The 55,201-nt window shown below is 67.9% G+C and carries 54 protein-coding genes; 34 read left to right on the top strand and 20 right to left on the bottom strand.

Translation table 11 applies throughout. From position 1 onward, the window contains the following. Positions 1-28: 28 nt before the first annotated feature. A complete protein-coding gene (locus ACFVWG_RS31150) occupies positions 29-2,047 on the top strand; it encodes a HelD family protein (protein WP_391547014.1) in 2,019 nt (672 codons plus the stop codon). Here ACFVWG_RS31150 and ACFVWG_RS31155 read toward each other — a convergent pair. Beyond that, positions 1,986-3,140, bottom strand: coding sequence for a fatty acid desaturase family protein (locus tag ACFVWG_RS31155; protein WP_391547015.1), 1,155 nt, complete (start codon positions 3,138-3,140; stop codon positions 1,986-1,988). The genes ACFVWG_RS31150 and ACFVWG_RS31155 overlap by 62 nt on opposite strands. Before the next feature lie 13 nt (positions 3,141-3,153). Further along, entirely contained in the window at positions 3,154-4,251 is a 1,098-nt protein-coding gene (locus tag ACFVWG_RS31160) for a ferredoxin reductase (protein WP_391547016.1), read from the bottom strand. Between the two features lie 84 nt (positions 4,252-4,335). Here ACFVWG_RS31160 and ACFVWG_RS31165 point away from each other — a divergent pair, with 84 nt between their 5' ends. Then, positions 4,336-5,604 carry a PucR family transcriptional regulator gene (locus ACFVWG_RS31165; RefSeq protein ID WP_391547017.1) on the top strand — a complete coding sequence of 423 codons (1,269 nt, stop codon included), beginning with the start codon at positions 4,336-4,338 and terminating at the stop codon, positions 5,602-5,604. On the opposite strand, the gene ACFVWG_RS31170 is transcribed toward ACFVWG_RS31165, so the two are convergent. From ACFVWG_RS31170 to ACFVWG_RS31180, 3 genes are read right to left on the bottom strand one after another with little or no spacing between them, the layout of a single operon-like run. Further along, positions 5,581-6,981 carry a hypothetical protein gene (locus ACFVWG_RS31170; RefSeq protein ID WP_391547018.1) on the bottom strand — a complete coding sequence of 467 codons (1,401 nt, stop codon included), beginning with the start codon at positions 6,979-6,981 and terminating at the stop codon, positions 5,581-5,583. The genes ACFVWG_RS31165 and ACFVWG_RS31170 overlap by 24 nt on opposite strands. Next, on the bottom strand, positions 6,978-7,991 hold the full coding sequence (locus ACFVWG_RS31175) for a hypothetical protein (RefSeq protein WP_391547019.1): 1,014 nt from the start codon (positions 7,989-7,991) through the stop codon (positions 6,978-6,980). Before ACFVWG_RS31175 ends, ACFVWG_RS31170 begins: the two co-directional genes overlap by 4 nt. Positions 7,992-8,006: 15 nt before the next feature. After that, complete coding sequence (locus ACFVWG_RS31180; RefSeq protein ID WP_391547020.1) at positions 8,007-9,200, bottom strand: MFS transporter; 1,194 nt, start codon at positions 9,198-9,200, stop codon at positions 8,007-8,009. 89 nt (positions 9,201-9,289) lie between these two features. Here ACFVWG_RS31180 and ACFVWG_RS31185 point away from each other — a divergent pair, with 89 nt between their 5' ends. The 4 genes from ACFVWG_RS31185 to tuf all read left to right on the top strand — a co-directional run bounded on the left by ACFVWG_RS31185 (position 9,290) and on the right by tuf (position 15,898). After that, on the top strand, positions 9,290-9,601 hold the full coding sequence (locus tag ACFVWG_RS31185; protein ID WP_391547021.1) for an ArsR/SmtB family transcription factor: 312 nt from the start codon (positions 9,290-9,292) through the stop codon (positions 9,599-9,601). A gap of 22 nt (positions 9,602-9,623) precedes the next feature. Further along, entirely contained in the window at positions 9,624-11,882 is a 2,259-nt protein-coding gene (locus ACFVWG_RS31190; protein ID WP_391547022.1) for a PQQ-binding-like beta-propeller repeat protein, read from the top strand. Between the two features lie 159 nt (positions 11,883-12,041). Continuing rightward, on the top strand, positions 12,042-14,423 hold the full coding sequence (locus tag ACFVWG_RS31195) for a hypothetical protein (RefSeq protein WP_391547023.1): 2,382 nt from the start codon (positions 12,042-12,044) through the stop codon (positions 14,421-14,423). Positions 14,424-14,710: 287 nt separating this feature from the next. Then, a complete protein-coding gene (gene tuf, locus ACFVWG_RS31200) occupies positions 14,711-15,898 on the top strand; it encodes an elongation factor Tu (RefSeq protein ID WP_391547024.1) in 1,188 nt (395 codons plus the stop codon). 16 nt (positions 15,899-15,914) lie between these two features. On the opposite strand, the gene ACFVWG_RS31205 is transcribed toward tuf, so the two are convergent. Both ACFVWG_RS31205 and ACFVWG_RS31210 read right to left on the bottom strand, forming a co-directional pair. Then, on the bottom strand, positions 15,915-16,187 hold the full coding sequence (locus tag ACFVWG_RS31205; protein WP_391547025.1) for a DUF4031 domain-containing protein: 273 nt from the start codon (positions 16,185-16,187) through the stop codon (positions 15,915-15,917). After that, complete coding sequence (locus ACFVWG_RS31210; RefSeq protein ID WP_391547026.1) at positions 16,184-16,888, bottom strand: copper homeostasis protein CutC; 705 nt, start codon at positions 16,886-16,888, stop codon at positions 16,184-16,186. Before ACFVWG_RS31210 ends, ACFVWG_RS31205 begins: the two co-directional genes overlap by 4 nt. A 100-nt stretch (positions 16,889-16,988) precedes the next feature. On the opposite strand from ACFVWG_RS31210, the gene ACFVWG_RS31215 reads away from it, so the two are divergent. The 9 genes from ACFVWG_RS31215 to ACFVWG_RS31255 all read left to right on the top strand — a co-directional run bounded on the left by ACFVWG_RS31215 (position 16,989) and on the right by ACFVWG_RS31255 (position 22,424). Beyond that, entirely contained in the window at positions 16,989-18,026 is a 1,038-nt protein-coding gene (locus tag ACFVWG_RS31215; RefSeq protein ID WP_391547027.1) for a LacI family DNA-binding transcriptional regulator, read from the top strand. A gap of 13 nt (positions 18,027-18,039) precedes the next feature. Continuing rightward, positions 18,040-18,252, top strand: a complete 213-nt coding sequence (locus ACFVWG_RS31220; RefSeq protein WP_391547028.1) for a hypothetical protein — start codon at positions 18,040-18,042, stop codon at positions 18,250-18,252. A gap of 38 nt (positions 18,253-18,290) precedes the next feature. Next, positions 18,291-18,635: a hypothetical protein gene (locus ACFVWG_RS31225; protein ID WP_132404359.1), complete on the top strand. Its 345-nt coding sequence runs from the start codon at positions 18,291-18,293 to the stop codon at positions 18,633-18,635. Positions 18,636-18,724: 89 nt separating this feature from the next. Beyond that, complete coding sequence (locus tag ACFVWG_RS31230; protein ID WP_391547029.1) at positions 18,725-19,087, top strand: hypothetical protein; 363 nt, start codon at positions 18,725-18,727, stop codon at positions 19,085-19,087. After that, positions 19,084-19,449, top strand: coding sequence for a hypothetical protein (locus ACFVWG_RS31235; protein ID WP_391547030.1), 366 nt, complete (start codon positions 19,084-19,086; stop codon positions 19,447-19,449). Before ACFVWG_RS31230 ends, ACFVWG_RS31235 begins: the two co-directional genes overlap by 4 nt. Further along, positions 19,446-20,954, top strand: a complete 1,509-nt coding sequence (locus tag ACFVWG_RS31240; protein WP_391547031.1) for a multicopper oxidase family protein — start codon at positions 19,446-19,448, stop codon at positions 20,952-20,954. Before ACFVWG_RS31235 ends, ACFVWG_RS31240 begins: the two co-directional genes overlap by 4 nt. Positions 20,955-21,030: 76 nt before the next feature. Next, entirely contained in the window at positions 21,031-21,369 is a 339-nt protein-coding gene (locus ACFVWG_RS31245) for an ArsR/SmtB family transcription factor (protein WP_391547032.1), read from the top strand. After that, entirely contained in the window at positions 21,366-21,833 is a 468-nt protein-coding gene (locus tag ACFVWG_RS31250; RefSeq protein ID WP_391547033.1) for an SRPBCC domain-containing protein, read from the top strand. The genes ACFVWG_RS31245 and ACFVWG_RS31250 overlap by 4 nt, the downstream gene beginning before the upstream one ends. 3 nt (positions 21,834-21,836) lie before the next feature. After that, positions 21,837-22,424, top strand: coding sequence for a dihydrofolate reductase family protein (locus ACFVWG_RS31255; RefSeq protein WP_391547034.1), 588 nt, complete (start codon positions 21,837-21,839; stop codon positions 22,422-22,424). A 109-nt stretch (positions 22,425-22,533) separates the two neighbouring features. Here ACFVWG_RS31255 and ACFVWG_RS31260 read toward each other — a convergent pair whose 3' ends face one another. Then, complete coding sequence (locus ACFVWG_RS31260) at positions 22,534-23,187, bottom strand: peptidyl-tRNA hydrolase (RefSeq protein ID WP_391547035.1); 654 nt, start codon at positions 23,185-23,187, stop codon at positions 22,534-22,536. 33 nt (positions 23,188-23,220) lie between these two features. Here ACFVWG_RS31260 and ACFVWG_RS31265 point away from each other — a divergent pair, with 33 nt between their 5' ends. From ACFVWG_RS31265 to ACFVWG_RS31320, 12 genes are all read left to right on the top strand, one after another. Further along, a complete protein-coding gene (locus ACFVWG_RS31265; protein WP_391547036.1) occupies positions 23,221-24,012 on the top strand; it encodes a thymidylate synthase in 792 nt (263 codons plus the stop codon). Between the two features lie 76 nt (positions 24,013-24,088). Continuing rightward, positions 24,089-24,544 (top strand): dihydrofolate reductase, encoded by a 456-nt coding sequence (locus ACFVWG_RS31270; protein WP_391547037.1) that lies wholly within the window; start codon positions 24,089-24,091, stop codon positions 24,542-24,544. A 126-nt stretch (positions 24,545-24,670) separates the two neighbouring features. Next, positions 24,671-25,963, top strand: a complete 1,293-nt coding sequence (locus ACFVWG_RS31275; RefSeq protein WP_391547038.1) for a toxic anion resistance protein — start codon at positions 24,671-24,673, stop codon at positions 25,961-25,963. Between the two features lie 27 nt (positions 25,964-25,990). Continuing rightward, positions 25,991-26,563 (top strand): hypothetical protein, encoded by a 573-nt coding sequence (locus ACFVWG_RS31280; protein WP_391547039.1) that lies wholly within the window; start codon positions 25,991-25,993, stop codon positions 26,561-26,563. Then, on the top strand, positions 26,560-27,957 hold the full coding sequence (locus ACFVWG_RS31285; RefSeq protein WP_391547040.1) for an AAA family ATPase: 1,398 nt from the start codon (positions 26,560-26,562) through the stop codon (positions 27,955-27,957). Before ACFVWG_RS31280 ends, ACFVWG_RS31285 begins: the two co-directional genes overlap by 4 nt. After that, positions 27,954-29,285 (top strand): hypothetical protein, encoded by a 1,332-nt coding sequence (locus ACFVWG_RS31290; protein WP_391547041.1) that lies wholly within the window; start codon positions 27,954-27,956, stop codon positions 29,283-29,285. The genes ACFVWG_RS31285 and ACFVWG_RS31290 overlap by 4 nt, the downstream gene beginning before the upstream one ends. Next, the gene (locus ACFVWG_RS31295; RefSeq protein ID WP_391547042.1) at positions 29,282-30,235 is read left to right on the top strand and encodes a glutamate ABC transporter substrate-binding protein; all 954 of its coding nucleotides are present in this window, start codon (positions 29,282-29,284) and stop codon (positions 30,233-30,235) included. Before ACFVWG_RS31290 ends, ACFVWG_RS31295 begins: the two co-directional genes overlap by 4 nt. Then, positions 30,232-31,356 (top strand): hypothetical protein, encoded by a 1,125-nt coding sequence (locus ACFVWG_RS31300; RefSeq protein WP_391547043.1) that lies wholly within the window; start codon positions 30,232-30,234, stop codon positions 31,354-31,356. The genes ACFVWG_RS31295 and ACFVWG_RS31300 overlap by 4 nt, the downstream gene beginning before the upstream one ends. Continuing rightward, positions 31,353-33,632, top strand: coding sequence for a tetratricopeptide repeat protein (locus ACFVWG_RS31305; protein WP_391547044.1), 2,280 nt, complete (start codon positions 31,353-31,355; stop codon positions 33,630-33,632). The genes ACFVWG_RS31300 and ACFVWG_RS31305 overlap by 4 nt, the downstream gene beginning before the upstream one ends. Further along, positions 33,629-34,687, top strand: a complete 1,059-nt coding sequence (locus ACFVWG_RS31310) for a PP2C family protein-serine/threonine phosphatase (RefSeq protein ID WP_391547045.1) — start codon at positions 33,629-33,631, stop codon at positions 34,685-34,687. Before ACFVWG_RS31305 ends, ACFVWG_RS31310 begins: the two co-directional genes overlap by 4 nt. A 14-nt stretch (positions 34,688-34,701) precedes the next feature. Continuing rightward, entirely contained in the window at positions 34,702-35,979 is a 1,278-nt protein-coding gene (locus ACFVWG_RS31315) for a VWA domain-containing protein (protein WP_391547046.1), read from the top strand. Next, entirely contained in the window at positions 35,976-36,692 is a 717-nt protein-coding gene (locus ACFVWG_RS31320; protein ID WP_391547047.1) for an FHA domain-containing protein, read from the top strand. Before ACFVWG_RS31315 ends, ACFVWG_RS31320 begins: the two co-directional genes overlap by 4 nt. A gap of 95 nt (positions 36,693-36,787) precedes the next feature. On the opposite strand, the gene ACFVWG_RS31325 is transcribed toward ACFVWG_RS31320, so the two are convergent. Genes ACFVWG_RS31325 through ACFVWG_RS31335 form a run of 3 tightly spaced genes read right to left on the bottom strand, consistent with a single transcriptional unit; the run spans position 36,788 to position 39,018 of the window. Next, entirely contained in the window at positions 36,788-37,537 is a 750-nt protein-coding gene (locus ACFVWG_RS31325; protein WP_391547048.1) for an SDR family oxidoreductase, read from the bottom strand. 45 nt (positions 37,538-37,582) lie between these two features. After that, entirely contained in the window at positions 37,583-38,041 is a 459-nt protein-coding gene (locus tag ACFVWG_RS31330; protein ID WP_391547049.1) for a hypothetical protein, read from the bottom strand. 38 nt (positions 38,042-38,079) lie between these two features. Beyond that, positions 38,080-39,018, bottom strand: coding sequence for a GNAT family N-acetyltransferase (locus ACFVWG_RS31335; RefSeq protein ID WP_391547050.1), 939 nt, complete (start codon positions 39,016-39,018; stop codon positions 38,080-38,082). Between the two features lie 213 nt (positions 39,019-39,231). Here ACFVWG_RS31335 and ACFVWG_RS31340 point away from each other — a divergent pair, with 213 nt between their 5' ends. Further along, entirely contained in the window at positions 39,232-39,603 is a 372-nt protein-coding gene (locus ACFVWG_RS31340; RefSeq protein ID WP_391547051.1) for a ribonuclease domain-containing protein, read from the top strand. A gap of 74 nt (positions 39,604-39,677) precedes the next feature. Here the strand turns inward: ACFVWG_RS31340 and groL are convergent, their stop codons facing one another. The 5 genes from groL to ACFVWG_RS31365 form a co-directional block, all read right to left on the bottom strand. Beyond that, positions 39,678-41,303 carry a chaperonin GroEL gene (gene groL, locus ACFVWG_RS31345; RefSeq protein ID WP_391547052.1) on the bottom strand — a complete coding sequence of 542 codons (1,626 nt, stop codon included), beginning with the start codon at positions 41,301-41,303 and terminating at the stop codon, positions 39,678-39,680. Positions 41,304-41,538: 235 nt separating this feature from the next. Beyond that, on the bottom strand, positions 41,539-42,471 hold the full coding sequence (locus tag ACFVWG_RS31350; protein ID WP_391547053.1) for a zeta toxin family protein: 933 nt from the start codon (positions 42,469-42,471) through the stop codon (positions 41,539-41,541). Positions 42,472-42,527: 56 nt separating this feature from the next. Next, positions 42,528-42,863 (bottom strand): MmcQ/YjbR family DNA-binding protein, encoded by a 336-nt coding sequence (locus tag ACFVWG_RS31355; RefSeq protein WP_391547054.1) that lies wholly within the window; start codon positions 42,861-42,863, stop codon positions 42,528-42,530. A 32-nt stretch (positions 42,864-42,895) separates the two neighbouring features. Continuing rightward, positions 42,896-43,726, bottom strand: a complete 831-nt coding sequence (locus tag ACFVWG_RS31360) for a PASTA domain-containing protein (RefSeq protein WP_391547055.1) — start codon at positions 43,724-43,726, stop codon at positions 42,896-42,898. After that, positions 43,723-44,214 (bottom strand): SigE family RNA polymerase sigma factor, encoded by a 492-nt coding sequence (locus tag ACFVWG_RS31365; protein WP_391547056.1) that lies wholly within the window; start codon positions 44,212-44,214, stop codon positions 43,723-43,725. The genes ACFVWG_RS31360 and ACFVWG_RS31365 overlap by 4 nt, the downstream gene beginning before the upstream one ends. A gap of 155 nt (positions 44,215-44,369) precedes the next feature. Between ACFVWG_RS31365 and ACFVWG_RS31370 the strand changes: the two genes are divergently transcribed. Continuing rightward, entirely contained in the window at positions 44,370-44,702 is a 333-nt protein-coding gene (locus ACFVWG_RS31370) for a PspC domain-containing protein (RefSeq protein WP_391547057.1), read from the top strand. 24 nt (positions 44,703-44,726) lie between these two features. After that, positions 44,727-45,983, top strand: coding sequence for a M48 family metalloprotease (locus tag ACFVWG_RS31375; protein ID WP_391547058.1), 1,257 nt, complete (start codon positions 44,727-44,729; stop codon positions 45,981-45,983). On the opposite strand, the gene ACFVWG_RS31380 is transcribed toward ACFVWG_RS31375, so the two are convergent. Continuing rightward, positions 45,980-46,945, bottom strand: coding sequence for a glycerophosphodiester phosphodiesterase family protein (locus ACFVWG_RS31380; protein WP_391547059.1), 966 nt, complete (start codon positions 46,943-46,945; stop codon positions 45,980-45,982). The genes ACFVWG_RS31375 and ACFVWG_RS31380 overlap by 4 nt on opposite strands. 95 nt (positions 46,946-47,040) lie before the next feature. On the opposite strand from ACFVWG_RS31380, the gene ACFVWG_RS31385 reads away from it, so the two are divergent. Next, positions 47,041-48,171 (top strand): DUF418 domain-containing protein, encoded by a 1,131-nt coding sequence (locus tag ACFVWG_RS31385; RefSeq protein ID WP_391547060.1) that lies wholly within the window; start codon positions 47,041-47,043, stop codon positions 48,169-48,171. On the opposite strand, the gene ACFVWG_RS31390 is transcribed toward ACFVWG_RS31385, so the two are convergent. Then, positions 48,106-48,735 carry a lysoplasmalogenase gene (locus ACFVWG_RS31390; RefSeq protein ID WP_391547061.1) on the bottom strand — a complete coding sequence of 210 codons (630 nt, stop codon included), beginning with the start codon at positions 48,733-48,735 and terminating at the stop codon, positions 48,106-48,108. The genes ACFVWG_RS31385 and ACFVWG_RS31390 overlap by 66 nt on opposite strands. A 65-nt stretch (positions 48,736-48,800) precedes the next feature. On the opposite strand from ACFVWG_RS31390, the gene ACFVWG_RS31395 reads away from it, so the two are divergent. Further along, positions 48,801-50,522, top strand: a complete 1,722-nt coding sequence (locus tag ACFVWG_RS31395) for an ABC transporter ATP-binding protein (RefSeq protein WP_391547062.1) — start codon at positions 48,801-48,803, stop codon at positions 50,520-50,522. Continuing rightward, positions 50,519-52,255: an ABC transporter ATP-binding protein gene (locus ACFVWG_RS31400; RefSeq protein ID WP_391547063.1), complete on the top strand. Its 1,737-nt coding sequence runs from the start codon at positions 50,519-50,521 to the stop codon at positions 52,253-52,255. Before ACFVWG_RS31395 ends, ACFVWG_RS31400 begins: the two co-directional genes overlap by 4 nt. Before the next feature lie 56 nt (positions 52,256-52,311). On the opposite strand, the gene ACFVWG_RS31405 is transcribed toward ACFVWG_RS31400, so the two are convergent. Together ACFVWG_RS31405 and ACFVWG_RS31410 are read right to left on the bottom strand one after the other, a co-directional pair. Further along, positions 52,312-52,854, bottom strand: coding sequence for an rRNA adenine N-6-methyltransferase family protein (locus ACFVWG_RS31405; RefSeq protein WP_391547064.1), 543 nt, complete (start codon positions 52,852-52,854; stop codon positions 52,312-52,314). A 60-nt stretch (positions 52,855-52,914) separates the two neighbouring features. Next, the gene (locus tag ACFVWG_RS31410; protein WP_391547065.1) at positions 52,915-54,102 is read right to left on the bottom strand and encodes a CapA family protein; all 1,188 of its coding nucleotides are present in this window, start codon (positions 54,100-54,102) and stop codon (positions 52,915-52,917) included. A gap of 125 nt (positions 54,103-54,227) precedes the next feature. On the opposite strand from ACFVWG_RS31410, the gene map reads away from it, so the two are divergent. Then, positions 54,228-54,995, top strand: a complete 768-nt coding sequence (gene map, locus ACFVWG_RS31415; protein WP_391547066.1) for a type I methionyl aminopeptidase — start codon at positions 54,228-54,230, stop codon at positions 54,993-54,995. The last annotated feature ends 206 nt before the right edge of the window (positions 54,996-55,201 follow it).

Genomic DNA, 55,201 nt, shown 5'->3' on the forward strand with positions numbered 1-55,201 from the left:
GCTCCCCACCCCCTGCTGGAGGTCACTCATGCCCGCAGACACGTCCGACACCCTCCAAGCCGAGCAGAACCATCTGAAGACCTCCCGGGCCGCACTGGCCCAGATGCGGGAGAAGACCGGCGCCCTGGAGATCCACAGTGCGGACCCGGTGAGCGAGGAGTACCTGCGGGCCGCCATCTGGCGCCGGATGAAGGAGCTCGAGGACGACCCGGAGGTCCCGCTGTTCTTCGGGCGGCTGGACTACGTCGACCCGGCCCCGGAGACCTTCCACATCGGCCGCCGGCATGTGAACGACGCCATGGGCGAGCCACTGGTGGTGGACTGGCGAGCAGACATCTCGGTGCCGTTCTACCGGGCGAGCCGGACCGAACCGATGGGGGTCGGCCACCGGCGCCGGTTCGGCTTCACGCACGGCGCGATGACGGCCTTCGAGGATGAGGACCTGACCACCGCCGCCCCCGTCGAGGAACACAGCAACATCCTGGACGCCGAAATCGAGCGGCCGCGCTCCGGCCCGATGCGCGACATCGTGGCCACCATCCAGCCCGAGCAGGACGTCATCGTGCGTGCGGGCGTCGAGCAGACGATCTGCGTCCAGGGTGCGCCCGGGACCGGTAAGACCGCGGTCGGACTGCACAGGGCGGCGTACCTGCTCTATGCCTACCGGGACCAGCTCAGCCGGGCCGGAGTGCTCGTAGTCGGCCCGAACGCGAGCTTCCTGCGCTACATCGGCGACGTCCTCCCCGCACTGGGCGAGATCGAGGCCAAGCAGACCACCGTCGAGGAGCTGGTCGCCCACGTCCGCGTGGCCGGGCCGGGCCCGGCAGCGCTCGACGTGCTCAAGGGCGACGGCCGGATGGCGGAGGTGCTGCACCGGGCCGTCTGGTCGCAGGTGCGGACGCCGGAGGAGCCACTGGTCGTCCCGCGCGGCTCACACCGCTGGCGGGTCGCGGCCTACCAGGCCGAGGAGCTGGTCACTGAGCTCCGCACCCGAGGCATCCGGTACGGCGCCGGCCGGGCGATGTTGCCGCAACGGCTGGCGCACGCCGTACTGCTGCGGATGGAGGCAGCCGGTGACTCGCCGGACGACCGGGTACAGGACGCAGTTGCGCGAAGCCGTCCGGTCAAGCAGTACGCCGAGGCTCTGTGGCCGGCCGTCGATCCGGCGAAGATGCTGTTCCGCCTCTTCACTGAGCCGGAGCTGCTGGCTGAGCACGCCGAAGGCATTCTGACCGCCGAAGAGCAGGCGATGCTGATCTGGGCGAAGGCACCGCGGTCTGCGGGTGCGGCCCGGTGGTCGGTTGCCGATGCCACCTTGATCGACGAGATCACTGACCTGGTCGATCGGACGCCGTCACTCGGCCACGTGGTGCTGGACGAGGCACAGGACCTGTCCGCGATGCAGCTGCGCGCCGTCGGCCGCAGGTGCTCGACCGGATCGATGACAGTGCTCGGTGACATCGCGCAGGGCACCACTCCGTGGGCCACCCCGTCGTGGGAGGAGGCCCTCAAGCACCTGGGCAAGACTGGCGCCCACACCGAGGAACTGACCGCAGGCTTCCGCGTCCCCGGCCAAGTGATCGAGTACGCCGCTCTACTGCTCCCGCTCATCGCACCGCACCTCACACCGCCGACCGCCGTCCGACGGGCGCGCGGTGAACTCAGCATCACCCGGGTCGACGACAGCCTGGCAGTCGCGGTGAAGACAGTGGACGAGGTGTCGAGCCGTCCGGGCTCCATCGGGCTGATCGTCCCCGATGCGCTCGTCCCGGCCACTCGGAAGGCGCTGCACGAGCAGGGGCTGACCTTCGCCGTACTGGGTGATGAGGACGACGCCGAGTCGCACCTGGACGTCGTACCGGCCTCACTCGCCAAGGGCCTTGAGTTCGACCACGTGGTGCTGGTGGAGCCCGCAGGGATCGTGGCTGGTGAGGCCGACGAGCGCACCGGCCTCCGCCGGCTCTACGTCTGCCTCACCCGAGCTGTCACCTCGCTGGCAGTGCTCCATAGCGAGGACCTGCCGACCGTCCTAGCGACCGCAATTTAGAGCCGAAGTCGTTCGGCAGCGACAGCCGGAACACCTTCGCCCACGCCGATGCGACCTGCTTCGGCAGCGGACCGGTGGTGTAGCGCAGGTTGTACTCGTCGAAGATCGCCCGCACCTTCGGTGCGATCTCCTGGTACCGGTTGCTCGGCAGATCCGGGAACAGGTGGTGCTCGATCTGGTACGACAGGTTGCCGGTCATGATGTGCATCGCCCGGCTGCCATTGATGTTGGCCGAGCCGAGCATCTGCCGCAGGTACCACTCGCCGCGCGTCTCGCCGTCGATCGACTTCTTCTCGAACGTCTCGACGCCCTCCGGGAAGTGACCGCACATGATCACCGAGTGGGACCAGACGTTGCGGATGACGTTGGCGACCGCGTTGGCAGCCAGCGTGTGCAGGACCGACGGCCCGGACAGCAGCGGGTGTACCACGTAGTCCTTGGTCATCTGGCCGCGGATCTTCTTTAGCACCTGCTTGGTGCGGGCCTTGAAGTCCGGGTCCTGGCGGCGCTCCTTGGTGGCCAGGTTCTTGCCCAGCTCCAGGTCGTACGCCGCGATGCCGTACTCGAAGAACATCGCGTTGACGAAGTTCCAGAACGGCTGCGCCAGGTAGAGGGGGTACCAGCGCTGGTCCTCGTCGACCCGCATGATGCCGTAGCCGAGGTCGTTGTCCTTACCCACCACGTTGGTGAACGTGTGGTGCAGGTTGTTGTGCGCGTGCTTCCACTGCTCGGCCGGCGACGCGTGATCCCACTCGTAGGTGGTCGAGTGGATCTTCGGGTCCCGCATCCAGTCCCACTGGCCGTGCAGGATGTTGTGACCGATCTCCATGTTCTCCAGGATCTTGGCCACCGACAGCCCCGCGGTACCGATCAGCCAGGCCGGCGGGAACAGCGACAGCAGCAGTACGGCGCGGCTGCCCATCTCCAGCTTGCGCTGCACACTGATCACCTTGCGGATGTACGCCGCGTCGCGCTCGCCCCGGGTGGCGATGACCTCGTCGCGGATCTCGTCCAGCCGGCGACCGATCTCCTCGATGTCTTCGGGAGACAGGTGCGCGATGGGGTTGGCGGCCTTCTTCTGCAGAACAGTCACAGGGGTCTCTTTCTCAACAGTCGATGTCGCAGGCGCCGGCCGCGGCCGAAACACAGGTCTGAACGAGTACGCCGTCACCGGGTGCGGCGGTGGTGACCTCGCCTGAGCGGAGGTCACGCACCGAGCCGGAGCGCAGCGGGAGCACGCAGGAGAAGCAGATCCCCATCCGGCAACCGGACGGCATCAGTACGCCGTTCTGCTCGCCGGCGTCGAGGATCGGCGTCGTACCGTCGAGCTCAAGGGTGGTCCCGGTCGCCGAGAAGGTGACGCTGCCGCCCTCACCAGGCTCAGCCAGCGCAGTCCGGAATCGCTCCGTGTGCAGCTCGCCGATCTCCTCGAGCGACGCCCACTGCTCCTCGATCGCATCGAGGAGGCCGGCCGGTCCACAGGCCCACGTCTCCCGCTCTGCCAGATCCGGTACGACGTCCGCCAGCGCGGCGACGTCAAGCCGGCCGTGGGTATCGGTGTGCTGTTCGACCAGCCGCAGGTGTCCAGCGGCAGCGTAGTCGCGCAGCTCGTCACCAAAGATCACATCGTCGGCCCGAGCCTCGGAGTGCACCAGCACAGCGTCCTCGAACCGGCCAAGGCCTGCGCGCAGCATCCCCATCACCGGGGTGATGCCGCTGCCGCCGGTGATGAACAGGATCTTGCGTGGCGCCGGGTTCGGCAGCACGAAGTCCCCGACCGCCTGGTCGAGGTGCACCAGCTGGCCCGGCCGTAGCTCCTGCGAGAGGTGCGCACTGACCACACCGTCCGGGACTGCCTTGGCAGTGATGGTGATCAGTCCATCGCCCGGCGCAGAGGTCAGCGAGTAGGAGCGCCACAACCGGACGCCGTCGACGTCGAGCCCGATCCGGACGTACTGCCCAGGCTGGTGCCCGCGCCAGGCCTGGCCAGGCCGCAGTACGACGGTCACCGCGTTGCAGTTCTCCGGACGGACGTCGACCACTCGGGCGCGCAGGTCGGCGCCTGCCCGGAGCGGACGGAACATATCGAGGTAGTCGGCGGGGTCACGCGGGTGGGTGGCCGCCGACGCAACCTGCCAGACCCGGTCACGCAGCCGGTCGCGGAACGTCTGCCGCGTGCGGGGGTCGGACGCAAAGGTCGTCATACCTTCCAGCATCCTCGACCCACGGTGTAGTTTCATGACCAAAGATGGTGAATCTGAAACTCGATGTTGTTCGGAGAGAACAGTTTGTCCGACGCTGACCCCACGCGGTACACCAGCCGAACGGCTCGCGGAGCCGCCGAGCTCAAGCTCGGCGAACCGGCGATCGCTCTCCTCCGCGCCCGGCTGGCGGAGATCGCCGGCCGGACGGTGACGGCGATCATCGTCGAGGTCCCGGGGTACACCAACGCGCTGGCCGGACCGATGGGCGCCAAGATCGAGGGCGCCGTGAAGCTCGCCCTTGGCGGCTTCCTCCGGCTGGCCGGCAGCGGAGAACCCGGTACGCCGCTCGCGCCGACGCTCGAAGGTGCGTACGCACTGGGTCGCGGCGAGGCCCGGAGCGGCCGGAGCATGGACGCCTTGCTCGCCGCCTATCGCGTGGGCGCCCGGGTGTCGTGGCGGGAGCTCTCCCGTACTGCCGTCGAGGCCGGCCTGCCCGCCGAGACCTTGGCCAAGTTCGCGGAGCTCGTCTTCGCCTACATCGACGAGCTCTCCGCGGCGAGTGTCTCCGGCCACACCGACGAGTTGGCCACTACCGGCCGGGTCCGGCAGCGCTATCTCCAAGCGCTGAGCCGCAGCCTCTTGCTCGGCGAGGCCCCCGAGCACCTGATCGACAAAGCCCAGCAGGCCGACTGGGAGCCGCCCCGGACCCTGACTGCCGTCATCCTGCCGAGCGCACAGCTCAGAGGCATCCTCGGTGCGCTCGACCCACGAACCCTGCATCCTGAGGACGACCTGGCCGAGCTCGGCGATCTCGCTGCTGCACCGGGCGAGGAGGACGCGACCGAGCTCGGCGTGCTACTGCTCCCCGATGCTGAGGGCTCAGCCCGAACCGCCCTGCTGCGAAGCCTGCGCGGCCGCCAGGCCACCGTCGGTCCCGCCCAACCGTGGACGACGGTGCGTACGTCGTACCTGCGCGCTCTCCAGGCCCACAGACTCCGACTCACCGCCGATGCCGATGCAGCGGTCGATACCGACAGCCACCTGGCGACGCTGGTCGTCATGTCCGATCCGACGGCTCTCGAGGATCTCCGCCGACAGGTGCTGGCGCCCCTCGCGGACCTGCGCCCGACCACGGCGGAGCGCCTCACCGAGACGCTGCGCGAATGGCTGCTGCACTTGGGCCGCCGCGACGACGTCGCCGCGGCCCTGCACATCCACCCGCAGACCGTCCGTTACCGCATGACACAACTGCGTCAGCTCTTCGGTCCCCGGCTGGACGACCCGCAGACCGTGCTCGACCTGACCATCGCCTTGGCCGTGCCGACGACCTCAGAAACCGCGGGACCCGCCTGAGCGACGCGACGACCGTCGCGAGGAGCCACCGCCGCTGGACCTGGTCCGGGACGACCAGGACCGCCGCGAGGACCCGCTCGACCAGCTGCTGTCGTCATCGTCGCTGGACGACGAGCCCGCGGACGACGACCAACTGCTGACCGAGGAACCCACATCGGAGCTCCAGCGCCCGAAGCGGGCACCTGCTCGGCGAGAGGCCCAGCGGGACCGCATCCGATCACCGGCCCGCCGCGCATCCTCGTCTGGGAACCACCAGCGTCGTCCGTCGCCCTGCGACCAGTAGCCGTCGATGTAGGCGGCCATCTCCTCGCCGAATGTCCAGTAGGGCCTGGGATCCCGCCATAGCTTGACCATGCGGACCTGTGGCTCCTCGCCAGCCACTGCGCGCTGCTTGCAGGCAGCACACACGTCGACCTCGCGCACGTTGCCACCCTCAGGCTCGAAGTTCACCTGGTCCGTACTAGGCCCGTGCCGCGGGTCGAAGAAGCAGGGTGCCGTCGGCTTCGGCATCGGCTGCCCATCACGCACTGCGTCGATGCACACCAGCCCGTAGCGCGCCGAACCCAGCAGTGTCGTCACGGCCTCGATATCGGTGTCACCCTTGGCTGCGTCCAACCGGTGCCGCGCCTTCTCGACTGTGTCGAGCACGTCCTTGGACAGCTTCGCCTGTTGCGGCTCGTTCGTCGTAGGCAATGCAGCCACCTGCTGCGACAGCGCGATGATCTCCTCGTTCAGCATCGGCTGTGTGACCGCCAGATGCTCCTTCTCATCCTTCCGACGCGCCCGCCGTGCTCCGAGGGTGACCGCGCCCCACCACAGGCCGAACAGGCCGGCCACTCCGCCTGCCCACGGCGCCACGTCGATGTACCAAGGGTCGTCGATCACCTGTGCTCGCTGGATGAAGCGCTCCAGCATGCGGTCGTAGTCCGGCGCACAGCAGTCGACGGCCTGATCCACTGCACCACCCACGTGATACGTCGGGCCATGGTCGGCCCGCTGGACCGCATGGAAGCCACGGCCCTTGCTCTCCGAGCTCGCGTCGACCAGGACGGCGTACACGCCTTCGACGCCGACCCGGTCGTACAGCTGGTCGGCGATCTCCTCGCCCTCCCAGGCGAGGGACGAGTAATACCCGCCCTTCGAGAGCTTCTCCGCCGGGATGACTGCGATCCGGATCGGCGCCGCGGCACTCTTCGCCGCTGCACTCAGTTCAGCGACCTCGCTGGAGCTCAGCTGGCTGACGTCGGGATCGACCCACACGCCCGGGTCACCCAGGTGTGAGGCCACCTCGTTCATGTAAGCGTCTGGCGTGGTCGCTGCCTGTGCCGGGAGCACTGGGATCACCACGAGAGCGAGTACTGCGAGCAGACGCTTCATCGCTTACTCCTCGAGAGTCGGGTCTCGCATGCCTTGCAGACAGGGATCTCTCGCGGCTGACCGCCGCCCGGCGTGTACATCCAGTCAGTCACCGAGACGCCATGTGCTGGGTCGAAGAAGCACAGGGCCCGACGGGGCGGGGCAGGCGTCCCTGCCACCTTTGCCTGCGCACAGGCGAGTCGCCAGCGCCCGTACTCGACCCGGGCACGTACATCCACCAGCTCGTCGTCGTCCAGGTCACCGTTGACCACGCGACCGGCGTCGGCGTACGCATCCAGTGCTGCTTGCACATCTGCCGCGTTGTCCACGCCCTCCAGACGCACGTCCGCCGCATCCAGTTCCTCACCGAACCGCGTGACGTCCTCACGCGCCAGCGCTTGCCGCTCGCTCAAGGTGTCGGCCTCATCCGGCAGCACGTCGTACGACGGCCTGTACAGCGCCGGACCCGACTCCGTGGCCGGCCGTGCCTTCCACCAACGCCTGACCAGTCCGAGTCCCGCGAGCAGTACCAAGATCAGCAGCCCTAGCCAAATCCAGCCAGGCGGACCATCTGAGGCTTTCGGTACGTCGAGTTGGTCCAGCACTCCGTTGAGGGTGCCGACCGGATCGGACCGGCTGTGCCTGGCCAGCTCCTCGCTCAGAATGTTCGCGATCGGGGTATCGACCCCGACGGCGCTCCCCCAGATCAGGGCGCCGCCAAAGACCACCAGATAGACGCCATCGGCGGCCTGCTTGTCGACCAGTGCGTCGACGTAGGCCTTGGCCGCTGCACCGTTGTCGCTACCGCCGTTGTTCAGCACAGCCGCCGGCACCACGGCGATCCGGATGGCCGGGACCCGCCCGTCGATCCGCTCCTTCAGCTCATCCGCATCCCGGTCGGGGACCAGCGCGCGCTGAGTGGGATCGACGTACACAGGTGAGTTCTTCCACCCGTCGACAACCGGAGCGGGGTCAGCCGCCGCTCCGGTCATCGTGGTGGTCAGCAGTATCAGGGCGGCCAGCAATCGCATGGCCGCTACCTTGCCCTAGCTGGAGGGCAGAACCGCCACAGGCTCCGCTTCGACATGCTCCAGGTCTTCGATGTCTTCGAGAGCCGGGTCGCGACGAAGGGTCAAGGTCAGTCCGAGCACGATCAGCGACAGTACGGCGGCCAGCGGCGGCAGGTAGCGCAGTCCGGCCACCTGGACGACCAGACCGCCGAGCACTGCGGACAGACCGGCACCCAGGTAGATCGCAGAGGCGTTCAGAGCGATCAGCAGTCCACCACCGAGCTCAAGCAGCAGGTTCTGGATCGGCGGGTTGAAGGCCCAGGTGAACATGCCCCAGACGAACAGTGCCACGGCCGCGCCCACAGTGCTGCGGGCTGTCAGGTCCAGCGTGCTGACTGCGAGGACGATGCCGATCAGCAACACGATGAGCGTGCGGATGCTGCCGAAGCGGTCGGTGGCGCGTCCACCGAGCAGGTTGCCGACCACGGCGCCCACGCCGTACACGAGGAGCAGGATGCCGGTGACGTTGCCGGTCAGACCGGCAGTCTCCTTCAGCAGCGGCACGATGTAGATGTAGACGCTGAAGGCGCCGAGCACACCCAGCACCGACATCAGCAGCACGATCTGCACGCGACGGTCAGCCAGTCCGGCGAACCGCTCACGCAGACTGACCACGGGTGGTGCAGCGACCTTCGGTAGCGCGGAACGCTCGACCACAGCGACCAGCACCGCAACGACCGCGATCAGCGCGAACACACCCTTGTAGCCAAGCGTCGGGCCTAGCAGGCTGCCGGCCGGCACACCCAGCACCAGAGCGAACGTCAGACCGCCGAACACCACCGCCACCGCGCGACCGCGCTCTTCAAGTGGCAGGAGGCCAGTGGCGAACAGCGTGGCCGCCGGCGTGTACGCAGCGGCGCCGAACGCGGCCACCACGCGTCCGGCCATCAGCACCGGGTAGTTGGTCGCCACGGCGGCGATCAGGTTTCCCAGCGCGGCGAGGACGAGTGCGGCGATCAGGAGAGTACGGCGCTCCCACCGGCCGGTCAGCGTGGCCAGAATCGGCGCACCGATCGCGTAGGCGAGCGAGAACGCGGTGGCGAGCTGACCGGCAGCGGTCAGCGAGACATGGAGTTCGGAGCTGACGTCGGGCAGCACACCGGACACGACATACGCGCTGGTGCCGACCGCGAACGCACCAGCACCGAGCAGGTAGATCCGTGCGGACATGAGGTCCTTCCCCGGGGAAGATTGATTAATTCGATGATGATCGTACTACGAAAGTCATCGAACTTCGACAACCGTCGTACTATGGCCTTATGACCAGGAAACAGCTCCCCCAGCCGGACCGGGCGGAGATCCGCGTCGAGACGGTCCTGCAGGCCCTCGGCGAGCCGGTGCGACTGCAGATCGTCCGCGCGCTCGCGGACACCCCGGAGGGCATTGCCTGCGGCGAGATCGAGCTGCCCGTCACCCCCTCCACCCGCGCCCACCACCTGCGCACCTTGCGCGAGGCCGGCGTGCTGAGCACCCATACCGAGGGCACCCGGCGGATCAGCAGCCTGCGCCGCGAGGACCTCGATGCGCTCTACCCGGGCCTACTGACCGGAGTCCTGTCCGCCGAGCAGTAGGAGCGACTGGCAGACTGGCGCAGTGGTCGAGCTACGCGCGCGCTGGGATGGCCTGGTGCCCGGTCCTGGTGAACTCGCCGACGCGCTGATCACCCGGTACGTCGAGCGCAACAGGCGCGCCTATCGCGACCACTACCTCGAGACCGTGCTGACCGCGCTGGAATCGCTCATCCAGCTGTCGACCGACCCTTCGTCGGTCCGGCTGGCGGCCTGGTTCCACCGCGCAACCCATGAGCCAGGTGGTACCCCGGTCGAGGACGCCGAGGCCTCTGCGCTACTGGCAGAGGAACTGCTGCCGCAGTACGGCATCGAACCAATCAGAGTCGCCGAAGTCGCCCGCTTGGTTCGCCTGACCGGCGAGCTGGCGGCCCCCGCGACCGACACCTACGCACCACCCCGGCGAGACGCCAATGGCGACGTACTGCTCGATGCAGTGAACGCCATCCTGTCCGCCGACCCAGTCCGGTACGCAGTGCACGTCGCCGAGGTACGACGGGACGCGGGCGACCGCCGGAGCGCTCTGGAGCAGCGGTACGACGCTGTCCGCGAACTGCTCGATGGTCACCTCTACCGAACTCAGCTGGCCCGTCAGCGCCTCGGACCGGTCGCCCGGGTCAACCTCGAGACAGAGCTGGCCAGTCTCGACAGTGAACTGCCCGCACCCTGGCGTGGTTGGCAGCAGGCCGCATTGACCGCCACAGCAACGTTCTGCGCGATCGGCTCCACTGTGGTCGCGATCGCGGCCGCCGGTGCCTCCTGGGAGATTCCCACCACACAGGGCGAGGCCAGTTGGCCACCGGTGGCCTTGGCCGTACTGGCGTTCTTCAGCGCGCCGGTGTTGTTCCGCTGCGCGCGCAGCTCCAGTCAACGAGCCTGTCTGATCGCAGGCGCGGTAGTGGCAGCAGCTGTCACCGGGCTCCTGATCGCTTGGGCACGGGCCCCGCGGACCAACCCAGCACTTGGCGTCGGCCTCCGAGTGCCATTGCTTTTCGCCGCACTGCTGCTCTTACTGTTGGCCGGTGCGGCTGCGCTCGCTGCGTCCCTCCTGCGCACGAGAACTGCGCGCTTCCTCCCGAGCCGGAATCTCGGCCAGCAGCTGGCATGGCTCGCCGTACCAGGGGTCGTTGCCCTTGCTCTGCTGCTGATCGTCCAGCCGCTGGCCCGCAACTACGTGCTGAGCTCGAACGAGCGAGTCGATCGATCACCCCGGCCGGCAGGTAAAGCCACGCCGTCCGTTCTGAACGGCACGGTCGCCTGGGTGAGCAAGGCGACCTTCGGCGCCGGAGCTGAGGAGGCGATCAGCACGCAGTACGGCATCGCGATCCCCCGGCCGAACGGCGTGGTCGACATGCTCGACGCTGCGACCGGTGATCTGCGCTGGCGCTACACCCGCTCTGACTCCGACGACCGCCCCACCATCGTGGCCACCGGCGACGGCGCCTACGTCCTCGCGCAGTTCCCTGATGTCGGCTATCTGCTGCTCGACGCCGACACCGGTCAGCGCAAGGCCGCCTGGTCCGGCCGAACGCGTGACCACCTCATCCAGCAGGCGCAGCCGTTGCTGACCGGAGAGCCGGCCACTCACGGCTCCGACAAGCTGCACGGCCTTGACCCGAACGGCCACGAGAGGTGGACCTTCGAACCGGGTGACTGCTCGGACCTCGGTGCGGTCGCTTCCACGGACACAGTGGTCGCGTTCCTCGGCAACTGCGGTGACGAGCCCGATGCGATGACCGGACTGGATCTGAAGTCCGGCAAGAAGCTGTGGACCAAGGCTGCGACCGACACCTACCGACGTCCGGTCGTCGCCGGCGGACTGGTCGTGGTGGCCGAGCCGGGCGGCGACTCCGACGTACCGGCCGCTCTGACGGCGATCGAACCGCGGACCGGCGCTATCAAGTGGCGCTGGCCGGTACCGCAGACCTGGGCCTGCCGGACGCTGCTGAACGCCGCCGGCCGGTACCTGGTCGTCGTGGACTGCCCAGGCCCGAGCACTATCGAGAACCGGCACACAGTGGTCACCGCGATCGACACCGCAACCGGAAAGACCGCCTGGCAGGTCACTGCCCGTGTCGACCCACGGTCCAAGGTCGCGGTCACCGCGGACGGCCGGGTCGTCTCACTCAGCCGGGACACCGAAACGTGCTGGGCCAATGTCATCGAACGCACCGGATTCCGCCAGGTCCGGTTACCCCTCGGAATCACCTGCAGTCGCGACGCCTACGCGGTCGGTAATCAGGTCCTGGTGACCGGGGACAACGCTGTCATCGCCTTGCGCTAACGCAGTGTGATCCAGAACGCAAGGCCGGCAGTGCAATCCGGCCCTTCCTGCACGCTGCGAAGCGGTCAGGTGACGAGCCGGTATCGCTTTGGCCACGACCGTCTCCAGGAGCCCCAGATCGGTCGGCTGGGACTCCATCAGGGTGCGAGACTCGCAGCCATGGACCTGCGCGACCAGTGGAATCGCCTGCTGCCGCACGCGCAGCCATTGGGCGATGATTTGCTGGCTCGTTACGCAGAGCAACATCGGCACTATCACGATCAGCGCCATCTGGCCGAGGTTCTGCGCACGGTGGACGAGCTCGCCGACGCCGCCGACGACGCGGACACCGTCCGGCTGGCGGCCTGGTTCCACGACGCGATCTACGACCCACAGGCCGACCCCGGGGAGAACGAAGAGGTCTCGGCCCAGCTGGCCGAACTCGAGCTCGCCGCGTACGGCGTCGACGCCGCCAAGGTCGAGGAGGTCGGCCGGCTGGTCCGCCTGACCGCCAAGCACGACAGCGCCCCCGACGACGCGAACGGCGCGGTGCTCTGCGACGCCGACCTGCGCATCCTGAGCATGCCCGCGGACCGGTACGACGAGTACGCGGCCGGCATCCGGCAGGAGTACGCGCATATCGACGACCGGGACTTCGCCCGCGGCCGGATGTCGTTCCTGCAAGGCCTGGCCGAGACCGAGCTCTATGCGACCGGTCCGGGCCACGACGCCTGGGAGCGCGCCGCCCGCGCCAATATCGACCGGGAGCTCGACTCCTGGGGCCCTAAGGCAGCCCGTCCGATCGGCGGGCTGATTCCGGTCGTGTACTTCGGTGCTGCCCTCGGTGCGGTCGTGGCCGCGTCGGTACTGCTCGGTCGCGGCCTCGGCGCCGCGTCGAAGTGGCCCGCCGACCCGTCCGACGTCACCGGCTTCCCGGTGTGGACTCCGGTCGCCGGAACCGCAATAGCAACCGCACTGGCCTGCGCGTGGTTCCGACGTGCCCGGCAGCGCCTGCTGGCCATTCCCGCACTGGTGTTCGCTGTGGTCGGTGTGGTCGCGGTCGGGATCTGCTGGTGGCGTTGGCCGGCTGCACAGCCTGGTGCCGCGATGTCCGAGCGCTGGCCGTACCTGATGCTCGCGTCGATCTCGCTCATGCTCGCGGCCGGACTGCTGGCGCTGGCACGCCGGCTCCGCCGCGCACCGCCGTACTCGCAAGCTCCGCCGCAGTGGCTGGGTGTTGCCGCCACTGCCGTCTGTGGAGCGCTGCTGGCCTGGATCGTGGTGTCTGCTGGTGAGCCGTTCGTGCAGGCACGACTGGAGACGGCCAACACAGTCAGTACGACGACCACGGCCGAACCCACGCAGGTGCCGGTGCAGTTCGACGGCACGCTCGCTTGGACCCGCGAAGTCCCCGCAGCCGGCGCCATCGCCGGTACGGCGGGCGGAGTGGCCGAGCTGCGTCAGGACGGTGTGGTCATGTCGGACGCGAACTCCGGCCAGATCCGCTGGCGGTACGCCCGGGCAGATGTCGACGACGCCGCCTCCAGCGGCTCGAAGGGCCTACTGGTCTCCGGCGACGGTCGCATCGTCGCGGCCAACCTCCCGTACGCCGGGAATCGCGCGCCGACCGGTATCGACCTGCCGACGTACGCAGTCCTGAACGCCGTGACCGGTGAGGTGCTGACCGAGGTCCACACCGACGGACGGGCGCTTGCGGTCAACCAGGACCAACTACTGATCGCCGAAGGCAACTACGTCGCTGCCCATGGCGTGAGCAACCCGACGCACTGGCGGACGCAGCTGCGCTGCAACGTGATCCAGGGCGAGTTGATGAACGACCAGGCGGTCGTCGTCGACGCCTGCCCCGGCAACGGCGCCGTGGTCCGCGGTCTGGACCTGAAGACCGGTGACCAGCGCTGGGAGGTCGACCTGGCACAGCGTTTCGACCTGAGTACCGAGCTGGACCCGGACACCTGGGTCGGCGACCTGGTCGCCGTACCGGACACCCGTGAGGTCTCCGGTCTGATCTGGACCGCTGCTGCGGGCGGCACGCTCTACCAGTGGTCGATCGACGTCGGCGAGGGCCGGATCAGCTGGACCACCCCGGTACCGGGCACTCTGCGGCCACGACTCGGTCAGGCCTCCTGCGACGCACAGCTCGCCGCAACGCACGCGTCACTCGTGCTGATCACCTGCCGGAACGCAACAGACCCAACGCAGCCGCAGACGTACGACGTGGCCGCGGCGAACCCCGCGGACGGCACTCCGCAGTGGCATCACCTGCTCGACGTACCACCGAAGCTGCAGCAGCCCGAGTACCCCCGTGACGGCTTCGCACTACTGCCGGACGGGCGTGTGATCACCCTGATGCCGCAGCCGAACGGCAGCTGCTCACCGGTGATGATCGGTACCGCAGGTGTCCAGCCGCGACCGATCCTGCCCGGCCCGACCGCAGCATCGGTAGCGCGCTCCGAAGAGGTCACCTGCAACAAGCCGGTCACCACCGTGGCCGGTGCGCGGCCCGTCTTCTCCGACGGCACCCGCCTGTTCGCCCTCAACTGACCGACGCTGAACCAGCTCGTCGGGAATTACGTTGCCGTGGGCGCTGTTACTGCCTAACGTGATCCGCATGTACCGCGTGGTTTTCGAGCAGAACCTGTCAGGCACCAGCCTGACGGGCGCTCCCACGTGGGCTGCCGCGTCAGTCGATAGCCGACCCTCTTCCTGCTGATCAGGACCCGCGGAGGAGGGTGGCCCGAGACCGGCCCCCTTCCGCGCGGTGACAGCGCCGGAAGGCCAGCCGGAGGGTCCTGGCTCAGTCAATTCTTCTGACCAGCAAGGGAAAACTCATGGCCAAGAGCCAGTTCGTGCGGTCCAAGCCGCACCTCAACATCGGGACGATGGGTCACGTCGACCACGGCAAGACCACGCTGACCGCTGCCATCACCAAGGTGCTCGCCGAGCGTGACCCGGTGGCCAACCGGTTCGTCGCGTTCGACGGGATCGACCGGGCGCCGGAGGAGGTCGCGCGGGGCATCACGATCAACATCAGCCACGTGGAGTACGAGACCGCGTCCCGCCACTACGCGCACGTCGACATGCCCGGGCACGCCGACTACGTGAAGAACATGATCACCGGTGCCGCGCAGGTGGACGCCGCGATCCTGGTCGTGTCCGCACAGGACGGTGCGATGCCGCAGACGCGTGAGCACGTGTTGCTCGCGCAGCGCGTCGGTGTGCCGTACCTGGTGGTCGCGCTGAACAAGGCGGACACCGTCGACGACCCCGAGCTGCTCGACCTGGTCGAGCTGGAGGTCCGTGAACTCCTGTCGGAGTACGGCTTCCCGGGCGACGACGTACCGGTGGTGCGCGTCTCCGGCCTGAAGGCGCTGGAGGGCGACCCGCAGTGGACCGCTGCGGTCGGCGAGCTGCTGGACGCGGTCGACAGCTACGTGCCGACGCCGGAGCGGGAGCTGACCGAGCCGTTCCTGATGCCGATCGAGGGTGTGCTCACGATCAGCGGCCGGGGCACGGTCGTCACCGGTGCGGTGGAGCGCGGCACGCTGCATGTCGGTGCAGCCGTCGACGTGGTCGGTCTCGGCGAGACCGTCAGCAGCACAGCGATCGGGATCGAGACGTTCGGCAAGACACTGGAGACAGTGCAGGCCGGTGACAACGCGGCGATCCTGCTTCGTGGTGTGAAGCGGGACGAGGTCCGTCGCGGCATGGTGGTCGCAGTACCCGGCACGGTGCGTCCGCACCGTGCGTTCCGGGCCACACTGCACGCACTGACCACCGCCGAGGGTGGCCGGCACACGCCGTTCGCCGCGGACTACCGGCCGCAGTTCTACTTCCGGACCACGGACGTGTCCGGTGGTATCGACCTCGGCACGACCTCACAGGTCATGCCGGGTGACACGGTCGACCTGGCCGTGGAGCTGGTGAAGCCGATCGCCATGAACGTCGGCCTCGGCTTCGCAGTCCGCGAAGGCGGTCACACCGTCGCCGCAGGCACAGTCACCGAACTGCTCGACTAGCAGGCAGCCCCCAACCTCAACTGGTTGGGGGCTGTTGCTTTTTGCGGTGCCGGAGACCTGCGGCGGTGATGCGACGGACCAGCTCACGGCTGGACACCGGTACGGCGCCGGCGGCGACCAGGTCGTCGTACCGATCACTGGGTACGTCGTAGTGGTCGCGATCGAATCCACGCGCCGGAATGCCGGCTGCCTTGGCGAAGGCGTGCAACTCCTCATGTGACTCGTCACTGACCAGGTGCGACCAGACGCGGTTCCAGGCCGGCCAGGCAGGCGGGTCGATGAGGATCATCCGCGCGAGTCCTGCGCGTCGAGCAGATTGCGCCAGGAACGGACGAAGCGCGAGTTCACGTAGGCCTTGGTCCACGAGCCGTCCTGTCGGACCGACGAGCCGACGTGGAAACGCCGTACGCCGGACTGGTAGAGCCACGGCACGTGCTCCGGCTTCAGCGAGCCACCGGCCATCATGACGCTGGCCACGGCCGGATCGGCCTTGGCCAGCTTGCAGAGGTCGTCCAGCCCATGGCCGACGCCCAGCGACGACCCTGCGGTCAGCACACAGTCCAGACCGGAGAGAGACCGCAGTGCACGCCACGCGGTTTGTTGCTCCAGTACGGCGTCGATCGCGCGATGGAAGGTCCACGGCGTACCGGCGAACGTGCTGACCAGTGCAGCGACCGACTCGACGTCCACCACGTTGTCCGGCGTCAGGAAGCCCAGCACGAAGCCGTCAGCGCCAGCGGCGAGGTAGGCCTGCGCCTGCGCGGTCATCCGGTTCAGCTCGGCGCCGTTCGTGGTGAACGAGTCCGAGAGCCGCAGCATCACCCGCAACGGCAGGTCGGTCACCCGGCGGATCGCACTGACCGTCGACACCGACGGCGACAGCCCGTCGGCCTCCATCGAGGCACACAGCTCCAGCCGGTCCGCCCCGCCCTCCTGCGCCGCCTCCGCATCCGCCGGATGCAGCGCGATCACCTCCAGCAACGAACCCATGCGGACATCATCCCAGCAAACCTTGTTGCACTCGCACCAAAGCTTCTGTATCGTTTTTCTAGATCGATTTAGAAGAACGATTCAGAAAGCAGGTGCGGAGATGGCCGGGGTGACCCTGAAGACCGTGGCGAAGGCCGTGGGGGTGTCGCCGTCGACGGTGTCCAACGCCTACAACAAGCCCGACCAGCTGTCCGCCGCCCTGCGCGACCGGATCCTGGCCACCGCCCACGAGCTCGGCTATGCCGGACCGGACGCGTCCGCGCGAGCCCTGCGCAGCGGCAAGGCCGGGGCGATCGGGGTGCTCTTCACCGACAAGCTGTCGTACGCGTTCTCGGACCCGTTCGCCGTCGGCTTCCTGGCCGGACTGGCCGAGGTGGCCGAGGAGTTCCGCACCAGCCTGTTGCTGATGCCACTGGGCGCGGAGGACACCGCCGACAACAGCACTGCGGTCACGCAGGCGGCGATCGACGCCGCAGCGATCTTCTGCGTACCGCATGGTCATCCAGCACTGGACATCCTGGCCGCACGGGGTCTGCCCGCAGCCTCCACCGACCCCGGCAACTACACCGACAGCTGGGTTGCCATCGACGAGGTGGCGGCGGCTACCGGACTGGGTGAGTACCTGACCCGACTCGGCCACCGCGACGTCGTCGTACTGGTCGACAACGCTCAGGCCCCAGGTGGCCGTCCAGTGGAGATGGGGTTCGACGAGGTCGCCGGCGGCAACCCCACTCTCCGGCTCGAGGGACTGCGCAAGGCAATGCCGGAGGCACGCATCCGAGTGGTGTCCGGCGGTTACAACGCCTTCGACTCCGGAGTGACCGGCGCCGGCTGGGTGCTGGACTCCCAGGACCGGCCGACCGCGATCGTCGGACTGAGCGACGTACAGGCGCTTGGTGCGATGGAGGCGGCCCGGGTGCGCGGACTGGTTCCCGGACGGGACCTGACCATCACCGGCTTCGACGACATCCCAGCCGCCGCACAAGCCGGGCTGACCACCATCCACCAGCCCATCAAGGACAAGGGCCGGATTCTCGGCCGGCTACTGCTCGACCCGGAGCACACCGAGCACCAGCTCCTACTACCCACCGAACTCGTGGTGCGCGCAAGCAGCGGACCCGCACCGAAGACGAACTGAGAAAGGAGTCACCATGACCTACTTCATCGCCGGAAACACGGCCGTCGAGAACGCACGCGCACTGTCGCAGTCCGCGCTGCCGAATGCTCCGCAGGAGGCCTACGAGGAGCCGCAGCACCGCACCGCCGCCCTCCGCGCTCGCGTCGGCGCAGCGCTTCGATCCGTAGCCGCTCGCGAGCTGCGGCTGGCCGAGCGTCTTGACCCCAGTCCCTCCTGCGGCAGCTAGCTGGGGTTTGTCGGTGCCGTCTGGCACCCTGAAGGGCGATGAGTGAGCCAGGGGTACTACTGACCGCACGAGCCATGGTCCTGCACGACCTGGCCGCGCGAGGCTTCAACGACGCCGTCATGGTGACGGTGGTCGAGGACGCGGTGGCCGAGCGGCAGTGGTGGCTCGACCAGTGGCCGGACGGCGCCGAGCACATCGCCGGGTTGGTAGCGCAAGACGTCCAGGACCGCCTGGTCGACTCGCGCATCCGCTGGCCGCGCTGCACCGCCTGTGACGATCTGAACGACCACGAGCTCCGCATCGAACCGGAGCTCGGCCCTGACCCGCACTGGGTCTGTGAGCGCGCCGGCATCACCGTCGCGCCGCTCGGCCACCTCACGTAACAAACTCCCGACCCCGACTTCCCAGGAGAGCTCTGTCCGGGTAATACCTGATTGCTCTACATGTAGCCAGACTACTATTGTCTGTCTACATGAAGTCGCTTGCCGTCCTCCGCCTGGTCGCGGTCCTGCACGCAGTCGCGATCTGCGTGCAGCCGATCGCGATCGGCATCTACCTGAACGGCTCCGCCACTGGGCTGCAGATCCATGAGCCGACGGGGCTCGCACTCACGTCACTAGGGCTCACCCAACTCGTCGTCGCTGTCATCTACTGGCGGTGCGGCGGGCGGGGCGTCGCACCGGTCGTCGCACTGCTGATCCTGGCCGCAGAGGTCGTGCAGGTCGCCATGGGCTACAGCAAGCAGCTGGCGATCCACATCCCGCTCGGCGTCGCTCTGATCGGCAGCACGATCGGCTTCGCCGTCTGGGCCTGCCGGCGGGCGGTGTCGGCGTGAGATCCCTGTGGGCACTGCGGATCGTCCTGCTGCTCCACTGCGTCCTCATCTGCGCCCAACCGATCCTGGCCGGCTACTTCCTGGCCGGTGAGGTCGATGCGATGAACATCCACGGGCCGATCGGCGGCAGCATCTGGATGCTCGGATTCCTCCAGGTGTTCATTGCTGCCATCTACTGGCTCTGCGGCGGTGGCGGCGCGCAGCCAGTGCTGTGGTCGATGGCACTCGTCGCGGCGGAGTTCATCCAGCTCATCTTCGGCTACCTGCAGAACTTCGCCGTCCACATCCCACTCGGTACGGCGATTGTCGGCACCGTCATCTGGATGACCGTCTGGTCATTCCGCCAGGAGGTCAAGCGGTGAAACTGTCTCGGCGCACTCTGCTCGCAGCCACGGGAGCTGCCGTCACGCTATCGGGCTGCGGTCTGGACGCCTCCCCCGCACAGTCCGGTGAACTCCTGCGCAGCAAGGCGAAACTCCCCCAGCCCTTCACCGTGCCGCTTCCGATTCCACCGGTGAAGAAACCCACGTCCCCGGGCCGCTACCGCGTCGTACAGCGCAAGGCGAGCCTGGAGATCCTGCCCGGCCTCAAGACCGAGGTGCTCGGGTACGACGGCCTGTTCCCCGGCCCCACGTTTGATGTGCGGAGCGGCCAGACCACTGTGGTCGAGCAGGTGAACGAACTCGACGTACCGACTGCTCTGCATCTCCACGGCGGTCACACGCCGGCTGCGAGTGACGGCTGGCCGCTGGACCTCCTGATGCCAGCAGGCATGCAGCACGACCACTCCGGTCACCACGACATGAACATGCAGGGCGGTGTCATGACAACGGGGAGTCGCACGTACACCTACCCGAACACGCAGCGCGCGGCCACGCTCTGGTACCACGACCACCGGATGGACTACACCGCACCACAGGTCTACCGCGGCCTGTTCGGACTGCATCTGATCCGCGACGAGGAAGAGGACCGGCTACCACTGCCGCATGGTGACCGGGAGATCCCACTGGTGATTGCGGACCGCGCCTTCGCTGAAGACGGCTCGTTCCTGTACCCGGCGGCCAAGGACGGTCCAGGTGTCGAATCGGCTTACATGGAAGGCGTTGTGGCCGATGTGACGCTGGTGAACGGCGCACCGTGGCCAGTGCACGAGGTGGACGCAGTCCGGTACCGCCTGCGGATTCTGAACGCCGCCAACGCACGACGCTACGAACTGGCCTTCGACCGTGGCCCGGCGACGTTCGTGCAAATCGGCAGTGATGGCGGGCTACTCGGTGCACCCGTCGAGCACGAGACGCTGGTGATCGCACCGGCCGAGCGATTCGACGTGATCGTGGACTTCTCGCCGTACAAGCCAGGTGACGAAGTCACTGTGGTCAATCGGCTCGACAACAACGCGCCTGTACTGCGTTTCAAGGTCACACGGCAGGCGAGTGACGACAGCAGCATCCCGGCGAAGCTGTCGACGTACCAGGCCATCGAGGCACCGACCGGTGTCGTCAAACGCCAGTGGCGCTTCCGCCGCGGCAATGCGGGCTCTCACCAGGGCTGGACGATCAACGGCATGGTCTTCGACCCGGTGAACACGCAGGCGCAGGTGAAGCTCGGCCAGTACGAGATCTGGTCGTTCGTCACCGACGTACACCACCCAGTGCACGTCCACCTCGCACCGTTCCAGGTCCTCAGCCGGCGCGGCCGCCAACCCGGCCCGTACGACGGTGGCTGGAAAGACACCGTCGACGTGAAGCCCGCCGAGATCGTGGAGGTGCTGGTCAAGTTCACCGCCCACAAAGGTAAGTACCTGATCCATTGCCACAACCTCGAGCACGAGGACATGGCCATGATGGCCGCCTTCGAAACGATCTGAACCACTCCCCCTTGACGCTGGGCGTCGCCACTCCTATATTCAACGTATCGGTTGATCAAGGGAATGGTTGATAAAGATGTCGGTTGATGACGGGCAGCTCGACCGGGCCTTCGCCGCCCTCGGCGATCCGGTCCGGCGGGCGATGATCGCGCGGCTGTCGCGCGGTCCGGCCACGGTCAACGAACTGGCCGAGCCGTTCCCGATCACCACCCAGGCGGTGTCGCGGCACATCCAGGTGCTCGAGGCCGCCGGGCTGATCACCCGGACGCGGGACGGCCAGCGCCGTCCCTGCCACCTGGTGCCGGCCGCCCTCGAGGCGCTGACCAGCTGGATCGACGAGTACCGGCTGGAGACCGAGCGCCGCTTCCGCCGGATGGACGCGGTGCTCACCACGATCAAGGAGCAGGAGAAATGAACACCACCATCAACACCCCGGCCGGTACGCCGTTCGTCGAGGTCACTCGTGAGTTCGACGCCACACCGGCCCAGCTGTTCAAGGTGATGACCGCCAAGGACCTCGTGGCCGAGTGGCTCGGCCCGCGCGAGCTCGAGGCCGTCATCGAGGAGTACGACGTCCGCCCGGGCGGCAAGTACCGCTACATCCACCGCGACGCCAACGCCGAGTACGCGTTCCGCGGTGTCTTCCACAGCGTCGTCCAGGACGAGATGGTCATCCAGACCTTCGAGTGGGAAGGCGCACCGGGCCAGGTGTGCATCGAGAAGATGACACTGGAGCCCACCGCGACCGGTGTACTGCTCCGCCAGCAGTCCGTGTTCCCGTCCGTCGAGGCCCGCGACCAGTCCATCGAGTACGGCATGGCCAGCGGCGTCGAGGACTCGATGGACCGCCTCGCCGAGCTGGTCGCCAAGGAGGGCTGACCGATGAGCAAGGTCATCGCAGCAGCCGCTGTGTCACTGGACGGCTTCGTCGCGGACACCGACGACGCAGTCGGACCGCTCTTCGACTGGTACAACAACGGCCCGGTCGAGGTCTACGGCACCGACCCCGGCCGCCCCTTCCATGTCAGCCAGGCCAGCGCCGACTACCTCAACGACACCTGGCCGAACATCCGCTCCTGCGTGATCGGCCGCCGCCTCTTCGACCTCACCAACGGCTGGGGCGGAGTCCCCGCCGTCGGCGACCACGTCTTCGTCGTCACCCACCAACCGCCCACCGACTGGCCCTTCCCCGACGCCCCCTTCACCTTCGTCACCAGCATCGAAGAAACCATCGCCCAGGCCAAAGCCCACGCCGGCGACCACGACGTCGTCATCCAAGGCGGCAACATCACCGGCGAAGCCCTGGCCGCCAACCTGGTCGACGAGATCGCCTACAGCCTCGTACCCGTAGTCTTCAGCACCGGCCGCAAGTTCTTCGGCGACTACGTAGGCCCCCAGGTCCTCCTCGACAACCCCCGCGTCATCCAGGGCGACCGAGTAACCCACCTCCACTACAAGGTCATCAGGTAGAACCTCCCGTATGGGAGCCAAAGCCGGAGTGCTCGCGTACGCCACCGCCCAGATCACAACGTCCGAAAACACGCCGACCATGTACTGCGGGCCTTCGGACGTTGTTGTTTCACGTCGGCCGGAGGTGGGGGTGCTCGGCGATGACTGTGCGGGAGCCGGGTTCTATTTCGGTGAAGCCGGCGTCCTGGATGACTGGGAAGTCGGTCTGGAGGAGCTGGGCCCAGTGAGCTGGGGTGGCCTTGCGGACGGCCAGGGGGAAGTTGGCGGCGGCCCACTCTTTGCGGTGGGTTGCTGAGAGGGCCAGCCAGGCCAGGTGGGCGCCGTGGCCTACTTGGGCCATCGTCTTGCCGCTGGACATGCCCAGGGTGGGGTTGATCCAGAGGACCGGGGTGTTGGGGTGTGGGACGCGTGGGGGCTCGGGGTCTTCGAAGTCGGTGCCGGTGACCTGGAGTTTGGCGAGGTCCTTCGGTACGTCGTCCAGGGGGACGGGTGGGAAGACTCTGACCTCGGCGGTGCCGTGGGTGACGGTGATGCCGGGGAGGGCTTCGGCACGGCGCCACTCGGCGCCGCGGGCGCGGCGGACGACCTTGCGGATGCGGTGGTCCTGCCAGGCGGCCATGGCGGCGGCCCACTCGCCTTCGCCAGTGGAGCGGTCGTCGGCGAGGATCGCCAGTACGGCGGTCGCTGCGGCCTCCAGAGCGTCGGTCTGGTGCGGACGGGCGTTCTTCTCGACGCGAATGACCAGAGTCAGTACGTGCTCCACAGACGCGAGTCTGTCAGGGGGTAGGTTGGCCGCATGCAGCAGTACCTCGATCTTCTCAAGCATGTGCTGGACAACGGGGCTGAGAAGGGGGACCGCACGGGAACGGGCACGCTGAGCGTGTTCGGGTACCAGTCGCGGTACGACCTCACCGAAGGCTTCCCGGCTGTCACCACCAAGAAGCTGCATCTGCGGTCGGTGTTCGGCGAGCTGATCTGGTTCCTCAGTGGCTCGACGAACATCAAGTGGCTGCACGAGAACAACATCAAGATCTGGGACGAGTGGGCTGACGCGGACGGCGAGCTGGGGCCGGTCTACGGCTACCAGTGGCGCTCCTGGCCGACCCCGGACGGACGGCAGGTCGACCAGATCGCCGGACTCATCGAGGGCATCAAGAAGAACCCGGACTCCCGCCGGCACATCGTCAACGCGTGGAACGTCGCGGACGTCGACAACATGGCTCTGCCGCCGTGTCACACGATGTTCCAGTTCTACGTCGCGGACGGTCGGCTCTCCTGCCAGCTGTACCAGCGCTCGGCCGACATCTTCCTGGGCGTGCCGTTCAACATCGCGTCGTACGCGCTGCTCACCCACATGGTCGCCCAGCAGGCCGGACTGGAAGTCGGTGACTTCGTCCACACCCTCGGCGACGCGCACCTGTACCTGAACCACCTCGACCAGGCCCGCCTGCAGCTCACCCGCGAGCCCCGGCCGCTCCCGACGCTCCAGCTCACGCGGCGCGACTCGATCGACTCCTACGAGATCGCCGACATCGAGCTGATCGGCTACGACCCACACCCGGGCATCAAGGCCCCCATTGCCGTATGACCGAGCGTAGCGAGGTCATCATCAAGCACAGTCGGCCTCGTGTCTCAGCCGCGCCCGGAGCGAAGCGAGGACGTGGATGAGCATCATCCTGATCGCCGCAGTGGGCGCCAATGGTGTTATCGGGCGCGACAACGATCTGCCGTGGCGCATCCGGGAGGACCTGCAGCACTTCAAGCAACTGACGCTCGGACACACGCTGGTGATGGGCCGGAAGACCTATGACTCGATCGGCCGGCCACTCCCCGGCCGCCGTACCGTCGTGGTCACCCGCCAGCCGGACTGGTCGGCCGACGGCGTACAGGTCGTGCACACTCTCGAAGAGGCGCTCAAGCAAGATGGTGACGTCTACGTCGCCGGGGGCGGCGAGATCTACCGCCAGGCCCTCCCGTACGCCGATCGCCTCGAACTGACCGAGGTGGACCAGTCCCCCGCCGGCGACGTCACCTTCCCGGCCTTCGACCGCTCGGACTGGACCGAAACCGCCCGCGACACCCGCGACGGTTTCACCTTCGTCAGCTACCGGCGTCGCTGAGCAGGCAACGACTACACAACGACACCACCAAGTCGACCGGGAACCGCGTAGATTGTGTGCGCGTCACGGAGGTGACAGCACGCGAGCGTGGGGGACGCTCGCGCAGGCCACCGGAGGGGAACGACGATGACCGAAGCCGATAACACCGCTGGAGCAGCAGGAACCGGCCAGACCGGAGCTGCCGGCGCAGCGGCCGCGCAGCCGGCGATGTCGCCGCTGCAGCCGCCGACCGCGACCGCACCGGGACTGATACTGACCGCTCCGGCGCCATCACAGGCAGTAGCGACCACTGCGGCCCCGAGCCTGGCTCCGGCCGTTGACGCTGCCGCACTGCCCGGGCTGGACGCGAAGGTGGACACCTTCCTCACTGCGCTGATGGTGGCCGAGCCCCGGTCGCCGGAGTTCGCGGCCAAGGCCAGTGACGTCCGCAGCATGGGTGACTTCGACATCCGCAACGCGGCCGAGAGTTCGAACCGGTTGCTGCAGCAGCCGGTCAAGGCGCTGCAGAGCGGTGGCCTGTCCGAAGGGTCGACGGTCGGCAAGACGCTGCTCGACCTGCGCCGTACTGTCGAGGACCTGGACCCGAAGGGCGCCACCGGGACTCGCAAGCTGCTCGGGATGATCCCGTTCGGCGACAAGATCGAGGACTACTTCCGCAAGTACCAGAGCGCGCAGACGCACCTCGAGGGCATCCTGCACTCGCTGCGGAACGGCCAGGACGAGCTCGGCAAGGACAACGCTGCGCTGAATCTGGAGAAACAGAACCTCTGGGACGCCATGACCCGGCTGAACCAGTACGTGTACGTGGCCGAGCGGCTGGACGCACGGCTGTCCGCAGCGATCGCAGAGCTCGATGCGACCAACCCCGACAAGGCGAAGGCGTTCCGCGAGGACGTGCTGTTCTACGTGCGGCAGAAGCACCAGGACCTGCTCACCCAGCTCGCCGTGTCGATCCAGAACTACCTGGCCATCGACATCGTGATCAAGAACAACATCGAGCTGATCAAGGGTGTCGACCGGGCCTCCACCACCACCGTCTCGGCTCTCCGTACGGCGGTCATCGTGGCGCAGGCGCTGGGGAACCAGAAGCTCGTGCTGGACCAGATCACCGCGCTGAACACCACCACCAGCGGCATGATCGAGCGCACCTCGCAGATGCTGCGGGACAACTCGGTGGCGATCCAGCAGCAGGCCGCGTCGGCCACCATCGGGCTGCCGCAGCTGCAGGCCGCGTTCGCGAACATCTACGCGACGATGGACGCGATCGACACGTTCAAGTCCGAGGCACTCGACAACATGGCCGCCACGATCGGCACGCTGGAGTCCGAGGTGACCAAGTCCCGCAGCTATCTGGACCGGGTCGCCGGTCAGAACCAGCAGGTCGTTCAGGGCAGCCTCGACATCAACATCGGTCGCTGACCTACACACTGCTAGCGGGGGACTTGCATGGCTCTGGGTGACTTCTTTGCGCGGCTGACCGGCCGGCAGCAAGAGCCCGAGCCTGCCCCGGGACCCCGTGCACCGACGAACGACGACCTGCTCGCAGCGCTCGTCCGGGTCGAGCAGTTGATCGCGGAGGGCGCCGTACCGGCTGTAGTGGCGTCCCGGGTCAACAGAGTGGTGCGGATCGTCCGGGAGACCATCCCGCGGCTCGGCAACCTGGCGGGCAGCGCGCAGGCCTACTCGGTGATGGCGACGGCGACCGACTACCTACCGGAGGCCATCGGCGGGTACCTGCGGCTGCCGCGCCAGTGGGCCGACACCCGGCCAGTGGACCGCGGCAAGACCTCACTGATGATCCTGATCGACCAATTGGACCTCTTGGGCGCAACGATGGACAAGGTGTTCGACGCGGTGAACCGGGCGGACGCGGCCGCACTGATCGCGCATGGCCGGTTCCTGCAGGAGAAGTTCGGCACCGGCTCCACCGGGGGAGGCTTGGCCCTTGGTCCGACCACATCGGCGCCACCACCTGACACGGGACCACTACAGCCACCACCAGGACGAGGGGGAGCATGAGCGGCGAGGGGGGATTGTCACTGCAGCAGGCGTTGGCCGCGCTGCTGGAAGTCGCCGTACGTGCAGGTGTCGAGGAGAACCGCGCCCGCACCGAAGCGCTGTCACTCGCTGCGGCCCTGGCGGAGTCAGCTCCCGGTGCACCAGCGGACTGGGCCACGGTCTTTCCCGGTGCGACCACGCAGGACTTCTTCGACGCCGCAGTCCGCGGACGACGCTGGCGCGGCGCACCAACCGCCGTACTGACTGAGCTGGTCACCGCTGGGTCACCAGAGAAGATCCCGTACGCCGAGGCGCTGGCTGAGCTCGCCTCTGCCTCCTGCACGTTGGGTGAGCCGACCATGCGCGTTGTCGGCAACGCATCGGTGGCTGCGGCTGCACAGCTGCAGGCAGCTGGCGCGCGACCGCTCCAGGTGGTGTCCACGCCTCCTCCTGCGGTTGCAGCGGTTGGAAAGGACGAGACAGTCGGCGACAAGCCCCAGGAGCCGGCCAAGACCGTCGACGAGTTGCTGGCCGAGCTGGACGAGCTGACCGGCCTTGAGCGAGTCAAGCGCGAGGTGCACCGACAGGTCGCCGTACTGCGGGTGGAGAAGCTGCGAGCCGAGGCAGGGTTGAAGAGCCCGACCATCACGCGGCACCTGGTCTTCGTGGGCAATCCGGGGACCGGCAAGACCACTGTGGCCCGGCTGGTCAGTGGGATCTACAAAGCGCTCGGACTGCTCTCCAAGGGACAGCTGGTCGAGGTGGACCGCTCAGAGCTCGTCGCCGGGTACCTGGGCCAGACCGCGACCAAGACCGCTGAGGTGGTCGCATCAGCGGCCGGTGGGGTGCTGTTCATCGACGAGGCGTACAGCCTGACCGCAGGTGACCTGGGCGCCGACCAGTACGGGCGTGAGGCCGTGGACACGCTGGTCAAGGAGATGGAGGACCGGCGCGACGACCTGGTCGTCATCGTTGCCGGATACCCCGAACCGATGGCGGTCTTCATCGCCGCCAACCCCGGACTGGCCAGCCGGTTCCGCACCACGATCTCCTTCGACGACTACAGCGACGAAGAGCTCACCGACATCCTCAGCGGTCTCACCGAAGGCGCCGACTACGAACTGGTGCCGGAGGCCCTGGACCGGTTCCGGGAGATCCTCACCGAGACTCCGCGCGGCCAGTCCTTCGGCAACGGCCGCTTCGCCCGCAACACGCTCGAAGCCGCCATCGGCCGGCACGCCTGGCGACTTCGCGACGTGACGGCACCCACCACCGACCAGCTGCGTCAGATCCTCGCCGAGGACCTCAGCGACGATCCCCCAGCGTCCAAAGATCCAGCGTCCGAAGATCCGGAGACGGGCGTCGGCGATTCTTCGGACGTTACGGATGTTCACGAGCAAGGAGTTGAGGCGTGACCCAGACCCAGAGTGCGCCACCCGCGACCTGGTCGCCGCCGACGCCACAGGAGCTCGCAGCACTCCAGCAACCCGGTACGCCGGCCCCACGCAGAGCCGTGGCCCAGTGGTTCGAGGGCACTCCGGGGCGGATGCGCGCCTACCTGGTGCTCGCGGCCGCCATCAGCGTCGTCTTCGGGCTCTGTGCAGCGCAGGGCTTCAACCAGTCCGACGGTGCGTTGCAGCGTGCGGAGGCGAACGCCGCTCAACTGGTGCGGATCCAGGCGATCCACACCAACCTGGTGAGCGCCAACGCCGACGCGACAAACGCCTTCCTGGTCGGCGGCCTCGAGCCTGCCGACCAGCGCCAGCACTTCACCGACTCAATGGCGTCGGCTGCTCGTCTCGTAGCTGAGGCCGCCAGTGCGCAGCCGGCCGACCGGGATGCACTAGGTCAGCTCAACACGACTCTGGTGACCTACCAGGGTCTGATCGAGCAGGCGCGAGCTAACAACCGGCAGGGGCTGCCGATCGGGTCCCAGTACCTGCGCGACGCCAACGCGACGCTACAGAACGATGCGCTGCCTTTGGTGAAGGCTCTGGTCGCCGCCAACGAGAAGCGCGTCGACACAGAGTTCGGCGGCGTCGGTGACGGCGCATGGTGGGTCTTCCTCGGCGGACTGGTCGCGCTGTTCGTCCTGTTCATCACCCTGCGCTGGCTGGCCCGCCGCACACATCGCTACCTCAACATGCCGATCGCAGTCGGCGGAGTGATCGTTCTGCTCACCACCCTGATCGGTGGGATCGCACTGTTCACCGCATCCGGTCACGCGACCGACACCCGTGATGGCGACTACGCCTCCACGCTCGCGTTGTCGCGAGCCCGCATCGCGGCGTACGACGCCCGCTCGAACGAGAGCCTCACGCTGATCGCCCGCGGCTCCGGAGACGCCTACGACAAGGCCTACAACGAGTCGACCGCCACCGTTGAAGACCAACTGCGCAAGATCTCCGGTAGGAGCGAGGGCTCCAGTCTGTGGGATGTCTACAAAGTGGCCCACGCCGAGATCCGCAACCAGGACGCCAAGATGGGTAACTGGGACCTGGCGGTCAAGATCGCTACTGGAACTCCACCGCCGACGACGAAGGAGAACTCCGTCGAGGCCTTCAGCGACTTCGACAAGGCGACGGCGCAGGAGCTGGAGACCAAGAGCAACGGCGCCAGTACACAACTGAAGGACGCCCGCGACGGACTGCCGCCGATCGGTTGGTTGGGTTTGCCGATCGGGATCCTGGTGGCGTTGCTGGTTGCCTGGGGTATGTCGCAGCGACTGGGGGAATACCGATGAAGAAGCTGATCGCTGCGTCTGTCGCGGTGCTGATGACCGTCACCGCCTGCAGCTCCGGCGCCTACGACGCAACCGAACTACCCCCGAAGCCGCAGCCGAAGGCCGTCGCTCCCCCAGCTCCCGCAAAACCGTGTGACGATTCCAAGGCGCTGCAGTCTTATGCACCTGCTGGTGCATCGCTGGACACGCCCGCCCTGAAGCGGATCATCGGCCATGGTCGGCTGATCGCGGGGGTGTCCGCGGACAGTCTGCACCTGGGATCCCGCAACCCGATCAGTGGTCAGGTCGAGGGTTTCGACATCGACATGGTGAAGGCGGTCGCCAAGGCGATCTTCGGCGACGAGAACAAGATCGAGCTGCGGGTGATCTCCAGCCCACAGCGCATTCCCGTGCTGCAGAACCACACCGTCGACATCGTTGCGCGCAACATGACGATCAACTGTGCGCGCTGGGGGCAGATCGCGTTCTCGGCCGAGTACTACCACTCCGGGCAGAAGACGCTGGTCCCGCTGGACTCCACCGCGAAGACCACCAAAGACCCAGTGCTGAACGGGAAAACGATCTGCGCCCCGGCCGGGTCCACCAGCTTGGACAACCTGAAGAAAGAAAACCCGCAGGTCATCCCGATCACCGCGGACACCGACACGGGATGTTTGGTGCTGTTCCAGTCGGGCAAGGCCTACGGGATCAGTGGTGATGACACGGTACTGGCCGGTGACGCTGCTCAGGATCCCTATGCGAAGGTGCTGCAGGAGAAGGCGTTCAGTGCCGAGCCGTATGGCCTGGGAATGAACAGCGAGGACACCGACCTCGTGCAGTTCGTGAATCAGGTGCTGGAGCAGATGAAGGCGGACGGGCGTTGGGCAGCGTCGTACGAAAAGTGGCTCGAGCCTGACCTTGGGAAGGCCAAGCCGCCGGCGCCCGTCTACGGACGGCCTCTCCCCCGATGACGGTTCGGACGCCTACTGCGGCGGCGCCGGCGCCGCCGGGGCGGATGGGGAGCAGCGTTCCGGCGAGCGAACTGCTGTCGTTCCTGAATGCCTTGGGAACTTGGCGGGATCGGCGCAAGGCCGAGCTGGAGGAGTTGGACCAGGCCGCTCTGCACGCGCCGGACTCGGACGCGCTGAGTGCGGATGTTGTGCTCAGTATGGCGGTCTGGAAGGCGGTTTCGGACCGCTACGAGTTGATCCTGGTCACGTGGGATTCGGGGCGGGTCGGGCAGACCGAGACCGAGCGGATCTCGACGCTGATCTGGGGTGGGCTGGATACCGGGAGCGCCGGTGGGTCGCTCGCGGTTTCGTTGCCTGAGGCATGCAAACTGTCGGACGCGCTGGCGTCGAGTCTGCGCGCCAAGCTAGCGCTCGAGCCCGGCGATGCCGATCGCGCCGCCAAGCTGCGCCAGCTGCGCGCGCAGGTCGAGCGGATCGCCGACCTGGTCAAGCTGGAGCCCGCCAGTGTCCGCAACGCGGCGCTGGCCGAGCACCACGACCTTGACCGCCGCCTGACAGACCTTGCCGACCGCAACAAACGTGGTGCGGACATCGGCGGTCTGATCGGTCCGTTCGAGATCGACGCCGCTCGCGCCGAGCGCGACCTGATCGTCGGTGCGGCCACGCGCAAGGAGCGTGCAGCCGATGTGGCGCGCGCCCGGACGCTGCGGGGTGACCTGGAGGCGCAGGGCACGGCAGTGCGAGCCCTGGCTGACAAGGCGGTTGCTGCGGTGACGCCCGCCCCGCGGCTCGCCGTACCGGATGTCACTGCACTTGGACCGGTACCGAACACCCCTGCTGAGCTGGAGAAGTACCTGACGCGGCTGGACGCCGTACGGCGGGCTCTCGGGCAGGCGCAGACGGCCTACGCCGCGGCTGTGGCCCGGCGGGACGAGTTGGCGGCGCTGCTGGACGCGTATCAGGTGAAGTCGGGGCGATTGGCCCCGAACAACGAAGACCTTGCGGAGTTGTACCGGCGTGGCCGTGCCGTGATGGAGACGCAGCCGGTGGACACAGTCCGGCTCGCTGCGCTCGTCACGGCGTACCAGGCCTACCTGGAGAGCACAGGAGGGACCAGATGACGACCATCGCCTGCCAGGAGCCCGGTTGTACGGGCACCATTGTGGACGGCTACTGCGACGTGTGCGGCACCCCCGCACCAGCTGGCGCGGTGAGCCCGTCGGCGGTCGCCGGAGCCCCTGACGTGGTCGCACCGGACCAGCCGGACCCAGACCCGATCAGTACGCCGTCAACCGTGTCCCGCGCGTCTAACCGGCTCGCGTCCACCCCGCTCGGCTCTGCGCGCGCTGCGCAGGCAGGGTCCAAGCTGACGCGCCGGTTGGGTACGTCGTCCACCCGGCTGCGCGGTGCGCGGCTGGGCGCCGGCCTGACCCACGTGCCGACGATTCCGGCGATCGACGCGAGCAAGGCGATCCTGGCGAACCCGATGGTGCCGGAGGACCGCCGGAACTGCCCCAGCTGTGGCAACCCGGTCGGCCGGTCGCGTGACGGTCAGCCGGGCCGCACTGAGGGCTTCTGCCCGAAGTGCCGCAACCCCTTCTCGTTCTCGCCGAAGCTGAAGGACGGCGACCTGGTTGGCGGCCAGTACCTGGTCAAGGGCTGTCTGGCGCACGGTGGCTTCGGCTGGATCTACATGGCCCAGGACCAGAACGTCTCGAACCGCTGGGTCGTCCTGAAGGGTCTGCTGAACTCTGAGGACCCGGACGCCGTCGCGGCCGCGATCGCCGAGCAGCAGTTCCTGGCCCGCGTCGAGCACCCGCTGATCGTGGAGATCTACAACTTCGTCACCCACGACGGCGCCGGCTACATCGTCATGGAGTACGTCGGCGGCACGTCGCTGAAGACGCTGCTCAAGCAACGGATGGCTGCCAACAACAACGTGTACGACGCGCTGCCGATCGACCAGGCCATCGCCTACATGCTGGAGATCCTGCCCGCGTTCTCGTACCTGCACGACCTCGGCCTGGTCTACTGCGACTTCAAGCCGGACAACATCATCCAGGTCGGTGACGCGGTCAAGCTGATCGACCTCGGCGGTGTCCGGCGGATCGACGACATGGACTCGGCCATCTACGGAACGGTCGGCTTCCAGGCACCTGAGGTGGCCGAGGTCGGCCCGTCGATCGCATCGGACATCTACACGCTCGGCCGGACGCTGTGTGTGCTGGCGATGGAGTTCCGCGGGTACCAGACCCGCTACGTCACCTCACTACCCCCGGTGGGCGAGGTGCCGCTGTTCCAGAAGTACGACTCGGTCTACCGGCTCCTGCTCAAGGCCTGTGCCAAGGACCCGGCGGACCGCTTCCAGACCGCTGACGAGTTCCGCGTGCAGCTCCTCGGCGTACTGCGGGAGGTCGTGGCCGACAAGCAGGGCGTCAAGGCTGCACAGCACTCCGCCTCCTCACTGCTGTTCGGTACGCCGGGCGACAAGTCGCTCGGACTGGGTGACGCGGCCGCACCGTGGCAGCGGCTGCCCTCACTGATCTCTGACGACAGCGACAAGATGGCCGGCTGGCTGAAGACCGTCAGCGTGCCGGACGCGACGAAGCGGCTCGAGCTGCTGGTGGACGCGCCCGAGCCGTCGCCGCAGATCCTGCTGGAGATCGCTGAGACCTCACTGGAGGTAGGTGCCGAGCGCTACGACATGGTCGACACCGCGGTAGCGGATCTGCTCGCTGAGGACCCGTGGGAGTGGCGGGCGGTCTGGATGGCCGGACTGGTCGCGCTGGCCCGTGGTGACGCGGCTGCTGCCCAGTCCGCGTTCAACGCTGTCTACGGCCAGGTCCCGGGTGAGCTGGGGCCCAAACTCGCGCTGGCGATCGCCTGCGAGATGAGCGGCGAGTTCGACGTTGCCGAGGGCCTCTACCAGACCTGCGCGAGTACGGACGCCAACTACATCGCTCCGTCCGCCTTCGGGCTGGCTGACATCCGGACCAAGCGCAACGACCTCGACGGCGCCCTGGCCGCACTGGACCTGGTACCGCGAACCAGCGGCGCGTATGTGCGTGCTCGTCGTCAGCGAGCCGGTCTGCTGGCAGGATCGGGGCGTGGCCTGGATGCGCTCGCTCAGGCGATGGACAGCATCGAGTCGCTGACCATCGACCCGGTCGACCGGGCCAACCTGGCGGCGAACGTGTTCCGGGCCGCATTGGACGAGGTACGGCAGTCCGGTCCGCAGGCAGGTCTGCGGATCGACGGCCGGGAGGCGACCGAGCCGGCCCTGCGGGACGGGCTCGAAGCCACCTACCGGCACCTGGCCGCCCAGGCCGAGAGCCGGCCGGAACGGATCGCCCTGGTCGACCTGGCCAACGAGGTTCGAGGATGGACGTTGCGATGACGAGTACGACCGACACGGTCTGCCCCAGCTGTGGTGGCCATGTGTCCGAGGCCGACCGCTTCTGCGAGGCCTGTGGCACCGAGCTCAACCCCGGCACCGCCAGTACGACGACTCCGAACTCACCGGCGCTGGACACCGACACCGAGCCGACCGTCGAGATCAACGGCCTGCCACCGGTGGGGCCCTGTACGTCGTGCGGTGGCACCGTCGGCGCGGACGGGTACTGCGAGACCTGCGGTACCAAAGCGGCCAAGCCACGTGACCACTACAGCGAGCAGCCGGCGCCGTGGGTGGCCGGTGTCTGTGACCGGGGTATCCGGCACAGCCGCAACGAGGACTCGATGGCGATCGCAGCCGACGCGGAGCCGGGCAGCCGGGCGCTACTGGTCGTGTGTGACGGCGTGAGCTCGTCACTCGACTCGGACGTCGCCTCACTCGCGGCAGCCCGCGCCGCGCGCGACGTACTGACTGCTGGACACGCACAGGGCATCGGCACTGAGTCGTCGCGCGGTGGTGCGATCGTGGCCCGGCTGAACGCTGCGGCGGATGCCGCGAGTGACGCCGTACTGGAGAGCACCAGCCCCGACAGCCCGAATCCGGCGTCCTGCACGTTCGTGGCCGCCGTACTGGAGGACGGGCTGCTCGTCGCGGGCAACGTTGGTGACAGCCGGGCGTACTGGTTCCCGGACGCATCAGAAGCCGTCGCACTGACGGTGGACGACTCCTGGGCGGCTGAGCTGATCGCGACCGGCATCTCCCGTCAGGAGGCCGAGTCCGGTCCGCACGCGCATGCGATCACCCGCTGGCTCGGCAAGGACGCACCGGACCACACACCCCGTACGACGACTGTCCGGGTCAACGAGCCGGGCTGGGTCCTGGTCTGCTCGGACGGATTGTGGAACTACTGCTCCGAGGCGGCACCGTTGGCCGACCTCGTCCGTCAGTTCGCTGCGGCCCACAGTGGCGAACCACTCGCCACGGCATCCGCACTGGTCGACTGGGCGAACGCCCAAGGCGGCCAGGACAACATCACCGTCACGCTCGCGCGTGTTTAAGGGGAGGACCCGAGATGGCAGACTTCACCGCCGCTGTTTACCAGAACGAGTTCCTGCCTGACGGCGGTACCGACGTGCACGCGATCGTCACCGTGACCTGCTCCGGTGCCGGTGCGGCTGGCCAGTCCGGTAGCGGTGACGCGGGCGAGATCATCATCGTCGACACCTCCGGCTCGATGGGCCGCGAAGGCGTCCAGGCTGCTGCGTTCGCCGCGCAGACCGCTCTCGACCAGATCCTCGACGGGGTCTGGTTCGCGGTGATCTCCGGTAACGACCGCGCCCAGCTGGCCTTCCCGCCGTCCGCGGAGCCGGTGATGGTCAAGATGGACCCGTACACCCGGCAGGCGGCCAAGGACGCCGTGGCCCGCTTCTACGCCGACGGTGGCACCGCGATGGGCACCTGGCTGCGGCTGGCTGGCCGCGTCTTCGCCACTGTGCCGTCGCTGTCGCAGAAGCACGCAATCCTGCTGACGGACGGCGAGAACCAGCACGAGACGCCGGAGGCACTTACCCAGGCGATCCAGGCCGTCACCGGCCAGTTCCAGTGCGACACCCGCGGTGTCGGCGTGGCCTGGCAGGTCGACGAGGTACGGCGGATCGCCCAGGCGCTGCTCGGCACTGTGGACATCATCCCGGCCCCGAACCAGCTCGCAGCCGAGTTCTCCAAGCTGATCCAGAACGCGATGAGCCGTGGTGTCGCCCAGGCGGACCTGCGGGTCTGGGCGCCGCAGGGTGCCGAGGTGCTGTTCGTCCGCCAGGTCGCCCCGACCGTCGAGGACCTGACCTCACGCCGTACGGCGATCAACCCGCTGACCGGTTCCTACCCGACTGGCTCGTGGGGTGACGAGTCCCGCGACTACCACGTGTCGATCCGGCTGGCTGCGAAGGGAATCGGCCAGGAGCAGCTCGCAGCTCGGGTCCAGTTGACCATCGGGGACAACGTCGTGGCACAGGGTCTGGTGAAGGCGCTGTGGTCGTCCGACGAGGCACTGACCACGCGGATCAGCCCTGAGGTCGCGCACTACACCGGACAGACCGAGCTGGCCGAGGCGATCCAGGACGGCCTGGCTGCGAAGGCTGCCGGTGACACGGCGACGGCGACCACCAAGCTGGGCCGTGCGGTCCAGCTGGCCGCTCAGACCGGCAACGAGGAGGCCACCACGCGCCTGCGCAAGGTGGTCGACATCGATGACCAGGACACGGGTACCGTCCGGTTGAAGCGGACCGTCGAGAAGGCCGACGAGATGGCACTCGACACGGCCTCCACCAAGACCACCCGGGTGAAGAAATGAGCACAGTGAACTGTCCGAGCGGACACCCGTCCGTCTCGACCGACTACTGCGACGTCTGCGGCCTACCGATCGGCGCTGCCGCGACACCGGTAGCGCCGCCGGCCCCCGCGGTCGCAGCGCCCGGTCCGGCGGTCGCCACGCAGACGTGCCCGAACTGCTCGGAGTCGGCGGCCGCGGACGCGCTGTTCTGCGAGAGCTGCGGCTACGACTTCACCACCGGCACCATGCCGCGCGCAGCCTCGTCTCTCGACCTCTCCGCCACTCCCCCAACCGCACCGCCCGCACCGTCGCCCGTAGTGGCCGAGTGGGTAGTCGAACGCTGGGTAGACCCCGACTGGTACGCCGTACAGCAGAGTGACGACCCCTGTCCGTCACCCGGCCTGCCTGTGGTGATCCCAGTGACCGAGAAGAGCGCACTGGTCGGACGGCCCTCCCGCAGCCGCGGCATCTCCCCCGAGGTCGACTGTGGCGACGACTCCGGTGTGAGCCGCCGCCAGGCGCAGCTAACGACAGACGGCCAGCGCTGGTGGGTCGAGGACCTGCAGTCCGCCAACGGCACCTACGTCGCCCCCGCCGCCGGCCCCCTGCCCGAGACCCCCATCCCGCCGGGCCAGCGCCAGGAGCTCGACGCCGACGACCGCATCTACGTCGGCGCCTGGACCCGCCTCGTCCTCCGCAAAGCCACCCCCGAAGAACAAGCCGGCCAGGCGTAAGCAGATGGCTGGATAACCTGGACTAATCTTGCTCTAAGTCCAGGTTATCCAGCTAACCTGGACTTAGAGTCGGCAAATCACGTCTGGCCAGTCCATCAAAAGGTGGCTGTCATGCCGCCGTCGACTGCGATGGTTTGGCCGGTCACGAAGGAGGCCGAGTCGCTGGCCAGGAACACGACCGCGCCGGCGATCTCTTCCGGCCGGCCCCAACGGCCGAGCGCAGTCCTGGTCTGCAGCCACTGGGTCCATTTCGGGTCTTGCGCGAGGTCGGCATTCACCTCCGTGGCGAAGGTGCCCGGCGCCACTGAGTTAACCGTGATGCAGTGCCGCCCGAGGTCCGCCGCGAGCGCTCTGGTCAGGCCGTCCAGGCCCGCCTTCGCGACGGGATAGGCGACGTCGCCGACCCGGCCGAGCTGGCCCATCACCGACGACACGTTGATGATCCGCCCGGGCCGATCGGCCTGCACCAACTGTTGAGCGACCTGGCGGCTCAACGCGTACGCCGCGGTGAGGTGGACGTCGAGCAGCCGGCTCAGATCAGCCGGCTCCAGTACGTCGAACCCGCGGCGATCACGCTGTCCGACGTTGTTGACCAGGATGTCGACCGGGCCAATCGCGGCGAGCCCATCACGGGCGGCCTCCAGGTCGGTCACGTCGAAGGCAGCGGCCGCGGCGTCCAGCCCGTCGTCGCGGAGCCGAGCGACCGTCTGGTTCAACGCCTCGGCATCGCGTCCATTGAGCATCACCCGGGCCCCCGCCGTACCGAGGCCGCGTGCCATCTCCAGCCCCAGCCCACGCACCGAGCCCGTCACCAGCGCCGTGCGTCCGGTCAACCCGAAACTCATCCCGCCACCCCCAACTGAAACAATCGTGTCAGTAGAGACGCTAGCCTACAACTGTTCTTCCGCCCGCTCCGCCAGGGCACGACTGGCGGGTCTCAAGCACAGCCATTCGATGAGCGTGGATCCGATCACGATCGGGATCAGCCACGTCCACGGGTGGTCCGGGACGGTGGTGATCACGATCGCCGTCCAGAGGGCGATCCAGGCACCGCCGTACCCGCGCAGGACGCCGCGGTACCAGAGACCGCCGGGAGACTCGGCGGAGCGCTGACCCAGGTAGACGAACAGGTAGGTCGCGACGGCGACGGGCCAGAAGAACCAGAGCCGCTTCCAGTCGTAGGGGACCATCACGAGGGCCGCCAGGCAGACCACGGCGATCGCCCAGTGATAGGCCTCGCCGACCCAGTTCAGCCGACGGCGGCGCAGCGTCACCACGATGGCCGGGATCCCGAGCAGGACGCCCAGGACCCCGGCCACCAGGTGCAGAATCAGTGCGAGATCTCGCACCGGAAACTCCCTGACATGTCAGGGAGCATAGGGCTGGCTCACGCCGGCGGGAAGGACAGAACCCGGCGTACGGCGAAGTTTCGGTAACCGCCGCGCTCGAAGGCCTTCGCCATCGGCACGTTGCCGAAATCGGTGTCCGCCCGGATCTGCTCGGCCCCGGTCTCGGCCAGCTGATGGGTGATCTCGGCGAGCAGGTCGTCGATGTACCCGTGGCCACGATGCTCGGGCAGTACGCCGAGATACCCGACCACCGGACCGCCGTTGTTGGCCGACGGGATCCCGAACCCGATCAGCCTGCCCTCGGCGTCGTACCCGAAGCGCCACCAACCGCGATCGCCCTTCAGTATCGTCTGGTAGGCCTCGACCTCCTCCCGAGCGGCGGCCTCGGCGCCGAGCCGGGCCACATCGCGGGCGGTCGCCGCATCCAGACTGCCTTCGCTGATCCTCATGAACATGGTGACGAAGGCCTCGTCGTCCGCCGGCTCGAAGTGCAGCCGCGTCGATCGCGGCGGCAGCCCGTACGACGGCTCCCACTCGTACCGCAGGCGGTCCGTGACCTCGGTCAGCCCGGCCGCCGCGGCCGCCTGCATGCGCGGTTCGACGGCCGCGACCACGGCCGGATCGGACTCCCAGTCGCCGGCCAGGAAGAGGTGGTACTCGGGCTGCTCGGCCTCGGCCGGCCTGGCTTGCAGGACATGCTTGATCAAGGCCGTCCAGGTCGGGACCGGGTCGCCGTCGCCGACGAAGTACAGGCCGTCGATGCTGTACGGCTGGTCCTGGTCGAAGCTTCCCCACCAGATGACGAGCGCCTGGATCGCGCCGTCCTCCTCGACGACCCAGCTCCAGTCGTGCCGGTAGTACCCGATCTCGAGGTACTCGTTGTAGCGCTCGAGCGTGACGGTGTTGACCGTCGGCTGCTGCTCGATCAGCGTGCGGATGGTGCCGAGGTCGGCCTCGACGGTGTTGCGAATACTCACAGGTCCTCCAACAGGAGGCGCGCCGCTCCGCTCAGTGCGAGCTGTGATGGCGGGCAGGTCGCGCCGGAATACCAAACAGGGTGATCATCGGTCGCTCCTTCCGCTCGTGGCGTTCTCGCCGCGGCAGACTCTAGGGGGCCGAGGAGGTCATAGTCCAACTGTTATTCATATCTGGGATGTGCAGTGGTTGCTCGGGGCGGGAAACCTCCGGCCATGAGATCCCTCATCACCGCCCTCACCCTCGCCGTCGCGACCACCGTCGCCCCCGCTGCGGCCTACGCCGCCCCGACCGCTGTCTCGAACTGCGCACTGAGCTCACTGCCGTCGCAGGCCTCGGACACCCTCCGGCTCATCCACTCCGGTGGGCCGTTCCCGTACAGCCAGGACGGCACCGTCTTCCAGAACCGGGAAGGCATCCTGCCGAGCCAGTCGACCGGCTACTACCACGAGTACACCGTCAAGACCCCGGGCTCTTCCGACCGCGGCGCGCGCCGGCTGATCGGCGGCGGCTCCCCGGTCACCAACCCGCAGTCCGTGTACTACACCGGCGACCACTACGCGTCGTTCTGCAAGGTCATCTCCTAGACAGCAGAAAGCGGTCCCGGGCCATCAGCCCGGGACCGCCTTGTACTGCTGGGGTATTGCTGAACTTCAGCGGATCAGAAGTCCATGCCGCCCATGTCGGGCGCGCCACCCGGAGCGGCCGAAGCCTTCTCCGGCTTGTCGGCGATGACGGCCTCGGTGGTGAGGAACAGGGCCGCGATCGAGGCTGCGTTCTGCAGCGCCGAGCGCGTCACCTTGGCCGGGTCGATGATGCCGGTGGCGATCAGGTCGACGTACTCACCGGTCGCGGCGTTCAGACCGTGACCCGGCTCGAGGTTGCGAACCTTCTCCACCACAACGCCGCCCTCGAGGCCGGCGTTGAAGGCGATCTGCTTCAACGGAGCCTCGACCGCGGACAGCACGATCGCTGCACCGGTGGCCTCGTCACCGTCGAGCTCCAGCTTCTCGAAGGCGAGAACCGAGGCCTGCAGCAGCGCGACGCCACCACCGGCGACGATGCCCTCTTCGACGGCAGCCTTCGCGTTGCGAACGGCGTCCTCGATGCGGTGCTTGCGCTCCTTCAGCTCGACCTCGGTGGCCGCGCCGACCTTGATGACCGCAACGCCGCCGGCCAGCTTGGCCAGGCGCTCCTGCAGCTTCTCGCGGTCGTAGTCGGAGTCGGACTTCTCGATCTCGGCGCGGATCTGGTTGACCCGGCCACCGATCTGGTCCGCGTCGCCCTCGCCCTCGACGATGGTCGTCTCGTCCTTGGTGACGACGATCTTGCGGGCCTGGCCGAGCAGCTCCAGGTCGACGGTGTCGAGCTTGAGGCCGACCTCCTCGGAGATGACCTCACCGCCGGTCAGGACGGCGATGTCGACGAGCATGGCCTTGCGGCGGTCACCGAAGCCCGGCGCCTTGACGGCGACGGCCTTGAAGGTGCCCTTGATCTTGTTGACGACCAGGGTCGCCAGCGCCTCGCCCTCGATGTCCTCGGCGATGATGGCCAGCGGCTTGCCGGTCTGCATGACCTTCTCCAGCACCGGGACCAGGTCCTTGATGCTCGAGATCTTGCTGTTCACGATCAGGATGTAGGGGTCGTCGAGGACCGCTTCCATCCGCTCGGTGTCGGTCACGAAGTAGGGCGAGATGTAGCCCTTGTCGAAGCGCATACCCTCGGTGAGCTCGAGCTCGAGGCCGAAGGTGTTGCTCTCCTCGACGGTGATGACGCCTTCCTTGCCGACCTTGTCCATCGCCTCGGCGATGATCGAGCCGACCTGGGTGTCGGCGGCCGAGATGGACGCCGTCGCCGCGATCTGCTCGCGGGTCTCGACCGGCTTGGCCAGTGCCAGCAGCTGCTCGCTGATGGCCTCGACCGCCTTCTCGATCCCCTTCTTCAGGCCCATCGGGTTGGCGCCGGCGGCCACGTTGCGCAGACCCTCGCGCACGAGCGCCTGAGCCAGCACGGTGGCCGTGGTGGTGCCGTCACCCGCGACGTCGTCGGTCTTCTTCGCGACCTCCTTGACGAGCTCGGCCCCGATCTTCTCGTACGGGTCCTCGAGCTCGATCTCCTTGGCGATCGAGACACCGTCGTTGGTGATGGTGGGGGCGCCCCACTTCTTCTCCAGGACGACGTTGCGGCCCTTCGGGCCGAGCGTCACCTTCACGGCATCGGCGAGGGTGTTCATACCCCGCTCGAGGCCACGGCGCGCCTCTTCGTTGAAAGCAATAAGCTTGGGCATTCTCCGCGAGTCCTCCCGCGTCGAGACTTTGGTGGATCAGCCGGCCAGATGCCCGCGACGGACGGCACCGGAGTCGTGGCGCTCATGTCCCGCCCCGCTCCCGGCACCTCATCGGGCCGTCTTCAGTACGCGATCCCAGGGCGCGAGCGTTATCACTCTCGCCCGGGGAGTGCTAACCAAGTATTAGCACTCGACCCAAACGAGTGCAAGCCAGGTCCGGCCGAGCGACCGCGAGTCAGCCCAGAACCGACAGGCGGAGGTCGATGTCCCGACCCCGGCTGTTCGGCTGGGGTTCTGGGCGCTCGGACTCCCGGCGTACGGCGCGCTCCACGGTCTCCCGCACCTTCGGTGCCAGGCCCCGGCGCTTGAGGACGAGCTCGGCGGTTCGCATCAGGTGGTCGTGTGACCTCGGCGTAGGCGGCTGGGCACGCTCTTCGAGAATGGCTTGCTTGACTCGCGGCGGTTGCGCCCAGGCGCCGTCCACGGTCCGGCTGTTCTCGTACACGACACAGCCGCCGCGGTCGACGAGGTAGATGTCGTCGATCAGGCCCTCTGTCTCCAGCGTCTGCGCTGTATCGGGCAACTCGGCGTAGAACTCGTCGTGCAGGTCAGGGTCGAACCAGCCGCCGTCTCCCCCAGTGTCCAGAGCCGTCTGATGGCGCTCGGCGAGTGCGATGGAGCTATCCGCGTGGTTGACGATCAGGTAGACGAAGCTGGACCGGTAGTCGAGCTCCCTGAAGTCACCGGCCCACCTCCGCGCCCACTTCTGCCGAGCGAGCGGGTGGCTGGCCAACAGGTCGTACCGCGGGTCGCCCGCGCACAAGTGCGCCAGGATGGCCTCATGGAGCCCGCCGTTGGAGCCGGTCTCCAAGGCGTCGGCCACCATCTCGAGCCCCTGGATCCCGTGCGCGCGGCGGAGAGCGTCGTACCGGGGATGGACCAGCAGGCTCGCGTCGCCGTCGTACAACGCGATTCGGTCGGCGCCGAGCGCCCTGTGGACCAGCCGCTGCATCGTCGTCTTACCTGCCGCCGGCTGGCCACCGAACACGACCGCGCGCGGTCGTACGCCGGGCGCCCGGTCCGGAGGAATGGACGGCGTCAGCTGGGCGAGCCGCTCAGCAAACGCCCGCTCCCGCTCTGCTGCGGTGAGGTCTGCGTCCAGGGTCACCTGCTCAGGATGGCCCGCCGACTACGCCGCAGCGAGCCGTTTTCGGGCGCTGCGGCTCAGTGGTCCAGTTGGGCGATCAGATACTTCGGGGCGGTGAGGCGCCAGGCCTCGGTGAGGAGCTCAGCGACCTCCTCCTCGTCGGCCGCGTCCAGGGTGATGTCCACCCAGGCGAAGCGGCCGCTCTCCCACGAGGGGGAGTAGACGTCAGGACTCTCGGCGACGAGGGCCTCCTGCTCTTCACGGAAGGCCTTCACGATCAGCCGGGTCTCGTCCTCGGACAGATACGCAAAGCCCTTCTTGCGCACCTTGAAAGCAGGCTGCCCGGCCCAGCCCTCGTGTTCCTCGGCCCCGGGCAGCGCCCGCACCACCTTCAGCACCACCTGCGCATCCATACCCCCACGCTAGGCAGCCCCACCGACATTTCTCAGCCGGCGACCGTCACGGTGACCGTGGACCCGTTGGGCACCATCGTGCCGACCGCTGGCGAAACCGCCACGACGTACCCCTTGTCCGTATGAGGGACCCTCTTGGTCTCGTACCGCACTTGAAGGCCCAGCGAGGTGAGCGATTTCGTGTAGTCCGTCCGGGTTGCGTATCCGTACACGCGGAAGGCGGGAACTCCGGTCTGGTCGTTCACGATCCGGATCTGCTTCAGCATCTGCTCGGCAGTCTCGGCGTTCTTGGACGAAATCGCCCCGATCACGACGCCCAGCGAAGGGAACTCCACCGCACCCCCACAGGTGTAGTCATCGACAGAGGCCGGGTCTCCGTAACAAGTCGCCGACGTCCACGCGACGGGCACACCACCGATCTCCGCATTGATTGGCGCAGGCTCGTCCGTCAGCCGCCGGATCCGCACGCTCTCAACCCGTGGACTTGCATGGAGGGTGCACATCTCTGACTCCGGATTCACGATGACGGTGTCGACCGTCGGCAGACCGCATCTCACGACGTCCGCCGGCCAGGCCTTGGGCACTGCGATCGCGACGTGTCCCAGTCCGACCAGGCGCATGCCCTCCGGCACTGGGGTTGCTACCGGCGGGCGGTCGACCGGAGGGGCTGCTTTGTCCGTCAGTACCGTCGTTGTGGTCATCGCGGCGGCCACGGCGAGCGCCGTACCGGCTGCGGAGAAGACTGATGTACGGCGGCGCCTGCGGCGGGTCGCACCTGCACGCATGGCGTCGATGGGAGGTGGGTTGACGGCCGTCTGCTCGCCGGCTCGCTCGAGGAGCTCGGTCAGTTGTGCTTCGTTCATTTGATCTCTCGCAGTTCTGCCAGGTGTGGGTCCTGAGCCAGGGCCTTCATGCCCCGCGACACACGGCTCTTCACGGTGCCGGCGGCGACGCCGAGCACGGAGGCCATCTGCTGTTCGGTCAGGTGTGCGTAGTAGCGCAGTACGACGGCTGTCCGTTGATCAGTCGGCAGCCGGTTGAGGGCACGAGTCATCAGGTCGGTGTCGTCGACACCTGCGGTCTGGTCGTCGTCGGGGTGCTCCGGCAGGACTGCCGACGGCTTCTCACCGTGCCAGCGACGTCTGCGAGAAGAGATGAAGCTGTTGACCAGCATCCGGTGCACGTAGGCGTCCCGGTCGTCCACCGCGCTGACCCGCTTCCACTTCAGCAGGCACCGCTCCAGCACCGTCTGGACCAGGTCTTCCGCTTCGGCATGCGCGCAGCCCAGCAGCACGGCGGACCGCACCAGCACCTGCCAGCGCGCCGCCACGTACTCGGTGAAGTCATCCATCCGGCATCCTCCCTCACCGTGAAGACAGCCTGGCCCGCCCGTGAGGTTCCACGAAAGTAGTCAGGGTGGTGGACAGGGGTCCCCGGGGTCGGGTCAGGGCTCAGTCGGTACCGATCCTGATGTGGTGGAGGGTCCCCGAACGGGAGAGTGGAGCCATGACGAACTCCAACGCACCGTTCTCGAACCTGTCCGGCAAGGTCCTGCGTCGCTCCAGCTCCCAACGGATGCTGTCCGGCGTCTCCGGCGGTATCGCCGAGTACCTCAACATCGACGTCACCCTGGTCCGCCTGGGCATCGTCGGCCTCACCATCATCACCGGTGGCACCGCCATCCTCGGCTACGCCATCGCGTGGATCGTGATCCCCGAGGGCGACGGCAAGGCCGTCTGGCAGCACGTCCAGGAATCCGCCAACCACCAGGACAAGACCCCCGAAGGCGACATCGCCTCCCGCATCTACGACGACGCCCCCAAGCCGCCGGCCGCCTGACCCTCGTCCTGTCACACTCTGCGGGTGCAGAGTGCTGACGAGATCACCAGCTGCCCCGACTGCGGACACCAGATCCGTGTCGACCGGCGCTACGTGACCTGGTGCGAGAAATGCGACTGGAACGTCGACCCGACGCCGTTGCTCGACCTGACGCCCGCCTGGCGGCTGAGAGTCGAGCAACGGCTGGTCGACTCGCTCTACCGTGAACTCGAGCAGGGAGCGATCCATCGCCCCGGCTGGGACGCAGCTCGCGTCGCCGCCAACCTGCTCTCCGTACTGATCCTCCTGCTGCCGCTCACCGCATTCCTGACCGGCATTGCACTACTGGTGTTCTACCGGCCCTTCTGGTTCAGCGCCATCCTGGCGCTGCTCGCTCTGACCGTCGCCTTCGTGTTCCGGCCACGGGCCGGCCAGCTCGACGACCACCAACTCGTCCACCGCGATCAGGCGCCTGTCTTGTTCGCCGTACTGGACGAAGTCGCCACCGCCGTCGGCGCCCGGCCCGCAGTGGCCGTGGCAGTCACCGGTGAGGCCAACGTCTGGTACCACCAGGTCGGTTGGCGCTTCAACCCGATCATCGGCATCGGGCTGCCGCTCTGGATCGGTCTGAATCCTCAGGAGCGAGTTGCCATCCTGGCCCATGAGTTCGGCCATGGCCGGCACGGTGATGCGCGAAGTGGATGGCTGATCGGCAACGCGCACAGCGTCCTTGAAGGACTGCGAGAGACCTTCAGTGAGAGCCCCCTTGATCAGGCACGCCGCGAGTGGGGTGCCGAGGAACTCAGCGGTGGGACTCTGTTCAGCCGGATGGTCAATGCGACAGTGGGCGCGGTAGTGCGCGGCCTAAGCGCCGTACTCAACCGCCTGGAGCTACGTAGCGGTCAGCGCGATGAGTACCTCGCAGATCGCCGCTCAGGTGAGATCGCCGGCTCTGAAGCTGCCGTGCACGCGTTACAGCGCACGCTGCTGGCCGGCACCTCGTACGACGCACTGCTCCGGGCGCTGCGGTTCCCGACCGAGCTCGCGCCACTGGAGGCGGTACGGCGCGCAGTGACCGAAGTGCCCGCCCGGGAGATCGAGCGCCGGCTGCGGGTGAGTCAGGTGCATGGAACTCGCACCGACTCCACGCACCCGCCGACGTCTTTGCGGATTGAGCTGCTCCGGACGCGCCCGGCCACGTCGGCACAAGTCGTCCTCGGCATCGACCAGTCACGCGCCATTGACCGTGAACTGGAGGAGACCGCGGCGCAGGTGCTTCGAGAAGTGAAGGCGGAGCTCTAGCCAGGTAGTGAGGCGGCTTTGAGGGTGGCCGCTGCGATGTCGGGGTGGTCGGCGAAGATGCCTTGCAGGCCCAGGGACGCGAAGCGGGACAGTTCGGTGCGGAAGTCCGTGTTGGTCGGCAGGAAGCGGCGTTCGGCGCGGAAGGTCCAGGCTTGGACGCCGAGGCCGGCGCGGTGGGCCTGGTCGACCAGGCGGGTGGGCTCGCCCAGTGCACCGGAGGAGGTGCGCGGGATGACCAGGTCCTTGTGCGGGGCCAGGATCTGCGCGTAGGTCGAGATCTCGCGCAGGCCGGCCGGGTCGAGCATGTCGCTGAAGGTGCGGCCGTCGCCGACCCGGAGGTAGTCGTACGGCGAGCTCTCGGAGTCGACGAGCTGCACCAGCGGTACCCGGGTCATCACGGCCAGCCGGCGCAGACTGGTCGGCTCGAAGGACTGGATCATGATCTCGTCCTCGCGCAGACCCAGGGCGAGGATGCGCTCGGTCAGCAGCTCCTCGAGGGGCAGACCGAGGCGGCGGAAGTACGTGGGGTGCTTGATCTCGGGGATCACCCCGAGCGGCCGGCCGAGGCGCTGAGACTCCTGCCGGGCCAGTGCGACCACGTCGTCGAACGTGGGGATCGCCTCGGTGCAGTCGTAGGCCGTGTTGGCCGAGCGCAGGGCGGGCATCCGCTCGCGGGCCCGCAGCATCCGCAGTTCGGCGTAGGTGAAGTCCTCGACGAACCAGCCGGTCACGGCCTCGCCGTCGACGATCTTGGTGATCCGCCGGTCCGCGAAGACCGGGTGGTCCGCGACGTCCGTCGTACCGGAGATCTCGTTCTCGTGCCGGCAGACCAGGACGCCGTCGAGCGTGGCGACCAGGTCCGGTTCCAGGTAGTCGGCCCCTTGGGCCGCGGCCAGGCGGTACGCCGCCGGCGTGTGTTCCGGACGGTACCCGCTCGCTCCCCGATGCGCGATCACCAGCATGGTTCCAGGACAGGCGGCGCACATGGCTCGCTGGGAACTCGTTGCCCAACGCAAGGTGAAGGTCACCGAACCGAACCACGCCTACGCTCTGTGCCATGACCGGCCCGACCGCACTCAAGGACCGCGCCCTCGGACCCGATCTGGCGCGCGGACTTCTCCTGTTGTTCATCGCGCTGGCCAACACGCACGGTTTCCTGCACCCGCCGGGCGTCGGCGACATCCGCTCGATGCCGATCCCCAGTGCGCTGCCGGACCGGGTCGTCGCGTTCCTGGAGACCACTCTGGTCGACGGACGCTCGTACACGATGTTCGCGACTCTCTTCGGCTATGGCATGGTGCAGCTCGCCCGCCGCCAGTCCAGCGACGAGAAGCTGCTCCGCCGTCGCGCACTGGCTCTGATACTGATCGGTGTCCTGCACGCCGTGCTGCTCTACTACGGCGACATCCTCACCGCCTACGGCCTGATCGCACTCGTCCTGGCCTCGGCGATCCGCTGGAGTGACCAGCGCCTGCTCGTCACCGGCGCCGTACTGGCTCTGCTCGGTTCCTGGGCCTTCGCATTCCTGGCCACTCCGAACCCACCGGATTCGGAGATGTACCCCTGGTCGGCGGCGCACAACCCGCTCCTGGGCATGGCCGGCCGTGCCTTCTCCATCTCGTTCGGTGCACCGATCCTGGCGGTCAGTGCGGCCGGTGCGTTCCTGTTCGGCATCTGGGCCGCACGCCGCAAGCTGTACGAGCAGCCGGAACAGCATGAGCAGACGCTGCGCCGGATGGTGGCGATCGGCGTACCGCTGTCGTTCCTCGGTGGCGTCCCGCTCGCTCTCTACACCTCAGGTCTGCTGACGGCGACTGACTCCAACATCATCCCGGTGGCCGGGCTGCACGCCCTGACCGGCTTCGCGGGCGGTCCGGCGTACGCCGCTCTGATCGCACTCTGGTCGCTTCGAGTACGACGTACTCCGCTCGTCACCGCGATCCAGGCGACCGGCCAGCGCTCGCTGACGTCGTACCTGACGCAGTCCGTTGTCTGGACCATCATGTTCGCGCCGTTCCTGCTCGACCTGGGCCACACGATGACTCTGTGGCAGTCAGTCATCCTCGCCATCGCCACCTGGTCTCTCACGGTCTTCCTGGCCGACCTGATGCGTCGGCGCGATCTACGCGGCCCGTTCGAGGTCCTGCTCCGCCGGCTGACCTACCGCAACCAGACTGCTCGCCAGTAAGTACTGCGCAACGCAGTACGTCGCCATCACCAGGTAGGGCCGCGCACCGAACTCGTGCCCGGCCAGTCCGAGCCCGATGAGCGCATCGGAGATCAGGAACACCGCACCGCCGATTCCGGAGCGCCAACCACTCCACGCGCTCGTCACGGCGGTCGTCGTCAGCAGCAGCGAGTAGAGGACCACCGGAACGCGGACGTCCCCCAGCCCTGGCCAGAGCAGTGCCAGGACGGCGACCCACACCACCCCGTACGCCGCGACCACCACTAGCGACCGTCTCGTGGACCGGCGGATGAACAGCCACACGTAACAGACATGTGCGACGCCGAACGCCGCCATACCCGGAATCAGATGATCGACCTGCAGCAGGAAGTCGCCGACCAGTGAGGCGGCCAGTCCGATCAGGAGCGCGACCGGTCCGCCGTGCAGACGCACCCAGACGGCCAGGGCCGGCATCAGCAGGACCTTGGTGACCGCCTCGGACCACGGTTCGCCGACGGCGATCGTGACCAGGTGTACAGCGGCGATCACGGTGTACGCGGCGAGCCAGGCCGAGCCTCGTTTCATGGGTCGATGGTGCCCGATTAATTCATATGCGGTTTGTCGGTGGGCCCGCCTAGCCTGAAGCAATCATGCGAAATCTCCCTCTTGCCGATCCCGGCATCGCCGACGACCGCTCGCCGGCCCGCTACCTGTGGTGGGTCGCGCGCGGACAGGCCTGCACGCTCGCGGGCGGGATGACGTTCGGGGTGCTGTGGATGGCGTCCCAGGCGTTCATCCCGGCGATCCTCGGGAAGGCGATCGACGAGGGGATCGCGGCCAAGGACGGCGCGAAGCTGCTGCAGTGGGGCGCCGCGCTGTTCGCGGTCGGCGTCGTCCAGGCGCTGGCCGGGATCATGCGGCACCGGTTCGCGGTGACGAACTGGCTGATGGCGGCGTACCGGACGGTCCAGGTGATCACGCGGAAGTCCGCCGATCTCGGTGCGACGCTGCCCAAACACCTGGCGACCGGCGAGGTGGTCAGCGTCGGTGCGAGCGACCTGGCCTCGATCGGGACCGTGATGGAGGTCGCGGCGCGGTTCGCCGGCGCGATCGTGGCGTTCGCCGTGGTCGCGGCGATCCTGCTGTCGACGTCGACCGTGCTCGGTCTGGTGGTGCTCATCGGCGTGCCCGTGATGCTGTTCTGCCTCGGCCCGATGCTGCGGCCGCTGCACCGGCGGCAGTCCGCTCAGCGCGAGGCGGTCGGCGAGCTGAACTCGCTGGGTTCGGACATCGTGGCCGGGCTGCGGGTGCTGCGCGGGATCGGCGGCGAGGACTCCTTCTCCCAGCGGTATCGGCGGGAGTCGCAGGAGGTCCGCCATGCCGGTGTCCGGGTGGCCCGGATCCAGTCCGTGCTGGACGCGATGCAGGTTCTGCTCCCCGGCACCTTCGTGGTGCTGGTGGTCGGCATCGGCGCCCACTTCGCTCTGAGCGGTGCCCTCAGCCCGGGTTCGCTGGTCGCGTTCTACGGCTATGCGACGTTCCTGGTGCTGCCGCTGCGAACGGTGACCGAGTTCGTCAACCAACTGATGCGCGGTCTGGTCGCGGGCGCCCGGGTCATCCGCGTGGTGTCGCTGCGTCCGGAGATCACCGATCCGGCCGACGCCGTCCGGCTGCCGGAGCGGGGTGACCTGGTCGACCCGGTCTCCGGAGTCCGCGCTCGGGACGGCCTGCTGACCGCGATCGTCGCCGCCGAGCCCGACGTGTACGGCGACCTCGCCGACCGCCTCGGCCGGTACGACGTCGCCAGCGAGGTCCGCTTCGGCGGAGTGACCCTGGCCAGCGCGACCCGGGCCGATGTGCGCGAGCGGATCCTGGTCAGCGACTCCGGCTCCCAACTGTTCACCGGCATCCTCCGCAGCGAGCTCGACCCGACCGGCCGCCGTACCGAGGCGGAGTTGCTCGCCGCGATCCGGACGGCCTCTGCCGACGACGTCCTGGTGGCACTCGCGGACGGGCTCGACTCCGAGGTAGAGGAGAAGGGCCGGTCGTTCTCCGGCGGCCAGCGGCAGCGGCTGGTGCTGACCCGTGCGCTGCTGATGGACCCGTCCGTGCTGGTGCTCGTCGAGCCGACCTCGGCCGTCGACGCGCATACCGAGGCGCGGATCGCCGACCGGCTCCGCGATCACCGGGCCGGCCGCAGCACCGTCGTACTGACCGCCAGCCCGCTGCTGCTCGACCGGGTCGATGAGGTCATCTTCGTCGCGGCCGGCCGAGTAGTTGCCACGGGCAAGCATCGAGATCTGCTCGACCGCGAGCCGCAGTACCGCCGGACCGTCACCCGGCAGACCGAGCAGGAAGAGGTGCACAGATGAGGCAGATCCTGCCGGTGGCCGACAGTGCTGAGATCCGTCGGCATGCCCGCCGCCTGGTTCGCCAGCACCCACGCGCGCTGCTGATCGCTCTGGTGCTGCACGCGTTCGCCGCGGTGTCCGGGCTCGCTGCGCCGCGCCTGATCGGTGACCTGGTTCAGGACGTCCAGCGCGGTACGACGGCAGCCAACGTCAATCTGGTGATCGGGCTGATCGCGGCGTTCGTCGTCGTGCAGTCGCTGCTCACCCGTTGGGCTCGCTACCGCTCGTTCGCGCTCGGCGAGCAGGTCCTGGCGGAGTTGCGTGAAGACTTCGTCGACAACGCGCTGGCGCTGCCCATTGGCACGGTCGAGCGGGCCGGGACCGGCGACCTGCTGTCCCGCACCTCACGAGACGTCGACACGCTGTCCCGGACGGTGCGCTTCGCCGTACCGGAGACGATCATCGCGATCGTCACCTTGCTCTTCTCACTGACGGCAACCATGCTCGTCGGCGTCTGGATCCTGCTACCGCTGGCTGCCATGGTGCCGTTGCTCTGGCTGAGCACCCGGTGGTACCTGCGCCGCGCGAAGGACGGCTACCTGCGCGAGAACGCGGCGTACGCACAGATGACCAGCTCCCTGGCCGAGACGGTCGAGGGCGCCCGCACGATCGAGGCACTCCGCCGGTACGACGATCGCGTGCGCCGCGGCGATGACGACGCCCGCGGTTCGTATCTCGCCGAGCGGTACACGCTGGGTCTGCGGACGCTGTGGTTCCCGGCGGTCGAGGTCGGGTATCTCGTGCCGATCGTGGGCACGCTGCTGTTCGGCGGCTGGCTGCACCTCAACGGACACGTCACGCTCGGCGCAGTGACCGCCGGCGTGCTGTATGTGAACCAGCTGATCGACCCCGTCGACCGCCTGCTCCAGTGGGTGGACGAGCTGCAGTCCGGCGGAGCCGCCTTCGCCAGGCTGCTCGGCATCAGCGACGTACCGGATGACCGGACGCCGTCCGGCCGTGTTCCGGACGGCGAGCTGGTCGAGGCGAAGGACGTGCGGTTCTCGTACGTCGACGGTCGCGACGTGCTGCATGGTGTGGAGCTGACCGTGCAACCGGGTGAGCGGATCGCGATGGTCGGTCCGTCCGGCGCCGGCAAGTCGACGTTGGGTCGCCTCGTGGCCGGCATCCATCCGCCACGCACCGGATCCGTCACAGTCGGCGGTGTCGGGATGACCGAGCTACCGCTGGACGAGCTACGCAGACAGGTCGCACTGGTCACCCAGGAACACCACGTCTTCGTCGGCACGCTGCGCGACAACCTGTCGATGGCGCGCCCCACTGCGACCGACAACGAACTGTATGACGCGCTCGCAGCCGTCGATGCTCGTGAGTGGGCAGAGGCGTTGCCGGAGGGGCTCGACACTCGAGTCGGCTCCGGCCAGGTCGCGCTGACGCCCGCACAGGCACAGCAGTTGGCGCTGGCTCGACTCGTCCTGGCCGATCCGCACACGCTGGTCCTGGACGAGGCGACCTCCCTGATCGACCCGCGCGCAGCCCGGCACTTGGAGAGCTCGCTGGCTGCGGTTCTCGAGGGCCGCACGGTGATCGCGATCGCCCACCGGCTCTATACCGCCCACGACGCCGACCGAGTCGCAGTCGTCGAAGACGGGCGGATCAGCGAGCTCGGCACGCATGACGAGCTCGTTGAACGCCAGGGCTCGTACGCCAAGCTCTGGAACTCCTGGCACGGCTGACCGAACGCAGATGCCCCCGCACAGTCACCTCTGACCGCGCGGGGGCATTGTCCTTTTCAGCGTTTGCGCAGTACCAGGACTGCGGAGTCGACATGCGGAGGTGGGGTAAAGGCCTTGCGGGGAAGGCGTAGCCCGAGGGACGGCTCGTAGTGGCGGCACCAGCGCTGCGCGCCGGGCGCCTCGCCGCGGACGTAGCGGTTGACCACCTGCCGCTGCAGCACCAGATCCGCCGACACCAGCCGAGAACCCGGTGCCAGCAAGCGCTTCAGCAACGCGGTCGACAGCGTGTACGGCGGACTCGACACCACCCGGAACGGTCGTGCCGGCAACCGCAGGTCAGCGGCATCGGCACGAACGACCGTCACTGGCTTGTCCGCGAACCGCCGGCGCAACCGATCGGCACGCCCCGGATGCAGCTCGACGGCAATCACCCGCGCACCGGCCTGCACCAGCGGCGCGGTCAACGCACCGAGCCCGGCACCGACGTCGAGAACCAGCTCGCCAGGTCTGACCCCGGCAGCGTCCACTACTCGTTGAGCCCACCGGCTATCGAGCGGATGCCATCCCCAGGCACCCCTCGCCTGCCCGGAGCCGGGCACGACGGACCATCACAAAGTACGTAATCATGGACCGACACTAAGGGGCCGAGGCGCTGGCCCTCAAAGGGTTTTCGGCGATGCGCCCAGTGACAACACTGTCTCGTCCGTACGGCGCTGGGCCAACTGCAGGCGACTCCGCTTGGCCGCGGTCAACCCCGGTTGCGCGAGCTCCCGCCGTACGTCGAGAACCCGGACCGGCAAGACGTCGGTCATCAGCAGCGGCGCGTAGCCCGCCTCTGCGGTGGTCCACTTGTCGCCGTTGCGCTGGAAGGTGAAGCGAGTCAATAGGCCTTCGGCGCGAGTGCTGTTCGGCTGCCGGTGCGCCGCGACCAGGTTGCCGTGCCCGTAGGCAACCCACTTGCCGTCGTGCTGCTCCATCGGCTGAACGACGTGAGCGTGATGCCCGATCACCAGATCAATGTTGCTGTCAGCAAGCAGTTGCGGCGCGAGTTCACGCTGCTGGTCGTTGATCTTCGCCGAGTACTCGGTCCCCCAGTGGCAACTGACCACGACGATCTCGGCCCCGCGATCACGAGCCTCCTTGGCCATCCGGCTGATCGCGGCCACGTCGAGCTTGCCGGCCCGCCAGGTCTGGCCGTTCGGATACGGCAGACCGTTGAAGCCGAACGTGTACGAGAGCGACGCGATCTTCACCCCCCGAACGTCGATGATCGTCGGCGTCTCGGCCTCCTTGCGATCACGCGCCGTCCCCGCGGTGCGCAACCCGGCCTTCTCCAAGGTGTTCAGCGTGCGGTCGATCCCGGCCGCACCACCGTCGAAGCTGTGATTGCTGGCCGTTGTGCACAGGTCGTAGCCAGTCTGCTTGAGCGCGGTCGCGATCTGCGGCGGGCCTTGGAACAGCGGATAGCCCTTGTACGGCCCGCCCATCGGCGCGAGCGGTGTCTCGAGATGCGCGATCGCCAGATCGGCCTGCTGCACGTGCGGCTTCACTCCGGCCAGCAACGGAGCGAAGTCCCACGCACCACCGTGGCCGTCACGGCGGGCCGTTGTCCACAACCGCTCGTGCAGGAGAACGTCGCCGGTGGCAACGATCGAGATCCGGTCCGGCTGCCCCGCGTCACCCGAGCCGGAACCGGAGCCTGGGGCCGACAACGGCGGCTCCCCCGAGCCACCTCCGTTGTTCGGACCGCCGGGCGAGCCCGCGCCGATATCCGCGCAGCCGCCGACCGCCGCCGCCCCCGCACCGGCCAGCAGTGCGCCCAGCACCGCGCGCCGTCCTACCACCATCACAGCCCCCAAGATTCGGTGTCTTTCGCTCATCGGACGGCCTGGCGCGCCTGCGAGTTGGGGCAGTAACCAGATCGTGCCCTTACAGGTACCGTTGCGGGGCCAAGAGATGGAGGACGCGGGCAATGGTTGAGTTGAAGAAGCCGGCAGAGATTGAGGCGATGCGCGCGGCCGGTCGGGTCGTCGGCAGTGCATTGGCCGCTGTGAAGAAGGAAGCCGCGGTCGGGGTCTCACTGCGCGAGCTGGACGAGGTTGCGCGTGAGGTGCTCCGCGCAGCCGGTGCCGTGTCACTGTTCGAGGGCTACCAGCCTGGGTTCGCGACCAGCCCGTTCTCCGGCGTGATCTGTACGTCGGTCAATGACGCAGTGCTGCACGGGCTTCCGTCGGACCTCAAGCTCGCCGATGGTGACCTCCTGAACGTCGACTGTGGCGCCTCGATCGACGGCTGGTGCGGTGACGCCGCAACGAGTTTCTGTGTCGGTACGCCGCGACCGGAGGACCTGGAGCTCATCGAGATCACCGAGCGAGCCCTGGCCGCCGGGATCGCCGCCGCGCTCCCCGGTCACCGGCTCGGTGACGTCGGGGCCGCGATCGGCCGGATCGGCAAGGACGCCGGCGTCGGCACGAACCTCGACTTCGGCGGTCACGGCATCGGCCGCCGCATGCACGAGGAACCCCACGTCCCGAACGGCGGCCGCCCCGGCCGTGGCTTCAAACTCCAGGTGGGCCACACCTTCGCGATCGAACCCTGGTTCTGGTCCGGCCCCGGCAACACCTACGTCATCGATCCCGACGGCTGGACCCTCCGCTCCGCCGACGGCACCCGCGGCGTCCACGCCGAACACACCATCGCCATCACCGCCAACGGCCCCGAGATCCTCACCCACCCCTAACCAACGACCCTCTCCAACGTCCGAAAACCGGAGGCCTCGTCTCCGGACCTTCGGACGTTAGCGCCGCACCCACCGCAACGTCCGAAAAACCGCACAGCGTCGTCAGCGTGTCTTCGGACGTTAGCGCCGCACCCACCGCAACGTCCGAAAAACCGCACAGCGTCGTCAGCGTGTCTTCGGACGTTAGCGCCGCACCCACCGCAACG

The sequence above is a fragment of the Kribbella sp. NPDC058245 genome, from assembly GCF_042882005.1.
Classification (GTDB): Bacteria; Actinomycetota; Actinomycetes; order Propionibacteriales; family Kribbellaceae; genus Kribbella.

Excerpts from the sequence above, each read along its gene's own strand:
- ACFVWG_RS31220 (WP_391547028.1), top strand. The coding sequence starts at position 18,040 with ATGACCTACTTCATCGCCGGAAACACGGCCGTCGAGAACGCACGCGCA.
- ACFVWG_RS31380 (WP_391547059.1), bottom strand. The coding sequence starts at position 46,945 with ATGCTGGTGATCGCGCATCGGGGAGCGAGCGGGTACCGTCCGGAACAC.
- ACFVWG_RS31410 (WP_391547065.1), bottom strand. The coding sequence starts at position 54,102 with ATGGTGGTAGGACGGCGCGCGGTGCTGGGCGCACTGCTGGCCGGTGCG.
- ACFVWG_RS31275 (WP_391547038.1), top strand. The coding sequence starts at position 24,671 with ATGACCGAAGCCGATAACACCGCTGGAGCAGCAGGAACCGGCCAGACC.
- ACFVWG_RS31175 (WP_391547019.1), bottom strand. The coding sequence starts at position 7,991 with ATGCGATTGCTGGCCGCCCTGATACTGCTGACCACCACGATGACCGGA.
- ACFVWG_RS31230 (WP_391547029.1), top strand. The coding sequence starts at position 18,725 with ATGAAGTCGCTTGCCGTCCTCCGCCTGGTCGCGGTCCTGCACGCAGTC.
- ACFVWG_RS31280 (WP_391547039.1), top strand. The coding sequence starts at position 25,991 with ATGGCTCTGGGTGACTTCTTTGCGCGGCTGACCGGCCGGCAGCAAGAG.
- ACFVWG_RS31150 (WP_391547014.1), top strand. The coding sequence starts at position 29 with ATGCCCGCAGACACGTCCGACACCCTCCAAGCCGAGCAGAACCATCTG.
- ACFVWG_RS31160 (WP_391547016.1), bottom strand. The coding sequence starts at position 4,251 with ATGACGACCTTTGCGTCCGACCCCCGCACGCGGCAGACGTTCCGCGAC.
- ACFVWG_RS31250 (WP_391547033.1), top strand. The coding sequence starts at position 21,366 with ATGAACACCACCATCAACACCCCGGCCGGTACGCCGTTCGTCGAGGTC.
- ACFVWG_RS31385 (WP_391547060.1), top strand. The coding sequence starts at position 47,041 with ATGACCGGCCCGACCGCACTCAAGGACCGCGCCCTCGGACCCGATCTG.
- ACFVWG_RS31295 (WP_391547042.1), top strand. The coding sequence starts at position 29,282 with ATGAAGAAGCTGATCGCTGCGTCTGTCGCGGTGCTGATGACCGTCACC.
- ACFVWG_RS31400 (WP_391547063.1), top strand. The coding sequence starts at position 50,519 with ATGAGGCAGATCCTGCCGGTGGCCGACAGTGCTGAGATCCGTCGGCAT.
- groL (WP_391547052.1), bottom strand. The coding sequence starts at position 41,303 with ATGCCCAAGCTTATTGCTTTCAACGAAGAGGCGCGCCGTGGCCTCGAG.
- ACFVWG_RS31195 (WP_391547023.1), top strand. The coding sequence starts at position 12,042 with ATGGACCTGCGCGACCAGTGGAATCGCCTGCTGCCGCACGCGCAGCCA.
- ACFVWG_RS31300 (WP_391547043.1), top strand. The coding sequence starts at position 30,232 with ATGACGGTTCGGACGCCTACTGCGGCGGCGCCGGCGCCGCCGGGGCGG.
- tuf (WP_391547024.1), top strand. The coding sequence starts at position 14,711 with ATGGCCAAGAGCCAGTTCGTGCGGTCCAAGCCGCACCTCAACATCGGG.
- ACFVWG_RS31205 (WP_391547025.1), bottom strand. The coding sequence starts at position 16,187 with ATGATCCTCATCGACCCGCCTGCCTGGCCGGCCTGGAACCGCGTCTGG.
- ACFVWG_RS31355 (WP_391547054.1), bottom strand. The coding sequence starts at position 42,863 with ATGGATGCGCAGGTGGTGCTGAAGGTGGTGCGGGCGCTGCCCGGGGCC.
- ACFVWG_RS31225 (WP_132404359.1), top strand. The coding sequence starts at position 18,291 with ATGAGTGAGCCAGGGGTACTACTGACCGCACGAGCCATGGTCCTGCAC.
- ACFVWG_RS31310 (WP_391547045.1), top strand. The coding sequence starts at position 33,629 with ATGACGAGTACGACCGACACGGTCTGCCCCAGCTGTGGTGGCCATGTG.
- ACFVWG_RS31395 (WP_391547062.1), top strand. The coding sequence starts at position 48,801 with ATGCGAAATCTCCCTCTTGCCGATCCCGGCATCGCCGACGACCGCTCG.
- ACFVWG_RS31185 (WP_391547021.1), top strand. The coding sequence starts at position 9,290 with ATGACCAGGAAACAGCTCCCCCAGCCGGACCGGGCGGAGATCCGCGTC.
- ACFVWG_RS31245 (WP_391547032.1), top strand. The coding sequence starts at position 21,031 with ATGTCGGTTGATGACGGGCAGCTCGACCGGGCCTTCGCCGCCCTCGGC.
- ACFVWG_RS31320 (WP_391547047.1), top strand. The coding sequence starts at position 35,976 with ATGAGCACAGTGAACTGTCCGAGCGGACACCCGTCCGTCTCGACCGAC.
- ACFVWG_RS31170 (WP_391547018.1), bottom strand. The coding sequence starts at position 6,981 with ATGAAGCGTCTGCTCGCAGTACTCGCTCTCGTGGTGATCCCAGTGCTC.
- ACFVWG_RS31270 (WP_391547037.1), top strand. The coding sequence starts at position 24,089 with ATGAGCATCATCCTGATCGCCGCAGTGGGCGCCAATGGTGTTATCGGG.
- ACFVWG_RS31210 (WP_391547026.1), bottom strand. The coding sequence starts at position 16,888 with ATGGGTTCGTTGCTGGAGGTGATCGCGCTGCATCCGGCGGATGCGGAG.
- ACFVWG_RS31215 (WP_391547027.1), top strand. The coding sequence starts at position 16,989 with ATGGCCGGGGTGACCCTGAAGACCGTGGCGAAGGCCGTGGGGGTGTCG.
- ACFVWG_RS31390 (WP_391547061.1), bottom strand. The coding sequence starts at position 48,735 with ATGAAACGAGGCTCGGCCTGGCTCGCCGCGTACACCGTGATCGCCGCT.
- ACFVWG_RS31315 (WP_391547046.1), top strand. The coding sequence starts at position 34,702 with ATGGCAGACTTCACCGCCGCTGTTTACCAGAACGAGTTCCTGCCTGAC.
- map (WP_391547066.1), top strand. The coding sequence starts at position 54,228 with ATGGTTGAGTTGAAGAAGCCGGCAGAGATTGAGGCGATGCGCGCGGCC.
- ACFVWG_RS31265 (WP_391547036.1), top strand. The coding sequence starts at position 23,221 with ATGCAGCAGTACCTCGATCTTCTCAAGCATGTGCTGGACAACGGGGCT.
- ACFVWG_RS31365 (WP_391547056.1), bottom strand. The coding sequence starts at position 44,214 with ATGGATGACTTCACCGAGTACGTGGCGGCGCGCTGGCAGGTGCTGGTG.
- ACFVWG_RS31340 (WP_391547051.1), top strand. The coding sequence starts at position 39,232 with ATGAGATCCCTCATCACCGCCCTCACCCTCGCCGTCGCGACCACCGTC.
- ACFVWG_RS31285 (WP_391547040.1), top strand. The coding sequence starts at position 26,560 with ATGAGCGGCGAGGGGGGATTGTCACTGCAGCAGGCGTTGGCCGCGCTG.
- ACFVWG_RS31180 (WP_391547020.1), bottom strand. The coding sequence starts at position 9,200 with ATGTCCGCACGGATCTACCTGCTCGGTGCTGGTGCGTTCGCGGTCGGC.
- ACFVWG_RS31370 (WP_391547057.1), top strand. The coding sequence starts at position 44,370 with ATGACGAACTCCAACGCACCGTTCTCGAACCTGTCCGGCAAGGTCCTG.
- ACFVWG_RS31305 (WP_391547044.1), top strand. The coding sequence starts at position 31,353 with ATGACGACCATCGCCTGCCAGGAGCCCGGTTGTACGGGCACCATTGTG.
- ACFVWG_RS31325 (WP_391547048.1), bottom strand. The coding sequence starts at position 37,537 with ATGAGTTTCGGGTTGACCGGACGCACGGCGCTGGTGACGGGCTCGGTG.
- ACFVWG_RS31360 (WP_391547055.1), bottom strand. The coding sequence starts at position 43,726 with ATGAACGAAGCACAACTGACCGAGCTCCTCGAGCGAGCCGGCGAGCAG.
- ACFVWG_RS31255 (WP_391547034.1), top strand. The coding sequence starts at position 21,837 with ATGAGCAAGGTCATCGCAGCAGCCGCTGTGTCACTGGACGGCTTCGTC.